This window comes from Nostoc sp. DedQUE07 (assembly GCF_034530975.2).
Lineage (GTDB): Bacteria > Cyanobacteriota > Cyanobacteriia > Cyanobacteriales > Nostocaceae > Nostoc.
This window is the reverse complement of the sequence record NZ_JAVRCC020000026.1, coordinates 1-49,159: the sequence shown is the minus strand read 5'-3', so window position 1 is coordinate 49,159 and position 49,159 is coordinate 1. Positions and strand designations below refer to the sequence as shown.

Sequence of the window (49,159 nt, the reverse complement as noted above, 5' to 3'; positions counted from 1 at the left end):
TTCAGGCACATTTTACAAGAAGAATTAGGGATTTTTAGAAGAGTAGGATAAGTTCATTGCTGTTGTTCATGGGAAAAATCAAAGCTTTCAGGCACATTTTACAAGAAGAATTAGGGATTTTTAGAAGAGTAGGATAAGTTCATTGCTGTTGTTCATGGGAAAAAGCAACGGTTGCAGGTAATCAGGATTATCCCGTCCTTGAATCGGTTGTAAAATTCGCGCAGCGACTGACAAAGCTAATAAGCGTGTAGTATGTATATAAACTATATATACCAAGCAATATGAGTGCAGAGTTATTAACTATTGCTGGCTCAGTAGGAAAAGCAGTATTTCCAGAAATTGTTAAGAAAATCAATAGTGCATTAAATCCTACAGACTTAGAAAAAGCTTTGAAAGCAGGCGTACAATCCGCCGAAAAGTGGGATTCTAATCAAGATTATTATAAGCATTTATTTTTTCGCTGTACGCCAAAGGATGCGAGAGAACTTGTAGAGGGTTTTTTCAAAGATACAGGGGTTCAAGAAGAATTACAGAAGCCTTTTACTGAGAAAACAACCCCAAATCTACAAGTTTTAATTAAAATATTCCACAAAATTAAATCAGAAAAGCCAAACTTAGAGTTTCGCGATGAAAGTATTGAACATTGGCTGAAAAAGTTTGCAGATGCTTATTTTGAACACACCAATACATATTTAAAGTTTCAAATTGCTAAATCAGATTATCTCAAACAACTGTTAGGCTATTTTGATGGTGTTGAATTTGTCGGAATAAAGGTAAAAACAAAAGAAGAAGAAAAATTTGCTAAACTACCACAAATTTTTGTGATGCCTAATGTAGTTGAACAGGTGGAAGTTAGAGAAAGCATAGGTTTAAAATTGAATCTAGATTTGGCTTTGGAAGAGACAGCTAACCAGCAACGCCAGCAAAATTTACTTTGGAAACAACAAAGTAGTAGCAAGAAATTCTCAGCCCAAGAACTGCTGAAACAAAGCATACGCAATAAATTTGTTGTGTTGGGAGAACCAGGAATTGGTAAAACAACTTTGATGAGTTACTTTGCTGTGATGCTGGCTCAACAGAAGACTGAAAAACTCGGTTTATCAGTAGACTTAGAGTTACTGCCTATTTTGATTAGAATTAGAGACTTAGGCAAAGCTTCAACGAAAAATCTTTTAGAATATGTACGCAATTTTGCCAATAGTATTCATGTTAAAGAATTGCCCAAAGGTTTCTTTGAACATTGGTTAGAAGATGGCAGAGCGTTAATTTTACTTGATGGCTTAGATGAAATTGCTAAACCAAGCGATCGCTATGAATTCGTAAAGATAATTCACAGCTTTCTCGGACAATATTCTCAAAATCGGGCAATTATAACTTCGCGTCCAGCAGGTTATAGTCGAGAGTTTTTTGGTACAGATGAATTTCCTCATTATCATCTAGAAAAGTTTGATGATAGTCAAATTGATTTATTTATTCAGCAATGGTATAACAGCAGACTGCCAAACAATTTGAAAGAAGCACAAGAGCGTCAAGAAAGCTTAAAAAAAGCATTAGCAGCACAAGAACGTATTAAATTATTAGCACGCAATCCTTTATTGCTGACAATTATTGCTTTGATTCATCGCTATGACGCACATTTGCCCAGACAGCGACATAAACTCTATGAACAGGCAGTTGATACGCTATTGATTAACTGGGATGTAAACAAGGATATTGAGTCTTGGAAGCTGAATTATATTCAATTGGACGATATCAAAATATTGATGCGACACCTCGCTTACTGGATTCACTCTCAAGGTGAAAGTGGGGATAAAGAAGGTGGTACGCTGATTGAGAGAGATGAGTTAATTACGCAATTAAGTCAATATATTCGTGAATGTAATTATCAAGTTCAGAAACATCAAGCTGAAGCCGAAGCAGAACGCTTAGTTGACCATATTACAGAACGCTGTGGTTTATTAAACGAACAAGGTCAAGATAGATATGCCTTTGTGCATAAGACATTTCAGGAATATTTAACGGCTGAAGAAATACGCGATCGCCAATCAGGAGACTTTAACGAAGTACTAAATCACATTCGAGATTATCTACACAATTCCCACTGGCGAGAGGTGTTGTTGCTGTTAATAGCTCAACAAAATCAAAATAACTCGAAAAAAATTATTGAAGCAATTTTGCAACAAGAGACTCCTTATGAAGAATGGCTGCACCGCAATCTTTTCTTTGCAGGTACTTGTTTAACAGAAGATTTAAAATTATCTGATGGCAATTTGATCGCAGATATTTTGCAGCGATTAGTTGAGCTTGAAGTTAGTAATTCTCGCTTAGTAGGTGCGAAAGTTAAATTACAAGTATTTCAAATTTTTTGCAATTTAAATGAAACCCAGTTTCAAGCTCAAGCACTACAACTGTTGAAAGCATCAGCAGAAGATTTGATATATAAAGAGCGACTGCGAGAATATCGGGTAGCTTTAGGTGAACAACAGAAAGTATTGGCAGAACTGCTGGGTTTACTCAAAGATGAGAGTCAGAATGTGCGTCACTTTGCTGCTGAAGCATTGGGCAAGTTGGGCAACGCCTCGCCACAGGTAGTTGAAGCACTGCTGGGTTTACTCAAAGATGATAGTTGGAATGTAGGTAGTTGAAGCACTGCTGGGTTTACTCAAAGATGATAGTTGGAATGTGCGTAACTCTGCTGCTGAACCATTGGGCAAGTTGGGCAACGCCTCGCCACAGGTAGTTGAAGCACTGCTGGGTTTACTCAAAGATGATAGTTGGAATGTGCGTAACTCTGCTGCTTTAGCATTGGGAAATTTGGGCAACGCCTCGCCACAGGTAGTTGAAGCACTGCTGAGTTTACTCAAAGATGAGAGTCAGATTGTGCGTTACTTTACTGCTGAAGCATTGGGCAAGTTGGGCAAAAACTCCAGCAATGTTACTGCTACTGTCGCCGAATGGATTTCACAACACCAGGATTCAGAATATGTAGGCAGTGGAATTGATGCGCTATGGAATTTGGTAGTTACAGAAGAATAATTTTTGTTTTTTCACTGGAAGTCCCTAAAGAGTGCTGAATACTCAGCACCCTGTCAAGCAAGCAAACCATTGACATTCAGTTAAAAATCGAAGCTTGTGCGAAGCACACCCACATACTGCGTATCATTTCTGCTGTCGTTTTCTGGGTTGAGAATCACCCAAAAACCAGGAGTCACTGAGATGTTGTCATTTAGTCGATAACGATAAAATGCTTCGATATGGTAAGCGTTGTCTCGGTCTTGACGGACATCACTGTTAGAGACATGGGGTGGTATACCAAAGAGAATTCCTGGGAGATTGCCTCTACCACCCACATCGGGAAACGACACACCAATCGCCCCAAACCAGGCATTGGCATTGGCACCATTGTTCACAAATAGAGAATCTGTTCCACCCCTACCATTGGAAATATCACTCAAACCAGAACTCTCGGCATTTGCCCAAATATATCCACCCCAAGCGTGGACTTGAAAATTCGGGGAGAAGCGATAGTATCCCTGTGTGCCGACAATATCGTTGGAAGTAGCAATGTTGTTGCCAAAGGGAGCGTTTGACAAGACGCTACCCGTCCCAGCTGAGAGTTCGATTACTCCAGCAGGGCTATAGCCATGAGAGTAGGCAACACCGATCGCTCCTTGCTTACCATAATAGGCTAAGTGCGCTAAGGCGTTGTAGCTGCCATCAAATAACCCGTTGCTAGGCGATGGCACATTAGAACTGCCTGCTAAATAGCCCAAGGTGAGAACCAAGTCTTTGGTAATGTTCCAGTTAGCGGCTGCACCGCCGCCACCTCGCCGGAATAAGGGACTGTACGATCCAAAAAGTGAGGGAACTCCATTGCCGTCGTCAGCAATTGTGGGGGGAGTGACGGTGGTGGAAATGTCGGTGTAACCAATGCCTACAGGCCCAACAACGAAGTTAAGGGAATCACTGACTGGGAAGTAATAACGGATGTGGGGGACATAAAGTGTCTCGTTGCTGTCATAATCGAAGTTCAGACGTGTCATCCCTGTGCCTGTGGCTGCGGCAATTTGACTGCCAACATTGGACGCAAAGTTACCAAATTCTAGCCGGACTCGCAATAAATCTTTGCCAGTGAAACTGCTTTCAAAGTTGAGACGACCCCGATTTGCAAAGTAGATGCGCGATTCATCATCTTCGCCACCGACTCGATCGCCAAAGGTATCACTAACGGCGGTGATAATTTGAGCATTCAACCTAGTAGTAGTAGAAAACTGCTGCGCCTCCAATGTTGTTGTATGTGCCTCTACGGTATCTACTCGTCCGCGCAGAGTTGTTAGTTCTGCGGCAAAGTCTTGCTGCAACTTTTGCAGCACTGCCAAATCTTGCTTATTAACTAAATCGCTAGTAGCTGTAGCAATTAACTCATTAATCCGATCCAAACAAGCATTTAAACCTGCGGCAAACTCATAACGGGTTAAGACACGGTTGCCGCGATAGGTGGAATTGGGATAACCTGCAATACAACCGTAGCGTTCCACTAGCGATTGCAATGCACCAAACGCCCAATCGGTTGGTTGTACATCAGAAAACTGGGAAACAGAAGTGACTTGTCCCTGCAAAGTCCGATTAGCATCTGCTGCATTCGGATCGTCTTCTGGAGGTGCTGCCCAAACTGCTGGAATTGCCAAAAATAAAATAAAAAAGCTAGGAAAAATAGTTTTTAGCATTGATTTATTAATTGAAAATGGTTGAATTATGAGCTTGTAACGAAAGAAATTACCCTTGAATCAAAGTATGAGCTAATCAACATTAAAATTACATATTTTAAGTTGGAGTTTTAGCTCACTTCAAGCAACGTTATGACTTTTTGCTCATTGCTGCTTTTAATAGCTGCTGCTATAATTTTCATTAGATTAATTCCGTTTTCGGTGGTAACAGCAATTGGCTGATTACTAACAATAGATTTATAGACTGCATCGTAATAACCTAAATAGCTCCCTTGTAAACTTTTGACTTTTTCTCGAATTATTTTTGTGTCTTTTTCTGTATGCAGCAAGCCATATTCACTTTCTGGCTCTGCTTTTAAGAAAAGAACCATGAGTGCTATGTATGATGTAGGCAGGCGCAGGCTCACGCACAAGGACACTTGCTTTTAATTTGACGCGCAGTTTGTCGTAGTATAGTATCAACTCAAAACAATCATCTACTTGCGATCGCAGCCTGTGATGCGGATGTCTGCAAAAATAGCATCAGGCATTCCAAATAAATGCAAAGCTTGGTCTATTAAGTGCGGCCCTGAATTCCTAAATTGTTTAATGTTCCTGCTCCCGGGCTGGAAACTTCTACTACATATTATTCAATTACGTTGTCCTCATCAGTTGTGAATGTTCCATCTAGTACTCCACTACATTAATTTTGAGAAGTTCGTAGTGAGTGACTCTAGCCCTAATCTAAGCACTAAAGTGCTGACTACAAACTCCTTTAACCATGCAACCTCACAAACACAGAGGATACAGAGATACAAATTATGAATTACGCACAGAGGTACTAAATGGATGCTAATTACATGTCTTCTAACTCAATTCCTTTGGTTTCTTTAATAAAAAAGAGAATGAAAAAGAATGAGGTAGCAGCTGCAATTGTATAGAGTCCATAGGCAGAACCTAGACCGAAATATTGCAGTATAGGAGGAAATGTTGTGGAAATGAGGAAATTGGCAACCCATTGCATAGCAGCAGCAATCGAAAGTGCGGCGGCTCGAATTTTGTTATTAAACATTTCTCCCAACAGCACCCAAACCACTGGCCCCCAAGAGAAACCGAAGCAAAATACATAGAGGTTGGCTGCGACCAGAGCTATAGTCCCGGCGCTGCCGGTAAGATTGGGGTTCCCAGCAGCATCGAGGGGAGCATGGCCAAAAAGATAAGCCATCGTCCCCAATGTCAAGGTCATGCCAATCGACCCTATTATCAGTAAGGGCTTGCGACCAAATTTATCTACGAAGGCGATCGCAATCAGTGTTGTAATAATGTTGACGGCTCCTGTAATCACCGTGATTGATAGGGAATCTTTTTCGGAAAAGCCGACAGCACGCCACAAAACGCTGCTGTAGTAGAAGATTACATTAATCCCAACAAATTGCTGTAATACAGATAAGCCTATTCCTATCCAAACAATTGGCAAGAGTCCGCCACTTCTGCTTAAGAGGTCAGAAAACCTGGGTTGGCGTTCGCGAAGCACTGTCTGCCGAATTTCTTCGATTTTTGGCAGTACGTCACCCCCTAAAATCTTGGTCAGAACGTTAACAGCTTCTGATTCTCGTCCTTTGGCAACCAAATAACGAGGAGATTCAGGAATTGTTAAAGCTACCATCCCGTAGAATACTGCTGGTGGGACTGCTGTCCAAAACATCCAGCGCCAAGCTGCAACCCCAAACAAAAACGGCGAGTCTGCTGAACCTGCTGACGTAGCGATAAAGTAATCGCTCAATAAGGCAATGAAAATTCCCACTACGATCGCTAATTGTTGCAGAGATCCTAACCTTCCCCGCAAATGAGTAGGAGAACATTCGGCAATGTAAGCTGGCGCGATGACGCTAGCAACGCCGATGCCAATCCCACCCAATACTCGCCAAAAAATAAAATCCCAGATTGTGAAGGCAATCCCAGAGCCAATGGCACTGATAGTAAACAATGCCGAAGCAACCACCATTGCGTTGACTCGACCATAACGGTCTGCAATCTGTCCGGCAAAGAAGGCTCCGATGGCAGACCCCAGCAACGCTAGGGATACTGCCAGCCCTGTCACCCAACTACTGGTATTAAAAGCTTTTGCTAAAGATAAAACCGCACCGTTGATTACAGCAGTATCAAAACCGAATAAAAACCCGCCGAGGGCAGCGGCACCAGCAATCAAAATTACATAAAACGTGCTGGCTTTACGACGAACAGTAGTGGAAGTCATAGTTTATATATTTATTATTGGGGATGGGGCATTGGGCATTGGGCATTGGGAATTGGGAATTAGGAATTAGTTCTTTCCCCTCTGCTCCCTGCCCCCTGCTCCCTTGCTTGTTTACCGTCTAGAACGTCTGCGTAACCGATCGATAGTTACTGCCAAAATAATTACTAGTCCTTTGACGACTAGTTGCCAGAAGTAAGATAGGTTCAACAAGGTTAAACCGTTGTTGAGAATCGCAATAATCAATGCACCGAGAAGAGTGCCGCCAATGGTGCCAATACCGCCTGTAAAGCTGGTTCCACCTAGAATAACAGCTGCGATCGCATCTAATTCATAACCCTGACCTATTACGCCACTGGCACTATAAAGACGGCTGGCGCTCATGATTCCTGCTAAACCTGCCAGTAATCCGCTAATACCATAGACGAATAGCAACACCCGATTAACTTTAATCCCTGTTAATCTGGCTGCCCGTTCGTTACCACCCACAGCATATATCTGCACTCCTAAAACAGTTTGCCGCAGGATAAACCAGCTAGCTATCACAGTCAGTAGCGCAATTATCACTAGCCAAGGAATGGGGCCGATATATGTATTACCCACCCAAGCAAAATTTATGTCAGGGTTAATCAGGGTTGTACCTTTGGCAATCAAGAAGGCAACACCCCGCAAGGCTGTAAGTGAACCCAGCGTCACAATAAAAGGTGGCACATCCAAGAAGGTAATGAGCGCACCGTTGAGTAAGCCTAACAGCAATCCTGCAAGTAAGGCAGCAGGTACAGCCGCCCAACTTAAAGCCGGTAGTAGCGATACCAGTAATGCAACTACCGCAGAAACAGCTAAGATTGACCCAACTGAAAGATCGATACCGCCAGTGAGAATTACAAAGGTCATTCCTGTCGCTAGCACAATATTGATTGATGCCTGACGCAAGATATTGACGATGTTAGCACCGGTGAGGAAGTTGGGAGAAAGGAATGTAAATAAGATGCAGATAATTACTAAGATTGGCAAAATACCCGCAACTTCCAACAGGGTGCTGATTGATTTCCGGTTGCGAGCTGCGGGATTGTTGGCTGATTTATTGATAGGCGGTCTGACTGTCTGACTCATAATGCTGATACCTCCGATGCTCCAGTTGCGTAGTGCATAATCTTTTCTTGGGTGATTTCTTTGCCAAGACTGCCATCCAGCTCACCTACCAGCTGTCCTTCTCGCATCACTAAGACGCGATCGCTCATGCCGACAATCTCCGCTAGTTCGCTGGAAACCATTAAAATAGCAACACCTTGCGCTGCCAATTCGCTCATAATTCGGTAAATTTCGCTTTTGGCACCGATATCTACGCCCCGTGTTGGCTCATCTAACATTAATACTCTCGGTTTAATGGCTAACCAACGCGCTAGCAGTAGTTTCTGCTGATTACCACCAGAAAGATCCAATGCTCTAATTTCCAAATTGGCTAGGCGGATATTAAAGTTTTCCACCGCATCTGTTGACAGGCGATTTACTGAAGGCCAGTTAACAATTCCACCCTTTGCATCCTGCTTGAGTGTGTTGATAGCAATATTCTTGCGGGCGCTCATCTCCAAAAATAAACCTTGGTCTTTGCGGTCTTCTGGAACGTAGCCAATTCCGGCTGCAATGGCATCACTGGGCGTATTAATTTCCAGTTTTTTGCCATTCAAAAATACTTCGCCACTAGCTTTACGGTCTGCACCAAAAATCAGCCGGGATAGTTCTGTGCGTCCGGCACCTACCAGCCCTGCTAAACCCAGAATTTCTCCAGCATGAAGTTCAAAACTAGCCGGCTCAATCTTCTTGCGGGCGTCGCTCATATTTCTGACTGACAGTACCACCGGCCCAGGATTCATTTGCCGTTGATGTTCGTAAAAGTCTTGCATGGAGCGACCAACCATCATCTGCACTAATCGCTGGGGAGAAATTTCGCTGCGTGTGAGACTGCCAATATATTGACCATCACGCAACACGCTAATCCGGTCAGCTAAGGCATAGATTTCTTCCATGCGATGGCTGATGTAAATAATCGCAATACCATCACGCCGCAGTTTGCGAATTACCTCAAATAAATGGTCGCTCTCGCGGTCAGACAATGCTGCTGTTGGTTCATCCATCACCAAAACGCGGCTTTTATCCTTCAGCGCCCTAGCAATTTCCACTTGCTGCTGTTCGGCGATGGACAAAGTACCAACTATTGTCTGGGCGGTAAAATTGGCTCCCAGGCTGTCCAGCACTTCCTCTGCTTCTAGTTGCATCGCTTGGCGGTCTAAAAGCTGACCTCGCCGCAACTCGCTACCCATAAACATATTTTCGGTAACGGTTAAATTCGGTGCAACATTCAATTCTTGATAAATGAGATTAATACCCGCTTTGCGTGCTGTCGCCGGGTCGGTAATTTTCAAGGGTTGACCATTGATGCGAATTTCTCCTTCATCGGCAATGTAAGCCCCTGCCAGGATTTTCATCAATGTGCTTTTGCCTGCTCCGTTTTCACCCATGAGGGCGTGAACTTCTCCTGGGTAAATCGTCAGATTAACATTTTGGAGCGCAGATACACCATGAAATCGTTTTGTAATCCCTTGCATTTCTAACACTGGGGTGCTAGTTGGTGTATCAGAACGTGAAGTTTCAATATTGGTTGTCATCAGCAAAACCTGTAAAAACTATTTAAAATTCGCGAATCTGAATTAGAAATGAATAAATTCATATTTTATCGATCGCAAAATCATGTTTTAAAAGCTGACTATGAGTGGGAAAGAGATATTTTCATCCTTTGTTATTAACGTTATTTCAGAGAGATTGTTGGGAAAGTTCAAGTACTATATATAGACACTCAAACTTTCCACTGATGCACATACATAGCGGTTATCAATTCGGTGCAGCAGAGTTTTAACCTCTTTATAAATCCATCTTTCTATTAAACAAAAGCCAAGAAATAGAAATGAGGTTTGGTATTAATTTAAATGAAAACTGTCGGACATTCTAGGTATGTGCAAAAACTTTACAAATGCGCCAAAGGAGTTATATCAAAAGACATAATTTTCAATTGCAAATTCATAATTTTTATTACTCCCAGCCTTTTTCTGTGCTGACGTTATCTTTTGCGATCAACTTAACTGGAATCAGAATGGTTGGATTAGCAGGTTTCTTACCATTTAAAATGTCATTCCCAACCTGAACTGCTTTTTGGGCCATCCCTCGTGGATTTTGAGTAGCAGTTGCTGCATATAAACCATCTTTATTGGCGATCGCAGTTATTGCTTCTGGCGCACCATCAACTCCTACAATAAAGAAATCTTTACGTTGTGCTTGCTTTGCTGCTAGTTCTGCGCCAAGTCCACTCGGATCGTTAATGGCAAAAACAGCATCAATCTTCGGAAAGGTTGTGAGCAAATCAGTCATAACTCTCAGTCCTCCATCCCGGCTACCATCTGCATTCTGGTTTTTAGAGAGGATTTTGATATTGGGATATTTGGATAATACATTTTCGCAGCCACTAACTCGCTGAATTACTGAGTCCACTGGCGGCCCATTAACTATTACTACATTGCCTTTACCCTTGAGGCGATCGGCAATATATTTGCAACTAACTTCTCCAGCTTGGACATTATTAGTTGTGATGGTGGCATCCACACCTCCCTCTGCACCTGTGTCTACGGCAATAACAATTTCACCTGCTTTTTTTGCTCTTTCAACTATTGGTCTAATTCCACTTTTATCAGCAGCATTTAAAACAATAACATCAGTATTTGCAGCAGTAAAATTTTCAATTTGGTTGGCTTGTTGATTCAGGTCATAAGCACTGGAAGCTATAATAACATTGACATCTTTTCCGCCAATTCTCTTCGCTTCTGCCTCAACTGCTTGTCCCATAACGACGAAGAAAGGGTTACTCAGATCGCCAACAGTGAAGGCAACCGATCGCAACTTTCTATTCCCAGTGGCGGTTTTAGTTTCTGCACTAATATTCGTAGCAGGTTGAGTATCAGTGTTAGTAGCTGTGTTGTCATCGGGAGAAGCATTTGTACAGCTGATAAGACTGCCACTGATGATACTTAATAAGCTAGCTGCGATTACGCTTCGCGTAACACCAGAAGTGAACGCAATCTTTTTCACATTCATATATCTCCTACAAGTCATTCTGACTTACACAAATTTTAAAACGACGTATTAAAAAACAGGGTAAAATGTTCTAATCTTCCTGTATCAAGCCTTTTGTGTGTTTTGTAATTACGAATTACGTTAGTGTAGCGTTAGCGAGTCTTCGTTCGCTTTTAGCGTCTCGTAGAGAGCGTCATTACAAATTACCAGCCTTGATAGCTGCTGAGGTTCTCTCTAGTAACCAACTTGACTGGAATCAGAATCTCAGATGACTCAGGTTTTTTACCCTGAATGATATCGTTGCCAATCTGAACCGCTTTTTCAGCCATCCCTGCGGGATTTTGAGCCGCAGTTGCAGCAAATACACCATCCTTATCTTCCATTGCTTTGGTTGCATCTGGCGATCCGTCAACCCCAACAATAAAAAATTCATTGCGTCTTGCTTGTCTAGCTGCTAAATCTGCACCAACACCGCTTTGATCGTTCGTAGCAAAAACGGCATCAATTTTCGGAAAGGTTGTCAGCAAATCGCTCATGACTCTCAGTCCTCCATCCCTTGTCCCTTCAGCGTTTTGCTCTTTAGAAATGAGTTTAATATTCGGATATTTAGACAATGATTTCTCACAGCCGCTCACTCGCTGATTGATTGAGTCCATCGGAGTACCGTTGAGGATGACTACACTACCTTGACCTTTGAGGCGATCGGCAATATATTGGCAAGCAACTTCACCAGCTTGGGTATTGTTGGAACTAATCATCGCATCCACATCTGCATCAACGGCTGAATCTAATGCAATCACAACCCTACCTGCAAGCCTTGCTTGGTCAATAACTGGTTTAACTCCTTTTTTATCAACAGCGCTGAGGATAATTAGGTCAGTATTTGCAGCCGTAAAATTTTCGATTTGATTGGTTTGTTGATTTAGGTCAAAGGCACTGGAAACTGCATTAACTCTGATATTCCCTCCGATTTTTTGGGCTTCTGTTTCGGCCCCCTTCTGCACAGCATTATAGAAAGGATTGCCTAAATCACCCAAAGCTACACCGATTGTTTGCAATTTTCTATTTGAAGTACTAAGACTCTCTGCACTTATATTAGTAGCCTTGTTAGTAGTATTAGTAGCAGTGTTGTCATTATGAGCGCCATTTGTGCAACCAACAACCGCAAAACTTAATATACCAGCTATGAGCGAAATTCTTTTCATATTCATCTATTTCTAACAACTGATTTAAATTTGAGAAAGGCGATCGCAAGATAAACTAAGTCTTAAAAACTTAGACCTAACCTAGCGATACTACTAGCTTTTGTAATTTAAACTCCAAAGGTATTGGATTTGGAAGTAGCTGGAGTTATTGCTATTAGTTTCACAAAACAAAATGGGTTATTTTTAAAGCAGAATTACGAACATTACACTACTTAAAATACTCACATTCTTTTGGTGAAATGACTTTGTAGTGCATAGCCTGAAAACAGCTTTTAAGTGAAACTTCCAAAAATTAGTATTATTAAAGTTGTAAATCTTTATTTGTTTTGACTTTTTTCATTTTATCCCGATCCAGTGCAAAAACTATTTTTGTTTATCGAACTTTACAAATATAAAAGGTTTTAAATCTCTCGATAGAACCCAAAGTCTTTATTCCAAAGTATTTGGATAAGTTAGGCTATTCAATATTAGGATTGATGTTAAAAACGTTAACATTTCTCAATCAATCTCTTTCAGAAAAGATACTATTAGAGTAGAGAGCTTTTTGATTGTTAGTGCGAGATTTTGGAAAATGTAAACATCCTTTAGTTAGATTTTTAAAATCAACTTTCATCAGCTTGACAAGTGTATTTATTTGTTATTGATCTTCTTTCATATGCAGGCAATAAAAGAGTAAACAAGATGATATTTGTAAGCTTGATTAGGGATAAAGAAAGTTTGCATATCAATTCTTGTTCTTATTTTATCCCCCCAGAATAGAAGATTACAAATTCTTCTAGCAGTTTAAAACTTTAATATTGTCGGTAAATATTTAGCCACCAAATCTTCATAGTATGGTTTTAATTTCTGCCAATCAGGAGGAATAGGGTTTTTGGAATACAAATCGTAGGGATTGAATAAACGTACCCATCTAAACATTTCTCGATCGTGTTTATCCATCAAATGCTCATAGGCATTTTCACGATGTTGAGGATAAAATGAGTGATAGCGAAGCATATACAATGCAGGTTCGGGCAAATAGTTTTTCATCATCTGATAAAAATACTCATCATGCCCCCATGATATGTGTACATTACTTAATCCACAGTTAGGCTCGTAAATGCCATATTTAGTGTTGTAATCGGGGTTATTATAATCAGGATTTTCTTTAAAGAATTCTGAGAAAACAATTTTATCAGAAAATGCACAACCTACAGGATAAGTATCCCCTACGGTAGCCCATTGAGGTTCACCAAACAGACAAAGCACTTTCCCCATATCGTGAAAGAAGCCAGTAAGTACCATCCAGTCAGGATGACCATCAGCGCGAATCGCTTCTGATGTTTGCAATAGATGCTGTAACTGATCCATGTCTGTATCAGGATCGGAATCATCAACCAATTGATTCAAAAATTCGACCGCATCCCAAACAGACATTTCTTTTTTATCAAACTTTAAAAATTCTTTTTCTTTTTGAAGGACAAAATTATATGTTTGATTAATATGATTTAATCGATAAAACTCTTTTACCGTATATCTAATAGTAGTTTCGTAATTCCTGTACTCTTCGGTGGTTTTACCTTCTTTAACGATGTTATCTGGATCGGGATAGCGATTAAGTAAGTCTTCTTCCCATTCTTCTAGCGAACGTAAGGGATTGTTTTGAACTTGAGCAATGGCATTATTTAGAGTTTGAGACATATCTTCCTAGTTGTCGATATTGTATTTGTTAAATTGTACTTTCGCACTCTATTATGCACAGGTGTGCATAACCTGTATTAGACTTATTTATTATTTTTGCACACGTGTGCAAAAATAGGTGTTAAGTTTCATTTCGTCTTTGCATACCTGTGCATAATTCAACCTGAGTTCGACAGACCTCTCCCTCTCCTTTTAGGAGAGGGAGGAGTAACAAGTAAGGAGGGTTTTTGCTCCCCTCTCCTGGTAGGGGCTGGGGGAGAGGTCAAAATAGCACTCGTCGAACTCACGTTAATTTATTTCTTCCAGTGTTTTATCCAATCTCCTTGGATCGGAGTTAAGACAAAGCACTGATGCGATCGCTAATTAATTCTCAGAGACTTTGATGCCTTCTGGGTAGCGACAACCTTGTACCACAGCACCCAATCGCCCAGCATCGGCATATTGCTACGCCTCTATAGCTGATTTTTGTGTTGGATAGATTTTTGAAAAGGCTTGTGTATACGCGTACACAAGCCTTTGATTATATATAAGCTTCTCTTTTGTTTTACACACGCGTACAAAACCTCTGTTAATTTTTTATCGAACTCAGCCAAGGGAGTCGTTAACTATTTTATTAATTGTATGACAGTGGAATCCTTGACAATATTAGCCAACTCTTGTAGCTGGTTTATCGCTTCTGCACCCTCCAACTTCATTAATTCGCGATCGTCCCACAATTCCATCCAAGTAATTCCGTAATCAGACACTAAAAACCGAATCAGGTGCTTTTCTTTCAGGCTAACCATAAATGAAGCACTGTTCATTTGCTCGCCGCATGTATAACAAGACGCAGTATAGCCATGCCGCTCAAGTATAATTGTCAAGGCTTGCAGGTTCATTACCAAGTCTTGGACGAATTCCTGATGCTGTTGCGCTAATCTTATAAACACTACTTTTCTCCTACCATTACAGTTATCTGCTTGCTTTTATATTTTTTTAGACTTACATCTGATGTGATTTAGTTGCCAAAAATTCGTGTTTTCCTAGATACGTGATTAATCTTAATATTACGGTTGTCACCACTCAGCTAAATTTCTAAAGCAGTTCTAATGTTTTGGACAATTATCTGGGGTGGCTGTGCAACATCCATAGATAGAGTATCTACTGGTTCTTCAAGTGTATAAAACTGACTATTGAGTAGTTTTTCACTCATGTAATGATTGCTACGCTTTTTTAACCGCATTTGAATCAACTCGTAAGACCCTTTGAGGTAAACTAACTTGATGCGATCGCTATCCACTACCAAAAATTGCCGATAGCTATTTTTTAAAGCCGAACACGCCAGCACTACATTTTTATTTTCTTGCAACCAATGCTTGATGGCTGTTTGCAAATCTTGTAACCAAGGTATTCTGTCCTCTTCACTCAGAGGGATACCGCGCCGCATTTTCTCAACATTTTCTGGCGAGTGGAAAGTATCAGCGTCGCTAAATTCCCATTCTAAGGAGTTTGCTAGTAATTTTCCGATGGTGGTTTTTCCCGAACCAGATACACCCATGACGATAATAATCATTTTTTTCTTAATAAAAGTTCAACTAATTCGGAATTTGTAATTTGTAACTTGTAGTTGTAATCATTGACGGAGGTGAGAGTGAGGATTTTTAACTCCTTGCCATGCAAAATGTGAGTTGTATTCAAATCTCTTGACAAATGACGATTATTTTCTATAATACATACAAATGCACACGTGTGCAAATATTTAAAACCTAAAATAAAATAATGAATAAACGAAGAATTTCAATTGAAGATATTGCCCGCAGAGCAGGGGTTTCTCATTCTACAGTTTCACGCGCTTTGCGAGATAATGCTCTCATTAGCCCGAAAGTGCGAGAAGAAATTAAGCGACTGGCAGAGGAGATGAGTTATGTGCCAAATGCTATTGCTCAAAGCTTGCAAAATAAACGTACTAATACTATTGGTGTAGTAGTAACTTCAATTTCAGATCCCTTTTACGCTGAGGTGGTAGAGGGAATCGAGAAGATAGCCAAACCAGCAGGTTTGAGTGTTTTGTTGAGTGCTTCACACCGAGATTTTGAGGAGGAAATGGCAGCTATTGATACTTTTCATCGCCGTAGGGTGGACGGGATTTTAATAGCTGATTCGCGAATTAGTAAACAGCATACTAAACAACTCACACAAATTGCTGTACCAACAGTTCTAATTAATAGTCAAACTGAAGACCAATCAGAAATATTTCATTCAGTTGCAATAGACGATCGCTTAGGTGCTAAATTAGCGACAGAGCATCTAATTAGTTTAGGACACACCGCTATTGGTTATTTGGGTGTAGGCGATCGCAGCAGATCGAACCAGCAGCGCCTAGAAGGATATCAAATGGCCCTTGCAGAAGCTGGTATCCCACAAAATACTGATTGGGTTTCAATTAGTGACGAATATAATACCAGAACCAGCGACGTAAACACCGGACAAAATATGCTATCTAAACTATTGACTGCGGAAGTTACAGGCATATTTTGTTACAACGATATGGTGGCGGTTGGCGCTCTGTTAGCTTGCCAAGAATTAGGTATTTTAGTACCGCGAAATTTAAGCCTCGTTGGATTTGATGGTATTGCTTTGGGCGGTTACGTTACGCCGCCGCTGACCACAATTAGTCAGCCAATGTTGGAAATTGGTGGCATAGCCATGCAAATGTTACTCGATTTAATAGAAGAAAAAACTGTGGAAAACCGCGTTTTATCTCCTTTTCTATTAAAACGTGGTAGCAGTGCAGCATTATTAACAATTTAAAATTTAAAACATTTTATACAAAAATTATGTTAACTAAAAAACTGGGTTTATCTCCCGATCGCTGCTTTTCTCCTGAACCAGTTCAAAGACGATTAGCTCATCAATTTTTTGACAGTATATCTGCGTTACCTCTAGTTTGCCCACACGGACACGTAGATCCAGCTTTGTTAGCTAATCCCGCAGCCCGTTTTGGTTCGCCCACGGAATTAATGATTATCCCTGACCACTACCTTTTGCGGATGCTCTATAGTCGAGGCGTATCTCTGCAATCTTTGGGGATACCAAGCAATGATGGTTCGCCAGCAGAAACCGACCACCGTAAAATCTGGCAATTGTTCGCCGACCATTTTTATCTATTCCAAGGTACTCCGTCAGGGTTGTGGCTGAAAGAGGAACTAACTAACGTCTTTGGGGTGGATGAACCTTTAAATTCTTGCAATGCTGGACGTATCTATGATTATCTAGAAGGTTTGTTAGCCTCACCGGAGTTTTCCCCGCGTGCTTTATTCAAACGCTTTAACATTGAAGTGCTTTGTACTACCGATGCCGCCAGTGATAACCTAGAGAATCAGCGATCGCTCCACAAAGAAGGTTTTACTCAAATTAGACCAACTTTTCGCCCTGATGCAGTAGTTAACCTGGATGCTCCTGGTTGGCGCGAAAATCTTTCCAAGTTGGAAAGCACTATTGGTAGAGAAATTAATACTTATGCCAATTTTGTAGAAGCTTTAGAAGAACGTCGAGCTTTCTTTAAAAAAATGGGTGCGACAGCTACCGATCAAGGTGCAGCTACACCTTATACCACACGCCTTTCTGACCAAGAAGCTGAAGCTATCTTTGCGAGAGCATTAGCCAGTAAGCTGAATTTAGGTGATGTAGAACATTTTACCGGTCATATCTTCATGGAAATGGCGCGGATGAGTGTGGAAGATGGGTTAGTGATGCAAATGCATTGTGGTGTGATGCGTAATCATAACCCAGCTTTATTTGAGAAATTTGGAGCTGATAAAGGTGCTGATATTCCCGTAAAAATCGAATGGACTCACAATCTACGCCCATTGTTATCAGCTTACGGTAGCGATCGCCGCTTCCATTTAATCATTTTTGGCATGGATGAAAGCACTTATAGCCGCGAAATGGCTCCGTTAGCTGGTCATTATCCCAGTGTATTGCTCGGGCCGCCTTGGTGGTTTCACGACAGCGTAAATGGTATGGAGCGTTATTTCAATCAGGTAATGGAAACTGCGGGAATTTATAATACTGCTGGATTTAATGATGATACACGGGCTTTTGTTTCGATTCCGGCTCGTCACAATGTTTGGCGGCGGGTAGCTTGTAATTGGTTGGCTGGATTGGTCGCACGGGGATTGGTTGAGGAAGAGGAAGGGTATGGTATGGCTCGTGCTTTGGCTTATGACCTTGCTAAGGTTGCTTATAAGTTTGAGGGGAATTGAAACGCAAAGGGGCGCGGAGGGAAGCGCAGAGGTACGCAGAGAGGGGGAATGGGTGATGTCAGAGTTGATTTTAAGTAAACTTTTTAGTTTGAAGGAGCGGGTGGCAGTAGTTACTGGTGGTTCTGGTGTGCTTGGTGGGGCTATGGCAAAGGGTTTGGCTCTGGCTGGAGCGCGAGTGGTGGTTTTGGGTCGCAATGAAGTTAGGGCGGGGGCGGTGGTGGCTGAGATTACTGCTAATGGTGGAGAAAGTATGGCTGTGGTGGCAGATGTTAGCGATCGCTCCCAATTAGAAATCGCTAGGGATGTTATTATACAGCGTTGGGATGAGATAGATATTTTGGTAAATATGGCTGGTGGTAATATTCCGGCTGCCACAATTACTGCTGATGGGAATATTTTTGAGATGCCACATACAGCTTTTGAGGAAGTAGTTAGCCTCAATTTAGTTGGTACTCTCCTACCTTGTCAGGTTTTTGGTCAAGCAATGGTGGAAAGAAGTCAGCCTCACGGTTGCATTGTCAATATTTCTTCTATGTCTGCCATCCGAGCGATTAGTCGGGTGGTTGGCTACTCGGCGGCGAAAGCGGGGATAGATAACTTTACTCGCTGGCTAGCTGTAGAACTCGCCCAAAAGTATGGTGATGGAATGCGAGTAAATGCGATCGCACCAGGTTTTTTTATTGGCGAACAAAATCGAGATTTACTCTTAAATTCTGATGGTAGTTTGACCGAACGCGGACAAAAAATTATTGACCATACTCCCGCCGGACGTTTCGGGAAACCAGATGAATTACTCAGCACCTTAATCTGGTTATGTAGTTCTGGTTCTAGTTTCATCAACGGGGTAGTTGTGCCGGTAGATGGTGGATTTAGTATCTACAGTGGAGTTTAATAATGTCATGTATTCACTGGCTGTAAATAATGGGACACTTTCAAATGAGCAAGTTTCCGAGCTAGTTCATCAAGCTTTCGCAAACCCTAAATTTGATGGACAGCGCATCTTGGTGTTAATTCCAGATAGTACCCGTACTGCTCCCATCCCGCAAATGTTTCGATTGCTTCATCAGGAGTTGAGTCAAAGAGTAGCGGCTCTGGATTTTTTAATTGCTCTGGGTACACATAATCCGATGAGTGAAGAACAAATCAATCACTTGGTAGGAGTGACACCAGAGGAGCGAGAAACAACTTTTAAAAAAGTTCGCATATTTAACCATCTGTGGAATGAGCCAGATACTTTTATTTCTTGTGGAGTAATTTCGGCAGATGAAATAGCAGAAATTAGCAGTGGAATGCTACATCAATCAGTTGACGTGCGGATTAATAAGCTGGTAACAGAATTCGATTTGCTCGTGATTTGCGGCCCAGTTTTTCCCCATGAAGTTGTCGGTTTTTCTGGTGGAAATAAATATTTTTTTCCTGGTATTGGTGGTCAAGAAGTAATTAATCTCTCACACTGGTTAGGTGCTTTAATTACTTGTTACGAAATTATTGGTACGCTGGGAATCACACCAGTCCGGCGTTTGATTAACCGAGCCGCTAACCTGATTTCTACCCCAAAGCTTTGTTTGGCGATGGTGGTCGCACCGAAAACAAATCAGCTAGCTGGACTTTATATAGATAAACCAGAGTCAGCTTGGGAAGCTGCTGCAAAACTATCAGCTAAACTGCATATTAAATATGTAGATCGGCCTTTTAAACAAGTGCTTTCAGTCATGCCCCAAATGTATGATGACATTTGGACTGCGGCTAAAGGAATGTACAAGCTAGAGCCAGTAGTAGCTGACGGAGGCGAAGTAATTATATATGCGCCTCATATTAGCGAGTTTAGCTATACACACGGCGAAATTTTATCCCAAATTGGCTATCATGTGCGGGATTACTTTCTCAAACAGTGGCATAAATTCCAAGACTATCCTGCTGGAGTGCTAGCCCATAGTACTCACTTAAAAGGGATGGGTACTTTTGATCCGATAAAAGGAGAACAAGCGCGGATTCGCGTGACTTTAGCTACCGGCATTTCTGCTGAACGCTGTGCTGCTCATAACTTAAACTATCGCGATCCGGCGACCATTCAACCCACTCAATGGGCTAACCGAGAGGATGAAGGCATATTGCTTGTGCCGAAAGCTGGCGAGATACTGTACCGTTTAAGTGACAGTAATTTTCAGGAAACTAAATCGTAGTTTTCGAGACGCGATAAATCGCCGTCTCTACAGGTGTTTTGGTTTTATCTGAAGTGTATTGAATCATAAACTGCGATCGCAGGTTAATTTTACACTTCGCGCTATTCTTGATCTGATGAAACGTTAGCGAATCAGTTTATAGCAGCGAACAAAAAAGCATGGGTGGGAAATTAATTGTATTTGAAGGGGTGGAAGGCTGTGGCAAAACAAGCCAAATGCAGCTTTGTTCTGAGTGGTTGGAAAGTCTCGGTGTTTCTGTGGTGGTAACTCGCGAACCGGGGGGAACAGAGTTAGGTGTACATCTTCGCTGCTTGCTACTAGAAAAGGCAGAGGACAAGCCAGTTGCAGAAGTGACAGAACTCTTGTTGTATGCTGCTGACCGATCGCAACACGTTGAACAAGAACTTAAACCGCAACTGCAAGCTGGGAAATATATTTTATGCGATCGCTACACTGACTCTACCATTGCCTACCAAGGATATGGTCGCGGTCTGAATATGAGTTTAATCAATCAGCTTAATAATATTGCCACTGGTGGTTTAGAAAGCGACCTAACTATTTGGTTAGATGTCGATGTCGAAGTCGGACTGTCCCGCAAACGGGGAGATGGAGTCGGACTAGACCGCATTGAACAGGAGACAATCGCTTTTCATCGGCGCGTTCAGCAAGGATACGCACATTTAGCAGCATCCCATCCCTCACGAATTGTGCGGGTAAATGGCAGCTTGAGTAAAGAAGCTGTACAACAGGTAATTCAAGAAATTTTGCGCGTACATCTGCACTTGGCGAGGTAGGACAAAAATAAACTTTAGAAAAGTTGCTGTACTAAACTCCAACAACTTTTCATTACTTACCTTTTTTCTCATCCAGTGCTTTCTGAATAGCTTCTCTGCAAAACTCAGGAGGGTCGTCTTGTGCTTTTACCTCTTCCTTCATTTTTTCGGTGACACGAAAATTAAGATTTTGTGTTAGCGGTTCTTCTCTATCAGACTTAAGTGGTTTTAAATTTTCTGGATTACCTTTAGGGTTAGGCATTGTTGAGAGATGTAAATATAGCTTGAACGATACGTGAACATATAGATAGAGTTTTATATCGGTGGTGTTCGCGTCTGTCAAAACAGTTCACCACCGATACCACTTTTACAAATGGGTAATTCTATTTTATGTTCACAAGGTCAGAACTCGAAATCAAAACTACTGCTGAGTTGAGAGACTTATGTAGGCGTTATGGATTAAAGCCTACCGGGAATGGAGGGTACAAAACTAGTTGGATTGTCACCTTGATGGCATTCCCACAGATAGCACTCTCGCAATTAAGGCAAGGAAAAGGTTTAAAATCACCAGGCTTTAGTGTTATTCAATTCCTCGAAGGAGTCGTAGATGAGATGAACTCCCCCACTGATGAACAAGCGGCACTAATTCGGATAACTTTAGAGCGCAAGGCTATGAGCTATCCTGACCGATACAACCAAGAGAGTTTACTAAACTTGCACAAAGCGAAGATGCACCTTGAGATGGCGATCGGACTGCTAAATCAGTAAATCAGTTTACAAGCCGAAAGTAGTTAGTCCCTAGCAACCTAAAGCTGGGGACTTTTCTATATCCTATATACCCAAAGGGTTTGCTGTCTCTATTAACCTTTATGCGTACATTTACTTGTCAAATTTTTTCCTGATTCTTCAGCTATTCTGGCTCCTGAATTCAGAAGGACTGAATTCTTACGACAAGGGATGCAGAGATTTTTCAGATAATATCAGCATTTATCTGAGATTTTGACGATTTTATAAAATTTTTTGTTATCAGTAAAATATATATTTAAGATTGCCCAAAATCATCAAAACTTCATCATTCAGAGTGTATTTACCTCTTGAGGAGTGTGTAATTTCCGTACTAGGATAGATGAAAAATATAGAAGTAAAAGCTTAAGATTTAAAGATAATTGTTAATAAGTTTAGTATCTGAAGTTATTTTCTGATGCAAAGTGAATCAATAAAAAGCACTACAACAACAGAAAGAAAAAACTTCTAATTCAAGTTTTATTTGTTAGGAGGTTTATGATGCGAATTGCTCAAGTAGCTCCACTGTGGGAAAGAGTTCCACCTCCAGCTTATGGTGGCATAGAGTTAGTAGTAGGGTTACTGACTGATGAATTAGTCCGGCGCGGACACGAAGTAACTTTATTTGCATCGGGAGATTCGATTAGTCTGGCAAAACTAATTTCAGTTCATCCCCGCTCTCTCAGACTCGATCGCACAATCAAAGATTACAGCATTTACGAGATGCTGAATCTAGCTTCGGTATATGAACGTGCAGAAGAGTTTGATATTATTCACTCCCATATTGGTCATGGGGCACTGTCTTATGCAAATCTAGTAAAAACTCCTACAGTTCACACGTTGCACGGTACTTTTACCCCTGACAACGAAAAGATGTTTAGTTTTGGTAAAAAACAACCCTATATCAGTATTTCCAATTCCCAACGAGAACCAAGATTAGGGTTGAACTGTATAGCAACGGTTTACAACGGGATTGATGTTAGCAGTTATGAGTTTCACTCCCAACCAGAAGATCCTCCTTACCTAGCATTTTTAGGTCGGATGTCTCCAGACAAGGGAGTGCATTTAGCCATAGAAATTGCAAAACTTGCTGGTTGGCATTTAAAAATGGCGGGTAAGGTGGATGTCGTTGATGTGGAATACTTTGAGAAGGAAATCAAACCACATATTGACGGCGAGCAAATTGAGTATTTAGGTGAAGCCAACCACGAGCAAAAAAATGCTCTAATGGGAGGTGCAGTAGCAACTCTGTTCCCCATCACTTGGCGGGAACCCTTTGGATTGGTGATGGTAGAGTCAATGGCTTCCGGTACGCCAGTGATTGCGATGAAATTGGGTTCTACTGAAGAGGTAATTTCCCACGGTAAGACGGGTTTCCTTTGCAATAATATTCAAGAGTGCATCAGTGCGATCGATCGGGTAACAGAGTTAGACCGCTATGCCTGTCGCCAACATGTCGAAAATCTTTTTAGCGTTGAGCACATGACTGATGGCTATGAGGCGGTTTATCAACAGATAATAGCAGAACGATTTTCTCAGAATGGGCGTTTCCGTAGTTTGCTTAGTTTAGGTAGCAGCCAAATTTAAATATGGTATTTGTGTAATCTTAGATGTTTTTAACTAGGTAGAATACTCGTTGTAAGGATGTACAGCTAGCTGTACGCCTTACAAAGTCACGCGATATCTACGACGGACTATCGCCTACGCTCCATTTTTCTAAAGTTATAGCACTCACTCCTGGAACTTTTCCTAAGTCTTGTAAAGATATAAATTGTTCCTTCTGCCCTCTGCCTTCTGCCTTCTTCAATTGAGGACATCGTGTTTGTTCTAATTTAATTTTTTGTTGAATTGCTGGTGGTAAGCCTGGTTTTACTTTGGCATAAAGACGAGCAAATTCTCGCACATAATGGGCAGCAACTACCGGATTTTCGATCGTTACAAGCGTCTCATCGTTGCCATTATTGGCGGCATCTGACCAATTATGAGAACCTGTAATTACTGTTTGACTATCAATAACAGCAAATTTGTGATGCAATAAATCGCCTTTGGGTAATACAGGTACACCTACGGTAGTAATTGGATTTGACCAAGGATGATTGTCAACTTCATATTTACATTTGTTACTAATAGCAACCCCCATCATATCTAAGGCTTCGCTGTAAGGACGGTAGGCAAATTGTGGTTCAATTAAAGCGCGAATTTGCACGCTTTGTTGATGGCGTTTTTCTAAAATATTGGCAAGAGGCTGTTCGGAAAAGACAAATAACGCCATATCAATAGATTTGGTTGCTGAATCTAAAGTTTTACCAATTAAACCATTACTGCTGTTACTCCAAAGTTGAGTTGGAGAAGTAGGCGAAAATTGCACAGTAATTTTGGTGTTACCTAAAGAAATAACTTTAGGTAAACGCATCGGTTTTTTCAAACCAAATTGACTATCCATCTGACCCCCCGGCCCGTCTCCCCACATAACATTAAACTCTTCTGTAAATAAAGCAGCTAATTCCGGGCTGTCAATCTGCAATAAGTTATTGGCATTGCCTAAACTACTAAGATTTGTAAAATCACCAGAAGTATCACTTAATGTAAAATTAGCTGAAGTGATAATTACGAGGCGATTGTCCACAATCACAAATTTATGATGCATCAAGCTGCTACCTGCTGAACCATCGGCTCGATCGTCTAGCCAGGGAATTTGGGCATTCTGCAAAATTATCAAAGCATCTCTTTGATTGATTTCGCCTGGACTGAGTTGATTATCTTGGTTAAGATCGATAAATTTGCGAAATTCGTTGTAACGTTCCTGTTCTCTTTTATCTAACTTACCTACTTCGGCAGATGTTAAGCTACTCCAAGGTCGGCTATAGGTATTTTCTAAAATTATCCTGACTTTTACCCCAGCTTTTTGTCTATCAGCCAATGCTTGGGCAACTTTGGGCAAACGTAATTCTTGTACCGCCACATCTACTGTAGATTTAGCTTGCACAATAGCATCGACAATCTGTTTTTCTAAATCATCCCCAAGGCGAGTTTGCTGACGGTAAGCTTCTTGGTATTCTGAAGACTCAGAATGGTTAAAGTAAATTCGAACTAAGGGGTCTTGTGGTAAGGGTGCTGGACGCTGATTAAATGACTGGACTCGTTGACAACCAGCGAGGGAAAATATCAGTAAAAAGATATATAAAAAATATCTTGGTCTAGAAATAAGTTGCACTGTAATCTGTTAAAAGTGGATTGGGAGTGGACATATTTATCATTCCCAAAATTTTGCGTTCGGAATTAAGTAGAGAAATAGCTTTCCAAGTACAGGAAAAAAGCCGCTACTAGATGTAGAATTACAGATATTTTTTCAGGATTTGTCCACTAAAACTGTATCTGCTGGCAAGATCGGCAGTCTATCACCAACGTGTGTTCTCACCATTATCGGTTATATGCAAATTTATCTAGATTACAGCGCCACTACTCCGACTCGAAAAGAAGCGATCGCAGTTATGCAAACAGTCCTCACTCAACAGTGGGGCAATCCTTCCAGCTTACATGAGTGGGGACAACGGGCGGCAATGGTTGTAGAACAAGCCAGAGTCCAAGTTGCTGGTTTAATTAACGCCGCCACTCCTGAATCGATCGTTTTTACTTCTGGTGGCACTGAGGCAAATAATCTAGCAATTATGGGTGTGGCTCGGTTGTACACTGTACCTCAACATATAATTATCTCCAGCGTTGAGCATTCCGCAATTTCTGAAACAGTGCGGTTGCTAGAAATGTCGGGTTGGGAAGTTACGCGCTTGTCTGTAAATGTTAAAGGCAGAGTCAACCCCTTGGATTTAAAGGCGGCGTTGCGACATAACACAGCCTTAGTTTCTATAATTTACGGTCAAAGTGAAGTAGGGACTGTGCAACCAATTGAGGAACTGGGTAAAATTGTGCGATCGCATGGTGCTTTGTTCCACACAGATGCGGTGCAAGTTGCGGGACGCTTACCTATAGATGTGCAACAACTACCTGTAGACTTACTTAGCCTTTCCAGTCATAAAATCTATGGGCCGCAAGGTGTAGGGGCGTTGTATGTGCGTCCTGGTGTGGAATTGATGCCTTTACTAGGTGGTGGTGGGCAAGAAATGGGACTGCGTTCTGGTACGCAAGCAGTACCGATAATTGCCGGATTTGGTGTAGCAGCAGAATTAGCAGCCGAAGAATTAGCTACAGAAACACCACGATTAATTGAGTTACGCGATCGCGCTTTTGCCCAATTAGCTGAAATTCCTGGTTTAATTCCTACAGGGGATGTTTGCGATCGTTTACCTCACCATGTGAGTATGTGCCTAGAATACGCCGACGGGGAAAAACTTAGCGGTAAAACCTTGGTACGACAGCTAAACCTTGCTGGCATCGGCATCAGTGCTGGTGCTGCTTGTCACAGTGGTAAACTTAGCCCTAGCCCGATATTGTTAGCGATGGGTTATTCCGAAAAAGCGGCTTTGGGGGGAATTCGCATCACATTGGGACGTGAGACGACTGAAGCTGATATAGATTGGGCAGTGATGGTGTTGAAGCAAGTTTTGCAAAGGCTAACACCAGTTTTTAGTGGGCAAACTAAGTATATTTCAAAAATCAAATAGGAGTCCTATAACAGCGAGCCAACTGTTGCTGCGATCGTCTAATAACAAATTTTGTTTGTATAACAATCCGATTTAATTTGCGAGAATTGTAAGCCACAGATATCTGACTTGTTTTAAAAGTCAGATATCTAGTTTCTTACAAATAATTCAGCATTGTATCAGACTGATAAAGCCTCAGTCTGATTCGTAGTTGCCTGGGTAATAGGATTGACTTTTATAAATTGTTCGATTGCATCTTTTACTTTCGGCCCTTTACCATACACTCTAGAATCATAAATCAAACCAATATCAATGAAAGCTTGAGCCGCAGCGATCAAAGTTTTAATATTTTTATTGCTGGAATCATCCATCTCTTCATTTACACGGATATTCTGAACTATGCAATCATCATTGTATTCTTTTAAGTTTGTATTTACAGCTTGAACTAAGTACTGATTTTTCCTTTGATATTTTTTTTCTATGAGAGTACGAGTCATTTTATAATCTTCATTTGCTAAGGGTTTGTATCTTTCATTCAAATCAAAATCCAATCGGAGGTAGTGCCCTGACTCGAAACCTCCAAGGATGTTTTGACAAATCGTACTATTTATTTCACCTGTTGGTTCCATGAACACATCCACTAGCCGCTCTACCCAGTTTAACGTGTGCCATTTTTTTATTTGTTCATATTCAAATGGGTTGGCGCTTCTACCCGTACCGATAGAAAGTACAGAAATGTCCTCTAGTTTAAGATTTTCTAAATTATATTTTTTCTTGTCTTCTAGTGATAATTTAGGAGAACGACTCACTTTTAAAGCTTGACTAATTGCTGCCAAGGATGGATTATTAGCACAAACTCCACCATCAATATGAGGGAATGACCATTTACCAAATACCTGTTCGTTAGATGCTTTTAACTCGCGTGGAGGGAAGAAAGTTGGCGCTGATGCCGAACTAATACATATATCTTTTAGTGGAATTCCATCGTACCAGCGAGCACCTAAATCAGGATGTAAATTGGTGAAAAAAGTTGTGTTGCGATAACGCATATCATAGGCGAGAATCAACAATATAGTATTCGTAATTTCGCCAATTTTAGTCTCACCTAAAGCAGATTCATCTTCCAGAGCTTTCTCTAATCCATCATGAGAATATTTAGGTGAAAATATATTTCTGACAAATCGCCAGGGTTTTTCAAAATTCCTTGGCTGCGGGAAGATTTGCTCGGCTTTTGTTTCATATAGTTTCAGCAGTTGAGTTGTGTTTAAGCCTTTCGCCAGTCCCGCAGCAATAATTGAACCAGTAGAAGTACCAGTAATCATGTCAAAGTATTGGTGTAATTCTAAGCCGTAAGTTGCTTGGATTCGACTTTCAACCTCTTTGAGCATTTGTACTGAAACTACACCACGAATTCCACCACCATCTAAACTGAGAATTTTGAATGTCATAACCTACTCCTAATAAGACAACCATTAAAACAATGGTTATATGGTTCCCAGTTATTGGTGAAAAATTTCACGGTGTGTCAGAAAAGAGAAGCAAGTGTCCGTAGCGTTTACACTTTTACCACAATGATTTTACCTTTCTACAAAAAAATTCATACATCTAATCAGCAACACCACCGAAAGGGTTAAAGGAGTTTACCACTTAAGCACTGTACAAACTAAGCATGATGTAAATTATCAGAATTGGTCGTTTTGGGTGTTTCACATAACCCTAATTTACTTACATATTTGCGTGGGCGTAGCCCGCCATAGACATCGCATCCTGTAATATTATTAATAAAAATCAGCATCATGAGTATTATCGTTTTCGGCAGCATCAATATAGACTTGGTAGCAACAACACCCCGATTGCCAGTTGCAGGAGAAACGTTACTAGGAGAAGACTTTTTTAAAGTTTCGGGAGGGAAAGGAGCCAATCAAGCCGTAGCATTAGCAAAATTGGGCATTCCTACCCAGATTGTGGGGCGTGTAGGTGCAGATGATTTCGGTAAGGAACTTGTTAACAATTTGCAAACATCTGGTGTGCAGACTGATAACATTTTTGTGGATGAAACTGTTAGTTCTGGAGTCGCTATTATCACCGTGAGTCAGACTGGTGAAAATCAAATTGTCGTCATTCCAGGTGCAAATGGGCGCGTCAATCAAGAAGATGTAGAACGATTATTCCACTTATTACCAGCAGCTACAGCACTACTTTTACAACTAGAAATTCCGATTACTGCCGTGATTGCTGCTGCTAAAGCCGCAAAAGGTGCAAACATAAAAGTGATTTTTGACCCCGCACCCGCACAATCTAATTTACCAGATGAATTGTATCCATTGGTAGACATTATTACACCGAATGAAGTTGAAGCAGCGCAATTGGTGGGTTTTCCTGTGAATGATGAGGAACAAGCCGCTAAAGCAGCTGCGGTTTTATTGCAACGGGGTGTGAAATGTGCGATCGTCAAACTGGGTGCTAAAGGTGTTTTTTGTGCCACTGCTGAAGAAAAGTTTTTTGTACCTGCGTTTTCAGTTCATGCAGTTGACACAGTAGCCGCAGGCGATGCTTTTAATGGTGGTTTAGCGGCGGCACTTTTTGAAGGACTTTCCTTACATCAAGCAGTTGTTTGGGGTGCAGCAACAGGTGCTTTGACAGCGACAAAACCAGGCGCACAAACTTCGCTACCGGATAGGTTTACATTTGATGCATTTCTTAAGGAAAAGGGAATGGGTAGTAGTTTTTAAGGGTAGGTATTTAAAAAAGTATAGAATAAACAGGTAAAATGCTTATCCGATCGGGATTGGCAGAAATATCAGTGCAAAGCTTCTGAACGATGTAGGGTGTATAGCAGGAGAAATGTAGATAGTAAAAGTGAGGAATTAAGTATGGCACTATATCTAGACTCCGCGATCGCATCGGAAGCTGAAGTTGTTAAACTTTGGGGATGGGTAAAAGGTATCACCACAAATCCCACTTTGTTATCTCAAAGCGATACTCCACCAGAAACCACGCTCAAAAAACTGGTTGCCTTGACAAATGGGCCGTTATACTATCAACTTATGGCATCTGATAAAGCTGGGATGCTAGCTGAAGGTAGAAAAGCTTTCGAGATTATTGGTTCGCAAACAATTTTGAAGATTCCTGCAACACCGTTAGGGTTTGAAGTAGTGGCGAGTCTATCGCCAGAGATTACCTGTTCGGTGACAGCGATTTATAGTGCAGCACAGGCAGCAGTCGCACGAGAAGCAGGAGCTAAAATTGCCATAGCTTATGTAAATCGAGCTACCCGATTGTTAGGTGATGGTATTGCCTTAGTGCGGGATATGGCTAGCGTACTCAAAGGTAGTGATACGGAAATCTTGGCAGCTAGTATCAAATCTCCCGAAGAAGCAGCCGCATCATTGCAAGCCGGGGCACATCATTTAACTTTACCATTGGCAATGTTGCAGGCGATCGCAACTCATGAATTCTCACAAAAAACCGTTGAAGAATTCGCTAAAGGAGGCATCGGTTTAAGTAATTCGTAATACTTCGGCTACGCTCAGTACAAGTTCGTAATTCGTATGCGCTCAATAAGTGAATTTAGCTAAACTATAAAAATCAAATTTACTCAACATCTCCAAAAAGGTGAATACCGCAGGCACTTGCAGAGTATTAGATAAAGTTGCCGTTGCAATTACTCTTTCGAGGGGTGCTGGTAAACTGTATACCTGCACCTTTGGGGGAATGGGTACAGCTGCTAAACGAGGCATAATAGCTGCTCTCAGTCCTTGATTCACCATGCTAACGACTGTGGAATCTTCTTGAATGTCAGTAGCAGTATTGATTGGAATTGCGAAAGTCTTTAGGTGGTTGTGAAGAATGCGTCCGCAAGGTGTACAAGGAAGCAAAACCGGCGGATAGGCTGCGATGTCTTCCCAAGTAATTTGCGGACTGGTAATTTTGCTATCTGGTGGTAGTAAAGCTACATACTCATCCCGAAAAATTTCCCAGGTTTCAAATTCTTCACCAGTTGGGAGACAAGTAATACCAATATCGGCACGTCCATCATGCAAACACTGCTCTACATCCGTGAAAGCAGCACACTCTATGATTGTGACAGCAATTTCTGGGAATTGATTGTGAAATTGAGCGATCGCTTTTGGTAATAGATGAGTAGCGACGCTCCGAAAAGCCGCAATTCGCACATGGCCACCGTGTAAACCTTTATGCAAGTTTGCTTCGTGTTGCATCATCTCTAGATGCTGCATTGCTTGACGCGCATGATACAAAATGCGCTCTCCAGCAGGTGTCAGCACAGCACCGTGACGACCTCTGGCAAATAATGGCACACCTAATTCTTCTTCTAGGGTGGCGATCGCATGACTAATTGCAGGCTGGGAAAGCTGCAATTCTAAGGCTGCTTCACTAAAGTTACCACAATCTGCTACTGCAACTATGGCTCGGAGTTGGGAGAGTTTCATAGGCAATTGATCGGAACAAGGGTATACACATCCTGACTTTATTGTGGCAAAAAGGTTGTATAGCAATCTGATTTGATTTCTGAATTAATCGTAGGGACTAGGGACTGGGGACTGGGAAGAAGGAATAAAGCTGTACTGAGTTTTTTTCAAAAATCAAATATGAGTCCTATATTAGGGACTTCCAAATAAAAAAATATATAACTTTTATTGTGGGGTGGGCGTCTCGCCCGCCCAGTTCATAGGGCGGACAAGATGTCCACCCCACAAGAGCGGATAATTTATTTCTTGGTAATCCCTTAATGATTTCTCATATCTATAAATGGAATTTATAGAACCTATGCAAGCCATGATTTGATTCCTAACTGAGATGTTGTTACTGTTTTATTTACTGAGAAACTTTCAGGAATAATTTTATGAACAATAACATTAAGTGTTTACAAAAAGAAGATATAGAAATCAATTGTAGTCCGTCATTCCAGAAAAAAACCAACTCAAACTTCTGGAAATCTCTGCATCTGATTTGGGAGAATTTTGTCAAAAAACTCCTAGCCGATCGTAATGAATTACAAGTTTGGCAAAAGGTTGACCGCCACGGTAATATCTATTGGCAAGCTTACGACCCTGTAACCGGAAAATCTTTCTCTTCAGGTTCGGAAACTGATGTGTCTATGTGGATTGAACAACTTTATCGGTATTAAAAACATGACACAACTTACTTTGGTAATCGGCAATAAAAATTATTCATCTTGGTCGCTTCGTCCTTGGTTAGCGATGAAGCAATTCGGTTTGGAATTCAATGAGATTCGGATTCCTCTTTATAACCACCCAGATTGTTCATTGAAAATTCGGCAATATTCGTCATCGGGAAAAGTACCTGTGTTATTGCACGATAAACAAACAGTGTGGGATTCTCTCGCTATTTGTGAATATTTAGCTGAAACTTTTCCAACCCTGCAATGGTGGCCAGAGGATAAGGCTGCAAGAGCATTAGCTCGTTCTATCAGTGCAGAAATGCACTCAGGATTTCAAAACTTGCGTCAGAATATGCCGATGAACTGCCGTACTAAATATCCTGGTAAAGGTTTAGAACCCGGCGTACAACAAGACATTGACCGTATTATTAGTATCTGGCAAGAATCACGCCAAAAGTTTGGGGCTGGTGGCAATTTTTTATTTGGCAATTTTACGATTGCCGATGCTTTCTTTGCTCCAGTTGTTCTGCGCTTTATAGCCTATGATGTGCAGTTAGATACTGTTTCTAGAAATTATGTGGAGTCAGTTTTAGAACTTCCAGCAATGCAAGAGTGGATAAATGCAGCAAAGAATGAGACAGAAGTTATTCCCCAATATGAGTTTTAGGAAAATATTAGATAGCGAGAATAAGAAGGGTAGGAATATTTTAATTCGATATGCAAATAAAAAAGATATTCCTGCCATTATGGAATTGATTCATTTGAAAGCTGAATTTGATGGTTGTCCTGAATCTATAGAAGCAACTCCTCAAAAGCTAGAAATTGATTTATTTGGAGAAGCGCCTCTTGCTTTTGTTCTTTTGGCTGAGGTTGATGGCGATACTATTGGGTTGGCAACTTATCACTTTATCTATTCAACTTTTTTAGCAAAACCTGGAATTTGGCTGGATGATTTATATGTCAAAGCTGAATATCGAAGCCACCGAGTTGGTCAAGCACTCATGCTACACTTGCGCCAGATTGCCAAAGAAAAAGGTTGTGGCAGAATCGATTGGACTGTAGCTGTGTCTAACGAGCGTGGAATCAATTTTTATGAAAAAATAGGTGCAAAGATCATTAATAAAGTAAAATTATGCCGCTTAGACGGTCAGACATTATAATAGGCTGGGTATTACAATACTCACGCCTACAAACGACAAACTTTTTTTAGAGATGTCTACTATAGTAATCCTAAATCATTCATGAAAATCTGAGATAGTTTGACCCTCTGTAGTTTCCTCAATGCTTTGGGGAGATGACGTTAGCTAGGGCGTGAATTTTCTTACAAATCATTTATTTAGGATTGCGATCGCTCTCTTAAGCCACTCTGGTAAGCTTTAAGGTCTATCCAGGGAAATCGCCCGATCCATCCTGACATTGTTCAAGCTCTAGTGCTTATGGAGCATAGATTGTAGCTTTACAAACGTGCTATTCTTCTCTAACGACTGTTTAATAGCGTTAAGCTCTGACTTTTCACGTTATGTGGAAAAGTCTACCAAAAACCTAACCCCCTAACCCCCAACTCGTCGCGGGAAGGGGGAAAATTCAAAGTCTCTCTCCTAAAAGGAGAGAGATTTAGAGAGAGGTTTTCCAGATGCCGTGAAAAGTCAGCGTTAAGCTAGAATAAATCCATTTTAATATTAGTAATGCCTAATATTCAAGAACACGTAAACACTCTAGTTACGAAATTGGTTCCGGGTTATAGATTTTTTCGTTTACAAGAACTCACAATTGACAAAAATCATTCAATTCAAACAGAAATTAATAGTCAATCAATTAAAGTTCTCAGTTGGAATATTGCTAAACAAAACTATAATAATGCTTGGGTAGAAGATTTTTCCAAAATTATTGCAACTTATCAACCAAACCTTATATTTCTACAAGAGTTTTCTCTAAAGTTAGAGGCAAATGAATGGGGAAAATGGTTGAAAATGAATTGGAGTTTTGCTCCTAACTTCGTAGATATTCATCACCAAACTTATTCAGGAATATTTACAGCCTCGACAATCAGCCCAATTACCAAAAAAGTTATAGCTACTAAACATTATGAACCGATTGTTAAAACTCCTAAAATTTCTTTAATAACTGAGTATCTGCTACCTGAGCAAAGCATAACTCTGCTGACAATTAATACTCATCTGATCAATTTTGTAGATATAAATAAATTTAAAATCCAACTAAATGAATTAGAGCAAGCCTTATCTACACATCGGGGGCCACTAATATTTTCAGGAGATTTCAATACTTGGAGTCGAAAAAGAGCAGTTATTCTCAATCAAGTAACCACTCAATTAGGATTAACGCCTGTAATTTTCGCACCTGATGAGAAGGAGAAAATTAAACGCTTTTTGTTATCACCTCCTTTAGACCATATCTTTTATCGAGATATCAGTGTGAAGAAAGCCAGTCCTAAAGTGCTAGACCAAATTTGTTCATCCGATCATAAGCCATTGCTGGCAGAATTTACTTATACCAATACTCAAAAAAATTAAGATGCTTGTAGATGCTGGTGTTCTAGCGATTTTTAGCACAGCTACAGTTGTTGTTCATTGCGTGGGAGTTGCACATGCAGCCCATGCAGTGATGAATGTGCGTTCTTCTCAAGGGGCAATCGCCTGGAGCATTTCTCTAATTACCTTTCCCTGGCTAGCGATTCCATTGTATTGGATTTTAGGAAGAACTAAATTTCATGGATATGCTGAAACACTGCGCTCAGTCTATGCACAACACTACCAGCTTGTTCGTTCGACTTATAGCGAACTAATTAAATTTCAGGTTGCGCCACCAGATAATCTAGCCGAGTTGCAACCATTAGCGGAGGCTTTTACAGAAATTTCTTTCACATCAGGCAATGCTGCCGAATTACTAATTGATGGTCAGCAAACCTATGAAGCAATGCTGAAAAAGATTGCATCGGCGAAAAATTATATTTTATTCCAATTCTATACTGTTAACGATGACCAATCAGGTAATGAGTTTAAAGAAGCGTTAATTGCTAAAGCCAAGCAAGGAATAAGCATCTATTTTCTCTACGATGAAATTGGTTCTAAGAAATTATCTCGCCCTTATATCCAATCTCTACAACAGCATGGAATTGCAGTGAGTGCATTTAACACTACTAAAGGTCAGGGTAATCGGTTCCAATTTAATTTTCGCAATCATCGGAAAATTCTGGTGGTGGATGGAGAAATAGCATTTGTAGGTGGACTGAATATTGGTGACGAATATTTAGGAAAAAATCCTCGCTTGAGTCCCTGGCGCGACACCCACATGATGCTCGAAGGCCCAACTGTACAATGCCTACAAAGCTCTTTTGTGCGAGATTGGTATTGGGCAACTCGAAAACTTATCGAAGTTAACTGGCAGGTAAAAATTAATCAGGATAATCAAACTGTATTCATACTTCCTACAGGCCCCGCAGATCATTTCCCAGCTTGTAAGCTTTTTTTCGTCGAATTAATTAATCAAGCTCAAACTCATCTCTGGATTGCTAGTCCATACTTTGTGCCGGATGAGGCAACATTGTCAGCTTTAAAACTGGCAGCAATGCGAGGTGTGGATGTGCGAATTCTCTTACCAAATCGACCCGATCATTTATTTGTTTATTTATGTTCCTTCTCTTACTACACCGAAATGGAAAAAATCGGTATCAAGTTGTATCGTTACAAAAATGGGTTTATGCACCAGAAAATTATAGTCATTGATGAGAATTTAGCAGGGGTAGGAACCGTTAACTTAGATAATCGCTCTTTTTCCCTCAACTTTGAAGTTATGGGTTTTGTTACCGAGCCTCGGTTTGTCCAAAGTGTGAAAAAGATGTTAGAGGATGATTTAGCTGTCTGTGTTGCTGTCGATCTTAATGAGTACGATAAAAAACCTTTTTGGTTCAAGTTAGCTGTGAGAGTCTCTCGATTGCTGACTCCTTTACTTTAATCGCTAATATATGGATTAATAGAATAATCCATCAGGCAAAGTTAGAGTAATTTACTCAGTGGTGTTGCTAAACCGTCAAGGCTGACAAGATTTTTCTTCTGTTGATATTCTCTAACTCCTTCTTCGCCTTTTTTAGTAGCCCAGTTTACTAGAGTCTGTCGCTGACCTTGATATTCATAGAGTGGTACGCCAAAACCACAGGAAGTCTGGATTTTTTCAATGTCAGCGACGATAATTTGACGAGTTCCTGGTATCGGCAAAAATAGAGAATACAACGAGTCCCACTCTGGAGAACTCGGTAAAATGGTGGTTCCTTGACCGTAAAGACGCAAGATACACGCAGGTTCTTGAAAGGCACAAAACATGAAGGTTATCCGCCCATTTTCTTGCAAATGGGCTGATGTTTCGTTACCACTACCTGTGAGGTCTACATAACATACTCGGTTGGGAGACAAGATACGAAAACAGTCCTGACCTTTAGGAGACAGGTTAACATGACCCGTAGGACTCAAAGGTGCAGAGCCGACAAAGAAAAGGTGTTGGGCAGCAATAAAGTTTTGCAGTTCTTCAGTAATACAGTCAAATAATTTAGACATAGACTGTCTGAGTTATATTTATAAATTGATCGTGTTTTCAGCCTATGTCTTAGCTAAAAATCTAGCAAGGTATAATTACCGATGTCTGGTTTATCCCAAAGGAATGGGGAGTTGGGAGAAAACTCTTACTGTCTCATATATCGACTAGCCATTTGGATGGCATCAGCGATATCGACATCACCATCACCATCAGCATCCAAAAAGGAATTTAGGACAGGATTACCGCCAGCTTGGGGATTTTGAGCGTTGGCACCTGATTGCAAAAACTTTAGCACCAGAGGTACTGCCAAAGGTAGCAATTGTTGAACGATACCAGCATCCAACCCAGTGCGCTGGGCAGCAACTTCAGCTACTTGCTGTTGTATCTGAGGAGAAAACAACGAATTGACGGCTTGGGGGTTAGCAGAAGTACCAGCATATTGACTGACTAAATTTTGTGTGGCTTCATTACCATCTGTGGCTTGTTTGTCTTGTAAAGCAGAACGCACTTGACCACCTACAATTGACAAAACTGATTGGATGGTAGAAGGATTTGCGCCTGTGCGATCGCTCAACTGCTGTACAGTATTAACAATGCTTCCTATTTCACCTAAGCTGCCCTGTTGATTGGGATTAGCGACGGCACCAAGAATTTGATCGAAAAGTCCCATAAGTTTGTTGCTCTCTTTGTTCTCAAAAACTTGCCAAAACTGGCTTAAAGTTTTTTGTGTACACAGACTTTTGTAAGTCTACTAAAAGATTAGAACACGCTTGCCTCTAAATTTTAACAACTACTAGCTTAAGGATGAAAAGTCGATCGAGCGATCGCAAAACGCTCAACTTATTTGCTTTACGCTAATGCCGCTACTTTCTCTAGTAAGCCTTGAAACAACCTCAAGCCGTCACTACCCCCTAGCATTGCGTCTGATGCCCTTTCTGGGTGCGGCATCATTCCCAACACATTACCCCGACGATCGCAAATCCCGGCGATGTTGTTCAGTGAACCGTTGGGATTTTCGCCTTCATAGCGAAATATGACTTGCCCGTTATTTTCAATTTCTGCAAGAGTAGCTGCATCAGCGTAGAATCGCCCCTCTCCGTGGGCAATGGGCAAAGTGATAACTTCACCAGTTGTATAAGCTTGCGTCCATAGATTAGTACGCTCAACTTTCAAGGGGACGCGATCGCAAATAAAATGTAAATCCCGATTTCTGGTTAACACCCCTGGCAAAAGGCCAGCTTCAGTTAATACCTGAAAGCCGTTGCAAATACCGAGGACAAACTTACCCTTTTGGGCGTGTTCCACAACCTGTTGCATCACAGGTGAAAAACGCGCGATCGCACCACAGCGGAGATAATCCCCGTAACTAAAGCCACCAGGAATAATCACAACATCCAAATCAGCAATATCTGTTTCTTGATGCCAAACCATGCGCGTTGGTTGCCCCAGTAAATCTCTGATTACATAAGCAACATCGCGATCGCAATTAGAACCGGGAAAAACAACAACACCGAATTTAGTCATTTGTCATTTGTCATTTGTCATTTGTCATTGGGCATGGGGCATTGGGTATTGGAAAACTTTTTCCTAGTCCCCAGTTCCCAGTCCCCAGTCCCTAGTCCCTAAAATACTCCAGTTTGAGTTTCAACCTCAATTAATTCAAAGCGGTAATTTTCAATTACGGGATTTGATAGCATTTGGTCACAAATGGTATCAAGGTCTTTACGCGCTTTCTTCTCTTCAGTTGAGGTGATGGTGAGTTCAATGTACTTGCCAATCCGCACCTGGTCAACGTTATCGTATCCCAGTTGCTTAAGACCGGATTGTACTGCCACACCAGCGGGGTCTAAAACTGAAGGACGAAGGGTCACAAAAATTTTGGCTAGATACTTGGTTTGCACGGGCTTTTGCTGAATGCTGCGATCGCTATACTATAACTTTCTGTTCCAACTGAGTGAAAATAAGATTACGAAGCGGTTAAAGTTAATCGATCGATTAGCTCATCTAACAGCTTCAAACTACAGTGGCATACTTAAATAATTGTCTATGAGAGCCATACGCACCCGCAGTCAAGAGCGTATTTTCAACCTCCTGAAAAATATCAAAAAAGGCATTTCCGCCCAAGATATTTACGTAGAACTACGTAATACAAATCAGAGTATGGGTTTAGCAACAGTTTACCGTTCTCTAGAAGCCTTAAAACTAGAAGGTATAGTACAAGTGCGGAATTTGGCTAATGGTGAAGCCCTCTATAGCCTAGCACAACAAGATAAACACCACCTTACCTGCTTGCAATGTGGTGTCTCAATTGCGATTAATCAATGTCCAGTTCATGACTTAGAAAACCAGTTAGAATCAAGCCATAAATTTAAAGTTTTTTACCACACCCTAGAGTTTTTTGGGTTGTGCAGTCAATGCCAGGTGAATCAAAGTACTGGGATTAGTCAATAGTTATACCAATTTTATGAGACGGATAAAGCGTGTTTTATTTCTGATTTCTGATTTTTGATTTCTGATTTCTGCTGTAATAAATGTTTTATTCAAATAAAACTCAACCAACTAAATACATCTGCAACTGTTAATTGCCAGTTTTCCAAAACACTCAAAACTGGTAAGATATCTTGCTGTTCTTTTAATTATGGTAATTTATTAGGTTCAAAAATCATGATTGACTCATCAGCAGAATCGAGTAACCAACCTAGCTTCGCTCCATTTTGAATAGAAAATGTAATTTTGCGGATCGCTCGGTTAGGTGATTGTTCTGGTGAAAGAATTTCGATTATCCAATCTGGGGGAATCTCAAATTTATTTGTAACTCTACCTTTTGCATCAAGGGGAATTTTTTGCCATTCAAACACAGCAATATCTGGTACTATTGAACGACCTTCAAATGTACAGCGTAATTCAGGAAAGGCATAAGCTAATTTTTGTAGTTTTGCAACTTGATTTATGGCAGAAGCTAATTCAATTTGTAAAGTACTGTGTTCTCCTTGTGGCATAGGCTTTTGGTATATTTGCCCGTTAAAATACTCGCTTGCTGGTTTTGTCTCCGGTAGTTTTAAGAACTCTTCTACACTTATTGCTGTGGTTGGCTGAATAGATAATGTCATAATTTACAAAGCATCAAAGCTTGATTATTTCATCATGAAAAGTATGGGATAAGCGTTGCGTAGGCGTAGCCTGTAGTAGACATTAAATTTTTCTTACTAGTCATTGTAATTTTATCAAATAGTTTAGATGAAATATGAGGTGAACCTAAAATGCGTTCACTATCTTTCATTGTATCTATTTTTTAGATATTACTAAATAAGATATAAAGTGGCTAAATCCAATTACAATAATGTAAACAGGAAATTTTATTTAATATTTAAGCTTAACAACAGGAGTAATGAAGTGTTGAGAATTAGCATTGAAGAAGCAGCCATCAATTTAAAATCTCTCTTGGAACGGGTAGCTAGGGGAGAAGAAGTAATTTTGCTGGAGCAAGATAAAGCTGTAGCTCGTTTAGTTCCTCTGCTACAAAAGGAACAACGGTTAGCAAATATGAAACAATTTCGAGATTCCCTGGCGATTGAGGGTGAGTCTTTGAGTGCAACCGTCATAAATGCGCGTACAGAGGAATGTCGTTGATTTATTTAGATACAAGCATTATTGCTCCTTTATATTGGACAGAAGCTTTAAGCGATGTAGTTGAACAGTTACTTATCAATGAAACTGAAGTTGGTTTGAGTCAATTGGTTGAGGTTGAACTGGTTTCTGCGCTATCGCGTCGAGTCAGAATGCGAGAAATATCTCAGCAGGATGCAACAGCTATTGTAGCGAGGTTCCAAGCAGATTTGGAAAGTGAATTTTATACTCAAATCGCGATAGAAACAGTTCACTATAATTTAGCCCGTGAGTGGATTAGTCGATTTGATACACCGTTGCGTACACTGGATGCTCTACATTTGGCGATCGCTTTTCAAAATAATATCCAATTGGTAACGGCTGATGAAGCTTTAGGAACAAGTGCTGAAGTTTTAGGAGTTGAGGTTTTGTTACTGCGGTAAATCAACTTTCCTTTACAAGTCTTCATCTTCTACATTTACCAAAAGTGCGTAGGCATAGCCCATTGTAGACATCGCGCTAGCCTCCCATCAGGTATCGCCTAAAATTTATTCCCCATCTTCCATTGCACCTAATGATTTAAGGGTAGTAATTTCTGCTGTGGTTAAACCTTTAACACCTGTGATATTCATGCGTTCATAGGGGCGATCGCTTCTCAATGTTTTTAGACATTCGCCAGTTTCAACATCCCAAATTTTGATTGTTTCATCTTGGCTACCACTAACAACAGTTTTACCATCAGGATTGAAGGAAACTGAAAATACCTCAGCAGTATGTCCACATAGTGTTTGAAAACATTCTCCAATCGGGATATGCCACAACTTAACAGTAGTATCTTCACTAGCTGTGGCAAGGATTTGCCCATCAGCACTAAAAGCTACTTCCTGCACTACATTCGAGTGTCCTGGCAAAATTTTGAAGCATTCGCCTGTGTCCACATCCCATAACCTTACTGTGCAGTCGGAACTACCGCTAGCAAGACTTTTACCGCCAGGGTGGAAGTCAAGCGAACGAATTGTACTACTATGCCCCTGTAGAATTTTAAAGCATTCACCTGTATTCACATCCCATAATTTTACTTTTGAGTCAGAACCCCCACTAGCTAATGTTCCATCAACAGGATTAAATACAACTGAATGTAGTGTATATGGATCTCCATTAATAGCTGTTAGGCATTTACCTGTTTCAATATCCCATAATCTAACTTTTGCGTCAACGCTACTACTAGCTAACAGCTTTCCATCAGTACTAAAAACAACTGAGAATATCCAACAACTATGCCCATATAAAGTTTTTAGGAGTTTACCTGTTTCAATATCCCGTAATCTAACTGCGTTAGTGCTACTACTAGCAAGAATCTTTCCATAAGGACTAAATGCAACTGAAAGTGTAAAATCACAATCTGCTAAATTTGCTTCTGCAAAATTCACGCTCTGCAAACGAGCATTCCTAAAATCTGTCCCTTTAATCAAAGTACAACTTAAATCTCTCCCCTCCAAGGCTCCTTTATCTACCTTCACTGCTAAGGTCGCCGCATTTCCGCCAACATAACCAACCTCATCCTCACTTCTAAAGCGTGTCACCTCAATAACCTTAATTAGCGAATCACTATCACCTAACATCGGCACAAGCAAATCCATCACAGCTTTTGTAAGTGGTGCTTTACCAAAAGTTTCTCTCAATTTCTCAAAAGACTCACTTGTAAATGCTTTTAGTGGTGCAATAATATTATCCTTGCGCGAAAAATAACCAGACCATGTATAGTCAATAGGCACTGCACTGCTATTCAAACCTGACTGTGCTTGGGCTAATTCAGTAAAATCGCTAGCCAACGCTCCCAACTCTGCTGCAAATTTATACGCTACAAAAAACTCTAACAGCGATCTATGAGCCGGAGTGTAGTCACCATCAGCATTACGCACAAGCATCGTTTGCGCCATCATGTCATAATGCCAGTGGTCTAAATCCTTCTCTTCTTGAACGATAGAACCAAATAAGCGGCGAATGCGTTCTGGGAACAGCCGATAATTGAGGCTCATTTTGTCAGTAGACAGCATTTCCCAAGAAAGTTCGCACAAAAAGTATAGCTTTTCTGCCAAAGAAGTAAACGTGCGATCGCTCTTTATATCCCGTTCCATTTTCCGCCGCACCGCGTACAAGTAAACCCGCGACATATCCACAGGTTTACCCGCCTCAATATCTGGCAAAGCTTCCAAAATTAACTCACTCATCACCGGACGACGGGCTAAATCCAGTAATTGCGGATTTCCCATTACTTGTTCAATCGTTGCAGCTACCGTTTGATGCGACAACACTAGTCGAATTTGCTCGTCGTTAAATTTCTCTAGTTCCAGCATTTCAAACTGCGGTGTTTCCCCTGTGAACTGCTTGGTAGAAGCTTGCAACTCGGCATTGAGTAAAGCACGTCCTTCCTTAGCGTCGGGAAAATGTTCGGTGCGACAAGTCAGGATAACCTTGGCACTGGGAACCACCACTTTTGCCAGTTCCCAAAAGTTATTAATCATCTGCTGACGGTCAATTTTTGCTGCCATTTCGTCAAAACCATCGAAAATTAGCAGCAATTTGCCCATGCGGTTTAACTGGTCAAAGACTTCGCTAGTTAAACGAATATTATGTTGTGTAAAAAAGAACCCTGCTAAAACGTTCTCGACATTTATCGCTTTGGCAAAATCTCGCAGCGTAATCACCAAAGGCAAACGGGGACGCTCTACACCGCGTTTTTGGGCATCTCGATAACGTTGCAATGCCACCCAAGCATAATGGAAGGAAAACCAAGTTTTCCCCGTACCAAATTCTCCTAGTATAGAAATATGCTCTTTGGCGGGATCGTCCAACCACACATCAATATAACCATCAATCCAACCATCGCGATCGCTATAGTGACTGATGCCGATACGCTGTTTAGTATCGGGGTCAATTTCTTCTTTTGTACAAGCTAAAGGAACGTATTTTGTATCTATTTGCCGCCGGATGATTTCTGCTTCCAACCAATCGAGATAATCGCTAAAATCAGCATCTTGGTCAATGAGTTCGTCAAAAGTGTAACAACCTAAGTGGCGATTTTCCTCCTTTTCCACCTCATTTCGCGCCGCGCGTGCAATCCGTCTGGCTGTAACTAACCAACCTTCATCAGTTCTCTGCTGCTCCACAGAGGAACGCAAAACAGCGACATCCTTAAGTCCAACTTCCCCCTCAATTCCCCGAATCAGGATGCGGTCATATCGGTTACGCCGGGTTGGCACATTGATAATCCACTCAAAATATGAATCACCCCAAACTTCATACTTTTCAAAGCGGTAGCCCAAAGTTTCAAACCAGCCGCGCATTTGTTGAGCTAAAGCTATAGCTCGACATTTATTTTCAGTAGATGTTTCGGCCTCTAGCAGTGCAAAGGAATTTTGTGCAGCCAACCGCGCTATTTCTGTCCGAATACCTTCCAGCGTCGGCAACCTGTCAAGTACTTCTTGGATATTTGCAATGCGTTTTTGCAAAGAGCCAATTTGTTGACTCATTAATGTATCTGCTGGGTTGCGAGTGCGTTTAGCAACTTCTGCAAAAACAATATAAAATGCGGCAATTTCCCTTCTAATGTCAGTTCCCAAACTTCTAATGTCATCACCCAACGCATAAGCATTAAGCCAAGCATCAACCTCAGAAAGCAAAATTGAGGGGTTGTTATGGTCAAATGCTTTACGGAAAGCCTGTTTTATTGCTTCTTGGCGAAAAAGTTCTAAAAAAGGCTTAGGTTTTCCAACACCGTACTCTACCAGTGTGTATGCATAAACCCCACTAAAATCTGCTGGTGGATGCTCTGGATCGAGGTTAAACTGCTGAAGTAATTTAATTACAGTCTCATTGCGCTGAATTTTTTCCTTAATTAAAGGATTCGCGATCGCAATAATAGCGTTGATAACCTGTTCTGGGTTAATTATCATTAGTCATTAGTCATTTGTCATTAGTCATTTGTCATTTGTCATTGGGAATGGGGCATGGGGCATGGGGCATTGGGCAATAATTATTCTTTCTCTCCGTACCTCCACTGTCTCCTCTGCTCCCCTGCTTCCCATTTCCCATTCTTAACTAGAGCGGTTATTTTCTAATCCTGGGATTTGTTTAGAAAACAAATCGTTAGAGTTAACCTGACCATCTGAAACGACGGAGCGTATACCCTCTAAGGCAGCGGGAATGGAACGCGGATCTATAAAAATCACTTTACTGCTATCGCTTTTACCAATTGTCGCGCCCATATCGAGATAGCCCAAGGCAAACAGAACTTCCACTGCTTTATTGGCATTGGGATTATTGTGGAGCTTTTGGGCAATAATTTCTGATGACTCTGCGATCGCTTGGGCTTTCAAAACTTGTTGTTGACGTTCTGCTTGAGCCTTCAAAACGATCGCCTTTTGTTCAGCTTCCGCTTGCAAAATTACCGATTTTTGACGAGCTTCCGCATCCAAGATTTGCGCGTCAGCCTTACCTCTGGCGCTATTGACAGCAGCTTCGCGATCGCCCTCAGAAGTTAAAATTGCAGCCCGTTTGCGTCGTTCTGCTGACATTTGCAATTCCATCGATTCTCGTACTGCTTGAGACGGAATAATATCTCGCAGTTCTACCCGTGTCACTTTCACACCCCAAGGATCGGTCGCAACATCCAAATCTTGTAATAAAAGCTCACTGATGTGGGAACGAGCAGTAAAAGTTTGATCCAACTCCAGTTGTCCCATTTCGGCGCGAATTTGAGTCAGCACCATATTTATCATTGCCGCTTGGAGATTTTCTACCTTGTACCAGGCTTTTTCCATATCCACAATGCGCCAATAAAACACTGCATCTACCTCAATACCAACGTTGTCACGGGTAATGCACTGTTGAGGAGGAATATCTAAGACTTTTTCTTTGATAGTTTCTCGGTAGACAACTCTATCTACAAAAGGAACGACAAAGTTTAGTCCTGGTTCTAGTTTTTTGTTATAGCTACCCAATCTTTCCACCAAAGCTTCATTGCCCTGATTGACGACTTTCACCGAACCTGCTACAGCAGAACCACCAAGAGCTAAAAATACTAGTAAAAAAAACTGTTCCATTGTAAATCTCCTAATTTTTAATAAAGGGAGTGCAAAGTGGAGGAGATGAGTGAGCAGAGAAATTAGAGTAAAAAGAACTATTGAATTGTGACAAATGACAAATGACAAATACTTCGACTTCGCTCAGTACAAGTGACAAATGACAAATACTCAAGAATTCAACAGATTTTCCGGTACAACAATCAAAGTAGTACCTTCCCTCCTAACCACATAAACTCTTTGATGGGGTGGTATGGTAAATTTGTCATCGTCACATCTTGCTTGCCAAGAATTTCCCTCATACCGTACCCGCCCTGTTTTTCCAGGCAGAATTTCTGTTAAGGTTTCAGCTATGACTGCATCCCGAATTTTTGATTTGCGTTGTCTTGGTTGCAAAAACCGACGAGAAAGCACGATTAGGGCTATGGAAAGCAACAGCCAAACTACAATTTGCAACCATACACTTCCCATACCCACTCCAGACAGCAGCGCCACCACAAAAGCGCTAATTCCCATCATCAAGGCGACAAACGCCGACGGTAAGAACAGTTCCATTAAACACAGAACTGCTCCTGCCAGAAGCCAGATTAAGGTAAAACTTGGCATAGCGCCATCCTAAACTCTACATTGACGTAAATGCATTTCTAAGATTAGATACAGCCAGATATAAGTTATTTACAGAAAACAAAACTGGGTATTTCTACCAATAATTTTGATTGATTTCAGTAACAAGGTGTAGCTAGCAGTACACAAGTCCAGTTTATTCTAGCCTTCAATTCATTGCCAGCTAAAGTTAATCGAAGTTTATGTATAAATAAGAATTCTGACTCCTGACTCCTGTTTTATGATTTCCACTCAACTGATAATTTTTTGTACTAATCCACGCTGTAACAGCCCCATTAATCCTATGGGAGATAACGTTTGTGCCAGTTGCCAAACTCCTTTAGTTCACCGCTATCTTTGGGCGACTGGCTCATTGGCTGCTTGCATCCCACCAGGCACAAAGGTAGCAGATAGGTATGAGGTAATTAAACAACAGATTTGGCTGGATACTCAACCGGGACTGCCGCCAGATGTACCTGAAGAATTGCCAACGGCAGTAATTCCTTATTTACGGTTATATCAAGAGCGGTTGCATCTGCCCCAGGCTTATGGGTTTGCTAGTAATCTTGAAGAAGATACAACTGATATCCTCTTATTGGAAAATGCGCCGATAGATAAGACAGGAAATATCTATCCAACTATTGTTGAGGCTTGGGAGGAAGCCACGGCAATACGACAAGTTTATTGGCTGTGGCAAATTCTCCAACTTTGGACACCTCTAGCAGAATTGGGACTTAGCCGCAGTTTACTAGTAATAGACAACTTGAGAGTCGAAGGTTGGTGTGTGCGACTGTTGGAACTCTACCAAACACCAGCTGATGAGAAGTTGAGTTTACAAAATCTGGGGGAATGTTGGCAGTTTTGGGTAGTTTCTGCGAAGGCATCAGTAGCTAAAGCGTTACAGGACATTGTCCAAGAGATGTGTGAAACTGAGATTGAGTTAGAGGAAATTAGTATTCAACTCAATAATTTACTACTAGCAGCTGCGGCAGAATTGCCATTAGTCTTGAAGGTGGCAGGTTCTACAGATATTGGCCCAATGATGGCGCAAAATGAAGATGCTTGCTATCCCAATAGTTTGAGTGATTTAGATGAACCTTTATTGCGCCACTTGTCGATTGTGTGCGATGGCATTGGTGGGCACGAAGGCGGTGAGGTTGCGAGTCAGTTGGCAGTGCAGTCTGTAAAGTTGCAAATTCGCGCTTTACTAACTGAGGTGACAGAACAAACTGCACTTTTTTCACCTGAGTTGTTGCAGGAACAATTAGAAGCAAGCTTACGGGTGGTAAATAATGTAATTTGTGCCCGCAATAACGAACAAAAACGCCAGGGCAAAGAACGCATGGCTACAACTATTGTGATGGCGTTGCAAGTTCCACAACGAATCCAGACAAGTACTGGGTGGCAATCAAATAATACCCATGAGCTTTACTTGGCTAATGTTGGCGATAGCCGTGCCTATTGGATTACTCGCAATTATTGCCAGCTACTAACTATAGATGATGATGTGGCAACGCGAGAAGTACGCCTTGCTAAAAGTTTGTATCGAAAGGCACTCTTCAGACCAGATGCGAGTGCTTTAACTCAAGCATTGGGGACAAGAAATTCAGAATCTTTGCGTCTCAATGTTCAGCGATTTATTCTGGAAGAAGATGGCATTTTGCTACTGTGTTCTGATGGTTTAAGCGATCGCAACTGGGTAGAACAATCTTGGCAGGATTATGCAATACCCGTGTTAACAGGGCAAATGACAGTTGAAGATGCTGTCCGCAACTGGATTAACTTAGCAAACGAAAAAAATGGGCATGATAATACATCGGTTGTTATGACCTATTGCCGTGTCTCTCCAGAATACTTAGTACCCGTGACTCCGGCGTTGCCAGAAGAGATTATAGAAACAGAAATACAAGAAGAACTAGAGAAATTAGAAGAACTAGAAGAACCAGAAGAACTAGAGGAATTAGAAGAACCAACTTCTTTTACAGAAAGTTCCCAAGCTTTGCTAGATTTGGATCTAAATTCGGATCTAGATTTGGATCTTTCAGAAGAACCACCTCTCAACCCAGAAATTCCACCAACTTTAATTACAAAACCGAAGTGGCGTAAACCTTTGGTAATGCTGGGGGGAGTGTTGGCGTTGCTTGTAGGGGGTACAAGTCTGGGATTATTTGCTTGGTGGCAAATTAATCCTCAAGGATTACAGCAGATGTGTCGGCAACTTCCCCAAGAAGTGCAGTCAGTGTGTCCGAGTGGGAAATAGATTATACCGAAATATTCTAATGTTGATGAGAAATATTGCAATGTTTGCCAGGAATATTCTAATGTTGATGAGAAATATTGCAATGTTTGCCAGGAATATTCTAATGTTGATGAGAAATATTGCAATGTTTGCCAGGAATATTGCAATCTTGACAAGAACTACTTGTATATTCACAGTGATGGAAAAGAAAGTGGCGATCGCTAGTCAGTGAGAATTGACTTTTTACATAAAATATGATATAACCGATTGCTATCAAGAAAAATCATATATAAACGTGAATATCTCTCCATTTATCAAAAAACCGCGTGTCTCATGGCAAGCGGTTTTCTCACTGCTGATATTTGTGTTCATGTACCTGCCCATACTGGTACTTGGCTTTTATAGCTTCAATAAGTCGCCTTACAGTGCAACTTGGCAAGGATTCACTCTCGATTGGTATCGCAAGTTGTTCAGTGACGATCGCATTTTATCGGCTTTGCAAAACAGTATGATAGTTGCGGGTTGTGCCGTGGCAATTTCCGCAGTGCTGGGAACCTTGATGGCGGTTGGGTTGGCGCGTTACGAATTTCCTGGTAAGAAATTGTATTTGGGTATTGCTTACCTACCATTGATTATTCCCGATATTGCGATCGCAGTGGCTACTTTAGTATGTCTAGCAGCCTTTGCAGTACCTTTGAGTTTGTGGACAATAGTTGCAGCCCATGTAGTGTTTTGTCTAGCCTACGTTGGACTTGTAGTTGCTTCCCGACTGACTAATTTAGACCCCCACTTAGAAGAAGCAGCACTAGATTTAGGTGCGACACCAACCCAAGCTTTCATCAAAGTATTGTTACCTCAATTAATGCCTGGGATTATCGCTGGTTGTCTGTTGGCTTTTGTTCTTAGCTTAGATGACTTTCTGATTGCTAGTTTTACTGCTGGTAGCGGTTCTAACACCCTGCCAATGGAAATTTTTAGCCGCATTAGAACCGGAGTTAAACCTGATATTAATGCTCTCAGTGTAATGTTAATTTTAGTATCTGCGATCGTTGCCTTTGTAGCTGAATTAATTCGCGCTTCTGGAGAGAATAAAACTTTCAAATAAGACTCGTTATTGCCAATAAAAATTATGGGTAATTTGGTTCTTTATGAACTTTTTTGGATAGCGAACAACAGCTATATTAAAATATCGGGTGAGTTATGCTTGTCATAACGCACAAATATCAGTGTCATTCGGAATTTTAAATCTCCTAAGAGGTTGTTTTAAAAGTAGTTGCTTGTGATTTTAATCACATTTTACTCCCCTTAATCCCCCCTTATAAAGGCAGGAAAAAATAAATCTATTTCCCTCCCCTTTCCAAATACCGTGTATACACAAGTCAAATTAC

Annotated in this window: 42 protein-coding genes and 2 pseudogenes; 22 read left to right on the top strand and 22 right to left on the bottom strand. The window is 41.0% G+C overall.

What is annotated here, in order from left to right; all coding sequences use genetic code 11:
• Positions 1-281: 281 nt before the first annotated feature.
• Together RMZ95_RS19880 and RMZ95_RS19875 are read left to right on the top strand one after the other, a co-directional pair.
• Entirely contained in the window at positions 282-2,645 is a 2,364-nt protein-coding gene (locus RMZ95_RS19880) for an NACHT domain-containing protein (RefSeq protein ID WP_322685530.1), read from the top strand.
• Between the two features lie 37 nt (positions 2,646-2,682).
• The gene (locus tag RMZ95_RS19875) at positions 2,683-3,036 is read left to right on the top strand and encodes a HEAT repeat domain-containing protein (RefSeq protein WP_322685529.1); all 354 of its coding nucleotides are present in this window, start codon (positions 2,683-2,685) and stop codon (positions 3,034-3,036) included.
• Positions 3,037-3,116: 80 nt separating this feature from the next.
• On the opposite strand, the gene RMZ95_RS19870 is transcribed toward RMZ95_RS19875, so the two are convergent.
• The 10 genes from RMZ95_RS19870 to RMZ95_RS19825 all read right to left on the bottom strand — a co-directional run bounded on the left by RMZ95_RS19870 (position 3,117) and on the right by RMZ95_RS19825 (position 15,519).
• On the bottom strand, positions 3,117-4,727 hold the full coding sequence (locus RMZ95_RS19870; RefSeq protein ID WP_322685528.1) for an iron uptake porin: 1,611 nt from the start codon (positions 4,725-4,727) through the stop codon (positions 3,117-3,119).
• Positions 4,728-4,837: 110 nt separating this feature from the next.
• Positions 4,838-5,134 carry a Gfo/Idh/MocA family oxidoreductase gene (locus tag RMZ95_RS19865; RefSeq protein ID WP_322685527.1) on the bottom strand — a complete coding sequence of 99 codons (297 nt, stop codon included), beginning with the start codon at positions 5,132-5,134 and terminating at the stop codon, positions 4,838-4,840.
• 428 nt (positions 5,135-5,562) lie between these two features.
• Complete coding sequence (locus RMZ95_RS19860; protein WP_322685526.1) at positions 5,563-6,963, bottom strand: sugar porter family MFS transporter; 1,401 nt, start codon at positions 6,961-6,963, stop codon at positions 5,563-5,565.
• A 111-nt stretch (positions 6,964-7,074) separates the two neighbouring features.
• A complete protein-coding gene (locus tag RMZ95_RS19855; protein ID WP_322671913.1) occupies positions 7,075-8,073 on the bottom strand; it encodes an ABC transporter permease subunit in 999 nt (332 codons plus the stop codon).
• Positions 8,070-9,626, bottom strand: coding sequence for a sugar ABC transporter ATP-binding protein (locus tag RMZ95_RS19850; protein ID WP_322671912.1), 1,557 nt, complete (start codon positions 9,624-9,626; stop codon positions 8,070-8,072). The genes RMZ95_RS19855 and RMZ95_RS19850 overlap by 4 nt, the downstream gene beginning before the upstream one ends.
• Before the next feature lie 421 nt (positions 9,627-10,047).
• Complete coding sequence (locus tag RMZ95_RS19845; RefSeq protein ID WP_322685525.1) at positions 10,048-11,103, bottom strand: ABC transporter substrate-binding protein; 1,056 nt, start codon at positions 11,101-11,103, stop codon at positions 10,048-10,050.
• 182 nt (positions 11,104-11,285) lie between these two features.
• Positions 11,286-12,287, bottom strand: coding sequence for an ABC transporter substrate-binding protein (locus RMZ95_RS19840; protein ID WP_322685524.1), 1,002 nt, complete (start codon positions 12,285-12,287; stop codon positions 11,286-11,288).
• A 783-nt stretch (positions 12,288-13,070) separates the two neighbouring features.
• Complete coding sequence (locus tag RMZ95_RS19835) at positions 13,071-13,967, bottom strand: inositol oxygenase family protein (RefSeq protein WP_322685523.1); 897 nt, start codon at positions 13,965-13,967, stop codon at positions 13,071-13,073.
• A gap of 605 nt (positions 13,968-14,572) precedes the next feature.
• Positions 14,573-14,896 (bottom strand): DUF1815 family protein, encoded by a 324-nt coding sequence (locus RMZ95_RS19830; protein ID WP_322671908.1) that lies wholly within the window; start codon positions 14,894-14,896, stop codon positions 14,573-14,575.
• Positions 14,897-15,033: 137 nt separating this feature from the next.
• Positions 15,034-15,519 carry a gluconokinase gene (locus RMZ95_RS19825; RefSeq protein ID WP_322685522.1) on the bottom strand — a complete coding sequence of 162 codons (486 nt, stop codon included), beginning with the start codon at positions 15,517-15,519 and terminating at the stop codon, positions 15,034-15,036.
• Between the two features lie 206 nt (positions 15,520-15,725).
• Here RMZ95_RS19825 and RMZ95_RS19820 point away from each other — a divergent pair, with 206 nt between their 5' ends.
• From RMZ95_RS19820 to tmk, 5 genes are all read left to right on the top strand, one after another.
• On the top strand, positions 15,726-16,757 hold the full coding sequence (locus RMZ95_RS19820) for a LacI family DNA-binding transcriptional regulator (RefSeq protein ID WP_322685521.1): 1,032 nt from the start codon (positions 15,726-15,728) through the stop codon (positions 16,755-16,757).
• Positions 16,758-16,783: 26 nt separating this feature from the next.
• Entirely contained in the window at positions 16,784-18,211 is a 1,428-nt protein-coding gene (gene uxaC, locus RMZ95_RS19815) for a glucuronate isomerase (protein WP_322685520.1), read from the top strand.
• 55 nt (positions 18,212-18,266) lie between these two features.
• Complete coding sequence (locus RMZ95_RS19810) at positions 18,267-19,103, top strand: SDR family oxidoreductase (RefSeq protein WP_322685519.1); 837 nt, start codon at positions 18,267-18,269, stop codon at positions 19,101-19,103.
• Positions 19,072-20,394, top strand: a complete 1,323-nt coding sequence (locus RMZ95_RS19805) for a lactate racemase domain-containing protein (protein WP_322685518.1) — start codon at positions 19,072-19,074, stop codon at positions 20,392-20,394. Before RMZ95_RS19810 ends, RMZ95_RS19805 begins: the two co-directional genes overlap by 32 nt.
• Positions 20,395-20,552: 158 nt before the next feature.
• Positions 20,553-21,188 (top strand): dTMP kinase, encoded by a 636-nt coding sequence (gene tmk / locus RMZ95_RS19800; protein ID WP_322685517.1) that lies wholly within the window; start codon positions 20,553-20,555, stop codon positions 21,186-21,188.
• A 52-nt stretch (positions 21,189-21,240) separates the two neighbouring features.
• Here tmk and RMZ95_RS19795 read toward each other — a convergent pair whose 3' ends face one another.
• A complete protein-coding gene (locus tag RMZ95_RS19795) occupies positions 21,241-21,429 on the bottom strand; it encodes a hypothetical protein (protein WP_094353117.1) in 189 nt (62 codons plus the stop codon).
• A gap of 128 nt (positions 21,430-21,557) precedes the next feature.
• Between RMZ95_RS19795 and RMZ95_RS19790 the strand changes: the two genes are divergently transcribed.
• A complete protein-coding gene (locus RMZ95_RS19790; RefSeq protein ID WP_322671900.1) occupies positions 21,558-21,935 on the top strand; it encodes a hypothetical protein in 378 nt (125 codons plus the stop codon).
• A gap of 516 nt (positions 21,936-22,451) precedes the next feature.
• Positions 22,452-23,537 carry a glycosyltransferase family 4 protein gene (locus RMZ95_RS19785; protein WP_322685564.1) on the top strand — a complete coding sequence of 362 codons (1,086 nt, stop codon included), beginning with the start codon at positions 22,452-22,454 and terminating at the stop codon, positions 23,535-23,537.
• A 97-nt stretch (positions 23,538-23,634) separates the two neighbouring features.
• Here the strand turns inward: RMZ95_RS19785 and RMZ95_RS19780 are convergent, their stop codons facing one another.
• Positions 23,635-25,164 carry a phospholipase D-like domain-containing protein gene (locus RMZ95_RS19780; protein ID WP_322685516.1) on the bottom strand — a complete coding sequence of 510 codons (1,530 nt, stop codon included), beginning with the start codon at positions 25,162-25,164 and terminating at the stop codon, positions 23,635-23,637.
• A 217-nt stretch (positions 25,165-25,381) separates the two neighbouring features.
• Between RMZ95_RS19780 and RMZ95_RS19775 the strand changes: the two genes are divergently transcribed.
• Complete coding sequence (locus tag RMZ95_RS19775; protein ID WP_322685563.1) at positions 25,382-26,569, top strand: cysteine desulfurase family protein; 1,188 nt, start codon at positions 25,382-25,384, stop codon at positions 26,567-26,569.
• Between the two features lie 158 nt (positions 26,570-26,727).
• On the opposite strand, the gene RMZ95_RS19770 is transcribed toward RMZ95_RS19775, so the two are convergent.
• A complete protein-coding gene (locus RMZ95_RS19770; RefSeq protein ID WP_322685515.1) occupies positions 26,728-27,996 on the bottom strand; it encodes a patatin-like phospholipase family protein in 1,269 nt (422 codons plus the stop codon).
• 348 nt (positions 27,997-28,344) lie between these two features.
• On the opposite strand from RMZ95_RS19770, the gene rbsK reads away from it, so the two are divergent.
• On the top strand, positions 28,345-29,280 hold the full coding sequence (rbsK, locus tag RMZ95_RS19765) for a ribokinase (RefSeq protein WP_322685514.1): 936 nt from the start codon (positions 28,345-28,347) through the stop codon (positions 29,278-29,280).
• Positions 29,281-29,421: 141 nt separating this feature from the next.
• Positions 29,422-30,063, top strand: a complete 642-nt coding sequence (locus RMZ95_RS19760) for a transaldolase family protein (protein ID WP_322685513.1) — start codon at positions 29,422-29,424, stop codon at positions 30,061-30,063.
• Positions 30,064-30,105: 42 nt separating this feature from the next.
• Here RMZ95_RS19760 and RMZ95_RS19755 read toward each other — a convergent pair whose 3' ends face one another.
• The gene (locus RMZ95_RS19755) at positions 30,106-30,999 is read right to left on the bottom strand and encodes a LysR family transcriptional regulator (RefSeq protein WP_322685512.1); all 894 of its coding nucleotides are present in this window, start codon (positions 30,997-30,999) and stop codon (positions 30,106-30,108) included.
• A gap of 413 nt (positions 31,000-31,412) precedes the next feature.
• On the opposite strand from RMZ95_RS19755, the gene RMZ95_RS19750 reads away from it, so the two are divergent.
• From RMZ95_RS19750 to cls, 5 genes are all read left to right on the top strand, one after another.
• The gene (locus RMZ95_RS19750) at positions 31,413-31,697 is read left to right on the top strand and encodes a hypothetical protein (protein ID WP_322685511.1); all 285 of its coding nucleotides are present in this window, start codon (positions 31,413-31,415) and stop codon (positions 31,695-31,697) included.
• A 4-nt stretch (positions 31,698-31,701) separates the two neighbouring features.
• Entirely contained in the window at positions 31,702-32,358 is a 657-nt protein-coding gene (locus tag RMZ95_RS19745) for a glutathione S-transferase family protein (protein WP_322685510.1), read from the top strand.
• Entirely contained in the window at positions 32,324-32,851 is a 528-nt protein-coding gene (locus RMZ95_RS19740) for an N-acetyltransferase family protein (protein WP_409883233.1), read from the top strand. The genes RMZ95_RS19745 and RMZ95_RS19740 overlap by 35 nt, the downstream gene beginning before the upstream one ends.
• A 525-nt stretch (positions 32,852-33,376) precedes the next feature.
• Positions 33,377-34,222, top strand: a complete 846-nt coding sequence (locus RMZ95_RS19735; protein WP_322685508.1) for an endonuclease/exonuclease/phosphatase family protein — start codon at positions 33,377-33,379, stop codon at positions 34,220-34,222.
• Position 34,223: 1 nt separating this feature from the next.
• Positions 34,224-35,663 (top strand): cardiolipin synthase, encoded by a 1,440-nt coding sequence (cls, locus tag RMZ95_RS19730; protein ID WP_322671890.1) that lies wholly within the window; start codon positions 34,224-34,226, stop codon positions 35,661-35,663.
• A gap of 41 nt (positions 35,664-35,704) precedes the next feature.
• On the opposite strand, the gene RMZ95_RS19725 is transcribed toward cls, so the two are convergent.
• The 4 genes from RMZ95_RS19725 to purS all read right to left on the bottom strand — a co-directional run bounded on the left by RMZ95_RS19725 (position 35,705) and on the right by purS (position 38,140).
• Positions 35,705-36,259, bottom strand: coding sequence for a pyridoxamine 5'-phosphate oxidase family protein (locus RMZ95_RS19725; protein WP_322671889.1), 555 nt, complete (start codon positions 36,257-36,259; stop codon positions 35,705-35,707).
• 125 nt (positions 36,260-36,384) lie between these two features.
• The gene (locus tag RMZ95_RS19720; RefSeq protein WP_322671888.1) at positions 36,385-36,909 is read right to left on the bottom strand and encodes a DUF937 domain-containing protein; all 525 of its coding nucleotides are present in this window, start codon (positions 36,907-36,909) and stop codon (positions 36,385-36,387) included.
• Positions 36,910-37,088: 179 nt separating this feature from the next.
• Entirely contained in the window at positions 37,089-37,763 is a 675-nt protein-coding gene (gene purQ / locus RMZ95_RS19715; protein ID WP_322671887.1) for a phosphoribosylformylglycinamidine synthase subunit PurQ, read from the bottom strand.
• A 98-nt stretch (positions 37,764-37,861) separates the two neighbouring features.
• Complete coding sequence (gene purS, locus RMZ95_RS19710; RefSeq protein ID WP_099102896.1) at positions 37,862-38,140, bottom strand: phosphoribosylformylglycinamidine synthase subunit PurS; 279 nt, start codon at positions 38,138-38,140, stop codon at positions 37,862-37,864.
• Between the two features lie 145 nt (positions 38,141-38,285).
• Here purS and RMZ95_RS19705 point away from each other — a divergent pair, with 145 nt between their 5' ends.
• Complete coding sequence (locus RMZ95_RS19705; RefSeq protein WP_322671886.1) at positions 38,286-38,690, top strand: Fur family transcriptional regulator; 405 nt, start codon at positions 38,286-38,288, stop codon at positions 38,688-38,690.
• Positions 38,691-38,779: 89 nt separating this feature from the next.
• On the opposite strand, the pseudogene RMZ95_RS19700 reads toward RMZ95_RS19705, so the two are convergent.
• Positions 38,780-39,349: pseudogene (locus RMZ95_RS19700) on the bottom strand (Uma2 family endonuclease).
• Positions 39,350-39,632: 283 nt separating this feature from the next.
• Here RMZ95_RS19700 and RMZ95_RS19695 point away from each other — a divergent pair.
• The gene (locus tag RMZ95_RS19695; protein WP_322685507.1) at positions 39,633-39,869 is read left to right on the top strand and encodes a type II toxin-antitoxin system Phd/YefM family antitoxin; all 237 of its coding nucleotides are present in this window, start codon (positions 39,633-39,635) and stop codon (positions 39,867-39,869) included.
• Positions 39,860-40,288 (top strand): type II toxin-antitoxin system VapC family toxin, encoded by a 429-nt coding sequence (locus RMZ95_RS19690; protein WP_322685506.1) that lies wholly within the window; start codon positions 39,860-39,862, stop codon positions 40,286-40,288. The genes RMZ95_RS19695 and RMZ95_RS19690 overlap by 10 nt, the downstream gene beginning before the upstream one ends.
• A 189-nt stretch (positions 40,289-40,477) precedes the next feature.
• On the opposite strand, the pseudogene RMZ95_RS19685 reads toward RMZ95_RS19690, so the two are convergent.
• The 3 genes and pseudogenes from RMZ95_RS19685 to RMZ95_RS19675 all read right to left on the bottom strand — a co-directional run.
• Positions 40,478-43,801, bottom strand: a pseudogene (locus RMZ95_RS19685) (NACHT domain-containing protein); the annotation flags it as partial.
• A gap of 141 nt (positions 43,802-43,942) precedes the next feature.
• A complete protein-coding gene (locus RMZ95_RS19680; protein WP_322685505.1) occupies positions 43,943-44,950 on the bottom strand; it encodes an SPFH domain-containing protein in 1,008 nt (335 codons plus the stop codon).
• A 150-nt stretch (positions 44,951-45,100) separates the two neighbouring features.
• Positions 45,101-45,535, bottom strand: coding sequence for an NfeD family protein (locus RMZ95_RS19675; RefSeq protein WP_322671881.1), 435 nt, complete (start codon positions 45,533-45,535; stop codon positions 45,101-45,103).
• Between the two features lie 238 nt (positions 45,536-45,773).
• On the opposite strand from RMZ95_RS19675, the gene RMZ95_RS19670 reads away from it, so the two are divergent.
• Together RMZ95_RS19670 and RMZ95_RS19665 are read left to right on the top strand one after the other, a co-directional pair.
• Positions 45,774-47,792 (top strand): protein phosphatase 2C domain-containing protein, encoded by a 2,019-nt coding sequence (locus RMZ95_RS19670; RefSeq protein WP_322685504.1) that lies wholly within the window; start codon positions 45,774-45,776, stop codon positions 47,790-47,792.
• A gap of 274 nt (positions 47,793-48,066) precedes the next feature.
• Positions 48,067-48,876: an ABC transporter permease gene (locus RMZ95_RS19665; RefSeq protein ID WP_322685503.1), complete on the top strand. Its 810-nt coding sequence runs from the start codon at positions 48,067-48,069 to the stop codon at positions 48,874-48,876.
• Positions 48,877-49,159 lie beyond the last annotated feature (283 nt).

What these genes read in the sequence shown, in the direction of transcription:
- RMZ95_RS19880 (WP_322685530.1), top strand. Translation starts at nt 282, where the DNA reads ATGAGTGCAGAGTTATTAACTATTGCTGGCTCAGTAGGAAAAGCAGTA.
- RMZ95_RS19870 (WP_322685528.1), bottom strand. Translation starts at nt 4,727, where the DNA reads ATGCTAAAAACTATTTTTCCTAGCTTTTTTATTTTATTTTTGGCAATT.
- RMZ95_RS19860 (WP_322685526.1), bottom strand. Translation starts at nt 6,963, where the DNA reads ATGACTTCCACTACTGTTCGTCGTAAAGCCAGCACGTTTTATGTAATT.
- RMZ95_RS19855 (WP_322671913.1), bottom strand. Translation starts at nt 8,073, where the DNA reads ATGAGTCAGACAGTCAGACCGCCTATCAATAAATCAGCCAACAATCCC.
- RMZ95_RS19850 (WP_322671912.1), bottom strand. Translation starts at nt 9,626, where the DNA reads ATGACAACCAATATTGAAACTTCACGTTCTGATACACCAACTAGCACC.
- RMZ95_RS19845 (WP_322685525.1), bottom strand. Translation starts at nt 11,103, where the DNA reads ATGAATGTGAAAAAGATTGCGTTCACTTCTGGTGTTACGCGAAGCGTA.
- RMZ95_RS19840 (WP_322685524.1), bottom strand. Translation starts at nt 12,287, where the DNA reads ATGAAAAGAATTTCGCTCATAGCTGGTATATTAAGTTTTGCGGTTGTT.
- RMZ95_RS19835 (WP_322685523.1), bottom strand. Translation starts at nt 13,967, where the DNA reads ATGTCTCAAACTCTAAATAATGCCATTGCTCAAGTTCAAAACAATCCC.
- RMZ95_RS19825 (WP_322685522.1), bottom strand. Translation starts at nt 15,519, where the DNA reads ATGATTATTATCGTCATGGGTGTATCTGGTTCGGGAAAAACCACCATC.
- RMZ95_RS19820 (WP_322685521.1), top strand. Translation starts at nt 15,726, where the DNA reads ATGAATAAACGAAGAATTTCAATTGAAGATATTGCCCGCAGAGCAGGG.
- uxaC (WP_322685520.1), top strand. Translation starts at nt 16,784, where the DNA reads ATGTTAACTAAAAAACTGGGTTTATCTCCCGATCGCTGCTTTTCTCCT.
- RMZ95_RS19810 (WP_322685519.1), top strand. Translation starts at nt 18,267, where the DNA reads ATGTCAGAGTTGATTTTAAGTAAACTTTTTAGTTTGAAGGAGCGGGTG.
- RMZ95_RS19805 (WP_322685518.1), top strand. Translation starts at nt 19,072, where the DNA reads ATGGTGGATTTAGTATCTACAGTGGAGTTTAATAATGTCATGTATTCA.
- tmk (WP_322685517.1), top strand. Translation starts at nt 20,553, where the DNA reads ATGGGTGGGAAATTAATTGTATTTGAAGGGGTGGAAGGCTGTGGCAAA.
- RMZ95_RS19795 (WP_094353117.1), bottom strand. Translation starts at nt 21,429, where the DNA reads ATGCCTAACCCTAAAGGTAATCCAGAAAATTTAAAACCACTTAAGTCT.
- RMZ95_RS19790 (WP_322671900.1), top strand. Translation starts at nt 21,558, where the DNA reads ATGTTCACAAGGTCAGAACTCGAAATCAAAACTACTGCTGAGTTGAGA.
- RMZ95_RS19785 (WP_322685564.1), top strand. Translation starts at nt 22,452, where the DNA reads ATGCGAATTGCTCAAGTAGCTCCACTGTGGGAAAGAGTTCCACCTCCA.
- RMZ95_RS19775 (WP_322685563.1), top strand. Translation starts at nt 25,382, where the DNA reads ATGCAAATTTATCTAGATTACAGCGCCACTACTCCGACTCGAAAAGAA.
- RMZ95_RS19770 (WP_322685515.1), bottom strand. Translation starts at nt 27,996, where the DNA reads ATGACATTCAAAATTCTCAGTTTAGATGGTGGTGGAATTCGTGGTGTA.
- rbsK (WP_322685514.1), top strand. Translation starts at nt 28,345, where the DNA reads ATGAGTATTATCGTTTTCGGCAGCATCAATATAGACTTGGTAGCAACA.
- RMZ95_RS19760 (WP_322685513.1), top strand. Translation starts at nt 29,422, where the DNA reads ATGGCACTATATCTAGACTCCGCGATCGCATCGGAAGCTGAAGTTGTT.
- RMZ95_RS19755 (WP_322685512.1), bottom strand. Translation starts at nt 30,999, where the DNA reads ATGAAACTCTCCCAACTCCGAGCCATAGTTGCAGTAGCAGATTGTGGT.
- RMZ95_RS19750 (WP_322685511.1), top strand. Translation starts at nt 31,413, where the DNA reads ATGAACAATAACATTAAGTGTTTACAAAAAGAAGATATAGAAATCAAT.
- RMZ95_RS19745 (WP_322685510.1), top strand. Translation starts at nt 31,702, where the DNA reads ATGACACAACTTACTTTGGTAATCGGCAATAAAAATTATTCATCTTGG.
- RMZ95_RS19740 (WP_409883233.1), top strand. Translation starts at nt 32,324, where the DNA reads ATGAGACAGAAGTTATTCCCCAATATGAGTTTTAGGAAAATATTAGAT.
- RMZ95_RS19735 (WP_322685508.1), top strand. Translation starts at nt 33,377, where the DNA reads ATGCCTAATATTCAAGAACACGTAAACACTCTAGTTACGAAATTGGTT.
- cls (WP_322671890.1), top strand. Translation starts at nt 34,224, where the DNA reads ATGCTTGTAGATGCTGGTGTTCTAGCGATTTTTAGCACAGCTACAGTT.
- RMZ95_RS19725 (WP_322671889.1), bottom strand. Translation starts at nt 36,259, where the DNA reads ATGTCTAAATTATTTGACTGTATTACTGAAGAACTGCAAAACTTTATT.
- RMZ95_RS19720 (WP_322671888.1), bottom strand. Translation starts at nt 36,909, where the DNA reads ATGGGACTTTTCGATCAAATTCTTGGTGCCGTCGCTAATCCCAATCAA.
- purQ (WP_322671887.1), bottom strand. Translation starts at nt 37,763, where the DNA reads ATGACTAAATTCGGTGTTGTTGTTTTTCCCGGTTCTAATTGCGATCGC.
- RMZ95_RS19705 (WP_322671886.1), top strand. Translation starts at nt 38,286, where the DNA reads ATGAGAGCCATACGCACCCGCAGTCAAGAGCGTATTTTCAACCTCCTG.
- RMZ95_RS19690 (WP_322685506.1), top strand. Translation starts at nt 39,860, where the DNA reads ATGTCGTTGATTTATTTAGATACAAGCATTATTGCTCCTTTATATTGG.
- RMZ95_RS19680 (WP_322685505.1), bottom strand. Translation starts at nt 44,950, where the DNA reads ATGGAACAGTTTTTTTTACTAGTATTTTTAGCTCTTGGTGGTTCTGCT.
- RMZ95_RS19675 (WP_322671881.1), bottom strand. Translation starts at nt 45,535, where the DNA reads ATGCCAAGTTTTACCTTAATCTGGCTTCTGGCAGGAGCAGTTCTGTGT.
- RMZ95_RS19670 (WP_322685504.1), top strand. Translation starts at nt 45,774, where the DNA reads ATGATTTCCACTCAACTGATAATTTTTTGTACTAATCCACGCTGTAAC.